Source organism: Pontibacillus marinus BH030004 = DSM 16465, assembly GCF_000425225.1.
Lineage (GTDB): Bacteria > Bacillota > Bacilli > Bacillales > BH030062 > Pontibacillus > Pontibacillus marinus.
In genome coordinates this window covers 1-57,671 of record NZ_AULJ01000038.1, presented here as the reverse complement: position 1 = coordinate 57,671, position 57,671 = coordinate 1, and the positions used below count along the sequence as shown (strand labels likewise).

At 38.9% G+C, this 57,671-nt stretch carries 56 protein-coding genes, 1 riboswitch and 1 other annotated feature; of the genes, 44 read left to right on the top strand and 12 right to left on the bottom strand.

The genetic code is table 11. The features are described 5' to 3' along the window. Positions 1 to 126: 126 nt before the first annotated feature. Both H514_RS0109035 and H514_RS0109030 read left to right on the top strand, forming a co-directional pair. Positions 127 to 1,074 (top strand): NADP-dependent oxidoreductase, encoded by a 948-nt coding sequence (locus H514_RS0109035; protein WP_027446679.1) that lies wholly within the window; start codon positions 127 to 129, stop codon positions 1,072 to 1,074. Positions 1,075 to 1,291: 217 nt separating this feature from the next. Beyond that, positions 1,292 to 3,148 carry a cation:proton antiporter gene (locus tag H514_RS0109030; RefSeq protein ID WP_027446678.1) on the top strand — a complete coding sequence of 619 codons (1,857 nt, stop codon included), beginning with the start codon at positions 1,292 to 1,294 and terminating at the stop codon, positions 3,146 to 3,148. Between the two features lie 444 nt (positions 3,149 to 3,592). Here H514_RS0109030 and brnQ read toward each other — a convergent pair whose 3' ends face one another. Beyond that, a complete protein-coding gene (gene brnQ, locus H514_RS0109020) occupies positions 3,593 to 4,918 on the bottom strand; it encodes a branched-chain amino acid transport system II carrier protein (RefSeq protein ID WP_027446676.1) in 1,326 nt (441 codons plus the stop codon). Positions 4,919 to 4,976: 58 nt separating this feature from the next. After that, positions 4,977 to 5,228 (bottom strand) — a binding site (T-box leader). A gap of 239 nt (positions 5,229 to 5,467) precedes the next feature. Here brnQ and H514_RS22800 point away from each other — a divergent pair. Then, positions 5,468 to 6,094, top strand: a complete 627-nt coding sequence (locus H514_RS22800; protein ID WP_051255089.1) for a putative metalloprotease CJM1_0395 family protein — start codon at positions 5,468 to 5,470, stop codon at positions 6,092 to 6,094. Positions 6,095 to 6,158: 64 nt separating this feature from the next. Here the strand turns inward: H514_RS22800 and H514_RS0109010 are convergent, their stop codons facing one another. Together H514_RS0109010 and H514_RS0109005 are read right to left on the bottom strand one after the other, a co-directional pair. Then, positions 6,159 to 7,235, bottom strand: coding sequence for an AI-2E family transporter (locus H514_RS0109010; RefSeq protein WP_027446675.1), 1,077 nt, complete (start codon positions 7,233 to 7,235; stop codon positions 6,159 to 6,161). Positions 7,236 to 7,456: 221 nt separating this feature from the next. Continuing rightward, a complete protein-coding gene (locus H514_RS0109005) occupies positions 7,457 to 8,290 on the bottom strand; it encodes a LysR family transcriptional regulator (protein WP_027446674.1) in 834 nt (277 codons plus the stop codon). Between the two features lie 70 nt (positions 8,291 to 8,360). Between H514_RS0109005 and H514_RS0109000 the strand changes: the two genes are divergently transcribed. The 7 genes from H514_RS0109000 (at position 8,361) to H514_RS0108970 (ending at position 16,522) form a co-directional block, all read left to right on the top strand. Beyond that, the gene (locus H514_RS0109000; protein WP_027446673.1) at positions 8,361 to 8,990 is read left to right on the top strand and encodes a YczE/YyaS/YitT family protein; all 630 of its coding nucleotides are present in this window, start codon (positions 8,361 to 8,363) and stop codon (positions 8,988 to 8,990) included. Positions 8,991 to 9,125: 135 nt separating this feature from the next. Beyond that, a complete protein-coding gene (locus tag H514_RS0108995; RefSeq protein ID WP_027446672.1) occupies positions 9,126 to 10,385 on the top strand; it encodes an EAL and HDOD domain-containing protein in 1,260 nt (419 codons plus the stop codon). A gap of 270 nt (positions 10,386 to 10,655) precedes the next feature. Further along, positions 10,656 to 12,380 (top strand): phospho-sugar mutase, encoded by a 1,725-nt coding sequence (locus tag H514_RS0108990; RefSeq protein WP_027446671.1) that lies wholly within the window; start codon positions 10,656 to 10,658, stop codon positions 12,378 to 12,380. Between the two features lie 153 nt (positions 12,381 to 12,533). Continuing rightward, a complete protein-coding gene (locus H514_RS0108985; protein ID WP_036842115.1) occupies positions 12,534 to 13,049 on the top strand; it encodes a hypothetical protein in 516 nt (171 codons plus the stop codon). Positions 13,050 to 13,545: 496 nt separating this feature from the next. Next, positions 13,546 to 15,579, top strand: a complete 2,034-nt coding sequence (locus tag H514_RS0108980) for a putative bifunctional diguanylate cyclase/phosphodiesterase (protein ID WP_027446669.1) — start codon at positions 13,546 to 13,548, stop codon at positions 15,577 to 15,579. Between the two features lie 119 nt (positions 15,580 to 15,698). Further along, positions 15,699 to 15,896, top strand: coding sequence for an SE1561 family protein (locus tag H514_RS0108975; RefSeq protein WP_027446668.1), 198 nt, complete (start codon positions 15,699 to 15,701; stop codon positions 15,894 to 15,896). Further along, a complete protein-coding gene (locus H514_RS0108970; RefSeq protein ID WP_027446667.1) occupies positions 15,893 to 16,522 on the top strand; it encodes a hypothetical protein in 630 nt (209 codons plus the stop codon). Before H514_RS0108975 ends, H514_RS0108970 begins: the two co-directional genes overlap by 4 nt. A gap of 41 nt (positions 16,523 to 16,563) precedes the next feature. Here H514_RS0108970 and H514_RS0108965 read toward each other — a convergent pair whose 3' ends face one another. Beyond that, a complete protein-coding gene (locus H514_RS0108965) occupies positions 16,564 to 17,589 on the bottom strand; it encodes a cytochrome d ubiquinol oxidase subunit II (RefSeq protein ID WP_027446666.1) in 1,026 nt (341 codons plus the stop codon). A 6-nt stretch (positions 17,590 to 17,595) separates the two neighbouring features. Next, positions 17,596 to 18,927 carry a cytochrome ubiquinol oxidase subunit I gene (locus tag H514_RS0108960; RefSeq protein ID WP_027446665.1) on the bottom strand — a complete coding sequence of 444 codons (1,332 nt, stop codon included), beginning with the start codon at positions 18,925 to 18,927 and terminating at the stop codon, positions 17,596 to 17,598. Between the two features lie 133 nt (positions 18,928 to 19,060). Between H514_RS0108960 and H514_RS0108955 the strand changes: the two genes are divergently transcribed. From H514_RS0108955 to dnaN, 5 genes are all read left to right on the top strand, one after another. Beyond that, positions 19,061 to 19,816: a serine hydrolase gene (locus H514_RS0108955; protein WP_027446664.1), complete on the top strand. Its 756-nt coding sequence runs from the start codon at positions 19,061 to 19,063 to the stop codon at positions 19,814 to 19,816. A gap of 3 nt (positions 19,817 to 19,819) precedes the next feature. Further along, complete coding sequence (locus tag H514_RS0108950; protein WP_027446663.1) at positions 19,820 to 20,215, top strand: GNAT family N-acetyltransferase; 396 nt, start codon at positions 19,820 to 19,822, stop codon at positions 20,213 to 20,215. A gap of 234 nt (positions 20,216 to 20,449) precedes the next feature. Next, positions 20,450 to 20,728 (top strand): hypothetical protein, encoded by a 279-nt coding sequence (locus H514_RS0108945; RefSeq protein WP_027446662.1) that lies wholly within the window; start codon positions 20,450 to 20,452, stop codon positions 20,726 to 20,728. 20 nt (positions 20,729 to 20,748) lie between these two features. Further along, on the top strand, positions 20,749 to 21,075 hold the full coding sequence (locus tag H514_RS0108940) for a DUF2834 domain-containing protein (RefSeq protein WP_027446661.1): 327 nt from the start codon (positions 20,749 to 20,751) through the stop codon (positions 21,073 to 21,075). 89 nt (positions 21,076 to 21,164) lie between these two features. Next, positions 21,165 to 22,271 (top strand): DNA polymerase III subunit beta, encoded by a 1,107-nt coding sequence (dnaN, locus tag H514_RS0108935; protein WP_027446660.1) that lies wholly within the window; start codon positions 21,165 to 21,167, stop codon positions 22,269 to 22,271. Between the two features lie 88 nt (positions 22,272 to 22,359). Here dnaN and H514_RS0108930 read toward each other — a convergent pair whose 3' ends face one another. The 3 genes from H514_RS0108930 to H514_RS0108920 all read right to left on the bottom strand — a co-directional run bounded on the left by H514_RS0108930 (position 22,360) and on the right by H514_RS0108920 (position 24,811). Further along, the gene (locus H514_RS0108930) at positions 22,360 to 23,154 is read right to left on the bottom strand and encodes an anti-sigma factor (RefSeq protein ID WP_036842116.1); all 795 of its coding nucleotides are present in this window, start codon (positions 23,152 to 23,154) and stop codon (positions 22,360 to 22,362) included. Further along, positions 23,147 to 23,716 (bottom strand): RNA polymerase sigma factor, encoded by a 570-nt coding sequence (locus tag H514_RS0108925; protein ID WP_027446658.1) that lies wholly within the window; start codon positions 23,714 to 23,716, stop codon positions 23,147 to 23,149. Before H514_RS0108925 ends, H514_RS0108930 begins: the two co-directional genes overlap by 8 nt. Before the next feature lie 162 nt (positions 23,717 to 23,878). After that, the gene (locus tag H514_RS0108920; protein WP_027446657.1) at positions 23,879 to 24,811 is read right to left on the bottom strand and encodes a hypothetical protein; all 933 of its coding nucleotides are present in this window, start codon (positions 24,809 to 24,811) and stop codon (positions 23,879 to 23,881) included. Positions 24,812 to 24,932: 121 nt separating this feature from the next. Between H514_RS0108920 and H514_RS22795 the strand changes: the two genes are divergently transcribed. The 7 genes from H514_RS22795 (at position 24,933) to H514_RS0108880 (ending at position 28,528) form a co-directional block, all read left to right on the top strand. After that, positions 24,933 to 25,211, top strand: coding sequence for a DUF488 domain-containing protein (locus H514_RS22795; RefSeq protein ID WP_324604038.1), 279 nt, complete (start codon positions 24,933 to 24,935; stop codon positions 25,209 to 25,211). Between the two features lie 81 nt (positions 25,212 to 25,292). Then, positions 25,293 to 25,667, top strand: a complete 375-nt coding sequence (locus H514_RS0108910; RefSeq protein WP_027446656.1) for a cupin domain-containing protein — start codon at positions 25,293 to 25,295, stop codon at positions 25,665 to 25,667. 137 nt (positions 25,668 to 25,804) lie between these two features. Continuing rightward, complete coding sequence (locus tag H514_RS0108905) at positions 25,805 to 26,275, top strand: GNAT family N-acetyltransferase (RefSeq protein WP_027446655.1); 471 nt, start codon at positions 25,805 to 25,807, stop codon at positions 26,273 to 26,275. A gap of 3 nt (positions 26,276 to 26,278) precedes the next feature. Further along, positions 26,279 to 26,812, top strand: coding sequence for a ribonuclease FAU-1 family protein (locus tag H514_RS0108900; protein ID WP_027446654.1), 534 nt, complete (start codon positions 26,279 to 26,281; stop codon positions 26,810 to 26,812). Then, positions 26,802 to 27,425 (top strand): Type 1 glutamine amidotransferase-like domain-containing protein, encoded by a 624-nt coding sequence (locus H514_RS0108895; RefSeq protein WP_036842117.1) that lies wholly within the window; start codon positions 26,802 to 26,804, stop codon positions 27,423 to 27,425. The genes H514_RS0108900 and H514_RS0108895 overlap by 11 nt, the downstream gene beginning before the upstream one ends. Positions 27,426 to 27,635: 210 nt before the next feature. Beyond that, the gene (locus H514_RS0108885; protein ID WP_027446652.1) at positions 27,636 to 28,064 is read left to right on the top strand and encodes a peroxiredoxin-like family protein; all 429 of its coding nucleotides are present in this window, start codon (positions 27,636 to 27,638) and stop codon (positions 28,062 to 28,064) included. 11 nt (positions 28,065 to 28,075) lie between these two features. Next, a complete protein-coding gene (locus tag H514_RS0108880) occupies positions 28,076 to 28,528 on the top strand; it encodes an OsmC family protein (protein ID WP_027446651.1) in 453 nt (150 codons plus the stop codon). A 342-nt stretch (positions 28,529 to 28,870) separates the two neighbouring features. Here the strand turns inward: H514_RS0108880 and H514_RS22790 are convergent, their stop codons facing one another. Next, positions 28,871 to 29,782, bottom strand: coding sequence for an HD domain-containing phosphohydrolase (locus H514_RS22790; RefSeq protein ID WP_231566589.1), 912 nt, complete (start codon positions 29,780 to 29,782; stop codon positions 28,871 to 28,873). A gap of 344 nt (positions 29,783 to 30,126) precedes the next feature. Next, positions 30,127 to 30,270: riboswitch (FMN riboswitch) on the top strand. Between the two features lie 191 nt (positions 30,271 to 30,461). Here H514_RS22790 and ribD point away from each other — a divergent pair. From ribD to H514_RS0108830, 9 genes are all read left to right on the top strand, one after another. After that, entirely contained in the window at positions 30,462 to 31,550 is a 1,089-nt protein-coding gene (gene ribD / locus H514_RS0108870; RefSeq protein ID WP_154657355.1) for a bifunctional diaminohydroxyphosphoribosylaminopyrimidine deaminase/5-amino-6-(5-phosphoribosylamino)uracil reductase RibD, read from the top strand. Between the two features lie 14 nt (positions 31,551 to 31,564). Continuing rightward, on the top strand, positions 31,565 to 32,218 hold the full coding sequence (gene ribE / locus H514_RS0108865; RefSeq protein ID WP_027446649.1) for a riboflavin synthase: 654 nt from the start codon (positions 31,565 to 31,567) through the stop codon (positions 32,216 to 32,218). Between the two features lie 24 nt (positions 32,219 to 32,242). Next, on the top strand, positions 32,243 to 33,436 hold the full coding sequence (locus H514_RS0108860; RefSeq protein WP_027446648.1) for a bifunctional 3,4-dihydroxy-2-butanone-4-phosphate synthase/GTP cyclohydrolase II: 1,194 nt from the start codon (positions 32,243 to 32,245) through the stop codon (positions 33,434 to 33,436). Positions 33,437 to 33,455: 19 nt separating this feature from the next. Then, positions 33,456 to 33,926 (top strand): 6,7-dimethyl-8-ribityllumazine synthase, encoded by a 471-nt coding sequence (gene ribH / locus H514_RS0108855; RefSeq protein ID WP_027446647.1) that lies wholly within the window; start codon positions 33,456 to 33,458, stop codon positions 33,924 to 33,926. A 221-nt stretch (positions 33,927 to 34,147) separates the two neighbouring features. Beyond that, positions 34,148 to 36,079, top strand: coding sequence for an N-acetylglucosamine-specific PTS transporter subunit IIBC (nagE, locus tag H514_RS0108850; RefSeq protein ID WP_027446646.1), 1,932 nt, complete (start codon positions 34,148 to 34,150; stop codon positions 36,077 to 36,079). A 53-nt stretch (positions 36,080 to 36,132) separates the two neighbouring features. Next, a complete protein-coding gene (gene nagA / locus H514_RS0108845; protein WP_027446645.1) occupies positions 36,133 to 37,320 on the top strand; it encodes an N-acetylglucosamine-6-phosphate deacetylase in 1,188 nt (395 codons plus the stop codon). Then, complete coding sequence (nagB, locus tag H514_RS0108840) at positions 37,317 to 38,051, top strand: glucosamine-6-phosphate deaminase (protein ID WP_027446644.1); 735 nt, start codon at positions 37,317 to 37,319, stop codon at positions 38,049 to 38,051. Before nagA ends, nagB begins: the two co-directional genes overlap by 4 nt. A gap of 14 nt (positions 38,052 to 38,065) precedes the next feature. Further along, the gene (locus tag H514_RS0108835; RefSeq protein ID WP_027446643.1) at positions 38,066 to 38,791 is read left to right on the top strand and encodes a GntR family transcriptional regulator; all 726 of its coding nucleotides are present in this window, start codon (positions 38,066 to 38,068) and stop codon (positions 38,789 to 38,791) included. Between the two features lie 10 nt (positions 38,792 to 38,801). Beyond that, complete coding sequence (locus H514_RS0108830; protein WP_027446642.1) at positions 38,802 to 39,524, top strand: sugar isomerase domain-containing protein; 723 nt, start codon at positions 38,802 to 38,804, stop codon at positions 39,522 to 39,524. A 56-nt stretch (positions 39,525 to 39,580) separates the two neighbouring features. On the opposite strand, the gene H514_RS24300 is transcribed toward H514_RS0108830, so the two are convergent. Both H514_RS24300 and H514_RS0108820 read right to left on the bottom strand, forming a co-directional pair. Beyond that, positions 39,581 to 39,679, bottom strand: coding sequence for a YjcZ family sporulation protein (locus tag H514_RS24300; RefSeq protein WP_081672973.1), 99 nt, complete (start codon positions 39,677 to 39,679; stop codon positions 39,581 to 39,583). Between the two features lie 85 nt (positions 39,680 to 39,764). Next, on the bottom strand, positions 39,765 to 40,760 hold the full coding sequence (locus H514_RS0108820; RefSeq protein WP_027446641.1) for a YeiH family protein: 996 nt from the start codon (positions 40,758 to 40,760) through the stop codon (positions 39,765 to 39,767). Between the two features lie 105 nt (positions 40,761 to 40,865). Between H514_RS0108820 and H514_RS0108815 the strand changes: the two genes are divergently transcribed. The 5 genes from H514_RS0108815 to H514_RS0108795 all read left to right on the top strand — a co-directional run bounded on the left by H514_RS0108815 (position 40,866) and on the right by H514_RS0108795 (position 47,169). Further along, positions 40,866 to 41,765, top strand: a complete 900-nt coding sequence (locus H514_RS0108815) for a LysR family transcriptional regulator (RefSeq protein WP_027446640.1) — start codon at positions 40,866 to 40,868, stop codon at positions 41,763 to 41,765. A gap of 108 nt (positions 41,766 to 41,873) precedes the next feature. Then, positions 41,874 to 43,271 (top strand): L-cystine transporter, encoded by a 1,398-nt coding sequence (locus tag H514_RS0108810; protein WP_027446639.1) that lies wholly within the window; start codon positions 41,874 to 41,876, stop codon positions 43,269 to 43,271. A 154-nt stretch (positions 43,272 to 43,425) separates the two neighbouring features. Further along, on the top strand, positions 43,426 to 44,667 hold the full coding sequence (locus H514_RS0108805) for an aminopeptidase (protein ID WP_027446638.1): 1,242 nt from the start codon (positions 43,426 to 43,428) through the stop codon (positions 44,665 to 44,667). Between the two features lie 182 nt (positions 44,668 to 44,849). Further along, positions 44,850 to 45,797, top strand: a complete 948-nt coding sequence (locus H514_RS0108800; RefSeq protein WP_027446637.1) for a hypothetical protein — start codon at positions 44,850 to 44,852, stop codon at positions 45,795 to 45,797. A gap of 121 nt (positions 45,798 to 45,918) precedes the next feature. After that, entirely contained in the window at positions 45,919 to 47,169 is a 1,251-nt protein-coding gene (locus tag H514_RS0108795; protein WP_231566590.1) for a Glu/Leu/Phe/Val family dehydrogenase, read from the top strand. Between the two features lie 213 nt (positions 47,170 to 47,382). Here the strand turns inward: H514_RS0108795 and H514_RS0108790 are convergent, their stop codons facing one another. Continuing rightward, positions 47,383 to 49,170, bottom strand: a complete 1,788-nt coding sequence (locus H514_RS0108790; protein ID WP_027446635.1) for a DNA ligase D — start codon at positions 49,168 to 49,170, stop codon at positions 47,383 to 47,385. Positions 49,171 to 49,279: 109 nt separating this feature from the next. Here H514_RS0108790 and ku point away from each other — a divergent pair, with 109 nt between their 5' ends. From ku to rbsB, 8 genes are all read left to right on the top strand, one after another. Continuing rightward, positions 49,280 to 50,146: a non-homologous end joining protein Ku gene (gene ku / locus H514_RS0108785; RefSeq protein WP_027446634.1), complete on the top strand. Its 867-nt coding sequence runs from the start codon at positions 49,280 to 49,282 to the stop codon at positions 50,144 to 50,146. A 112-nt stretch (positions 50,147 to 50,258) separates the two neighbouring features. After that, positions 50,259 to 51,272, top strand: a complete 1,014-nt coding sequence (locus tag H514_RS0108780; protein WP_027446633.1) for an acyltransferase family protein — start codon at positions 50,259 to 50,261, stop codon at positions 51,270 to 51,272. A gap of 242 nt (positions 51,273 to 51,514) precedes the next feature. Continuing rightward, entirely contained in the window at positions 51,515 to 52,504 is a 990-nt protein-coding gene (locus H514_RS0108775) for a LacI family DNA-binding transcriptional regulator (RefSeq protein ID WP_027446632.1), read from the top strand. Continuing rightward, positions 52,501 to 53,397, top strand: a complete 897-nt coding sequence (gene rbsK / locus H514_RS0108770) for a ribokinase (RefSeq protein ID WP_027446631.1) — start codon at positions 52,501 to 52,503, stop codon at positions 53,395 to 53,397. The genes H514_RS0108775 and rbsK overlap by 4 nt, the downstream gene beginning before the upstream one ends. Then, the gene (gene rbsD, locus H514_RS0108765) at positions 53,394 to 53,789 is read left to right on the top strand and encodes a D-ribose pyranase (RefSeq protein ID WP_027446630.1); all 396 of its coding nucleotides are present in this window, start codon (positions 53,394 to 53,396) and stop codon (positions 53,787 to 53,789) included. Before rbsK ends, rbsD begins: the two co-directional genes overlap by 4 nt. A gap of 17 nt (positions 53,790 to 53,806) precedes the next feature. Next, entirely contained in the window at positions 53,807 to 55,306 is a 1,500-nt protein-coding gene (locus H514_RS0108760) for a sugar ABC transporter ATP-binding protein (RefSeq protein ID WP_027446629.1), read from the top strand. A gap of 2 nt (positions 55,307 to 55,308) precedes the next feature. Beyond that, positions 55,309 to 56,244, top strand: coding sequence for an ABC transporter permease subunit (locus H514_RS0108755; RefSeq protein WP_027446628.1), 936 nt, complete (start codon positions 55,309 to 55,311; stop codon positions 56,242 to 56,244). A 60-nt stretch (positions 56,245 to 56,304) separates the two neighbouring features. After that, positions 56,305 to 57,249 carry a ribose ABC transporter substrate-binding protein RbsB gene (gene rbsB / locus H514_RS0108750; RefSeq protein ID WP_027446627.1) on the top strand — a complete coding sequence of 315 codons (945 nt, stop codon included), beginning with the start codon at positions 56,305 to 56,307 and terminating at the stop codon, positions 57,247 to 57,249. Positions 57,250 to 57,671: the final 422 nt, after the last annotated feature.

Here is a 57,671-nt window from a genome sequence, read left to right as displayed (position 1 = left end):
ACTCTAAGCCTTATTCCACAATCCTGCCATATTGCTGAATAACGTCTTATCTGCGTCCAAAGTGTAATAGAGTCCCAAGACGGGTACTTTATTACGGAGCTACATCATAGAAAGGAGTTTCTGATCATGAAGGCTGTTGTTATTGAACAATACGGAGGTAAAGATCAATTAAAGGAAAAAGATATTCCAACACCTCAAATTAATGAAGATCAAGTTCTAATTGAAAGTCACGCAACTTCCATCAATCCAATTGACTGGAAAGTACGCGAAGGATATTTAAAAGATATGCTCGATTGGGATTTCCCGATTATTTTAGGTTGGGATGTTTCAGGCGTTGTAGTCGATACAGGTTCTAACGTTACGAAATTTAAAAAAGGTGATCAAGTTTTTGCCCGCCCAGCTACTACACCGAACGGGACCTATGCAGAATTTGTAGCGGTGGAAGAACATCTAGTTACTTCTATACCAGAGCGAGTTAGTTTTGAAGACGCAGCTGCTACACCTCTTGCTGCCCTGACATCATGGCAATGTCTTTTTGAAGTTGCGAACCTGCAGAAAGGACAAAAAGTATTAATTCATGCTGGCTCAGGTGGTGTCGGAACGTATGCCATTCAGCTTGCAAAATGGGCAGGTGCCTATGTTGCCTCAACTGCTAGCAGTAAAAATAAAGAATTATTAGAATCTCTAGGAGTAGACCGTTTCATCAATTACGAAGAAGAAGCATTTGATGAAGTTCTTGAGGACTATGACGTCGTATTTGACACTCTAGGTGGAGAAATTCATGACCGAAGCTACAATATTTTAAAACAAGGCGGCCATTTAGTCTCTGTTACGAAACAACCTGATGAGGATTTCGCAAAACAGAAAGGCGTAAATGCTCAGTTTGTATTCCTTAATCCAGATGGTGATCAGCTTGCAAAAGTGGCTGAGCTTATGGAAAAAGGAGAAGTGAAATCTATTGTGGGTAAAACCTTTCCGTTCAGTGAGAAAGGAATTCGAGATGCACATGAATTGAGTGAGACCCACCATGCAAGAGGTAAGATCGTTGTACAAATAAAACCTACTGATTGCTAATGTTAACCTAAGGTTTCTCTCTCTCTCCAATAAGGAGGGAGAGTTTTTATGTATTGAAATCATTACGTGAATATGAAATTCTTATGAATTCAAAATAAAATGATTTACACGAGGTTCGAACATGTATAGAATGTTTTTATATCTGAGTTTTTTGATAGAAAGGTTTATTCCAGTAAACCATAATCCATAGGAAACACTTGTGAAAAGGAGGGGGCACATGTTCCACTCGATTTTGTTTGATTTCATGTTAATTGGTGCATTGGGTGTTGGTTCTCAATGGATTGGATGGAGATATCGTATTCCAGCCATTGTAGTAATGTCCATCGTCGGCTTGTTAGCTGGTCCAATCTTCGGATTCATTAATCCAGCAGATGACTTTGGAGAATTATTTGATCCCATCATCTCAATAGCAGTTGCCATTATACTATTTGAAGGAAGCTTAAACCTTGATTTTCGTGAAGTAAAAGGCTTAGGTAAACCTGTAATGAGAATTGTAACCGTAGGAGCGATCTTAGCTTGGCTTTTAGGATCTTTAACCGCTCATTATGTAGCAGGTTTATCCTTAGCTGTTGCCTTTGTTATCGGGGGACTTTTTATCGTAACAGGGCCTACCGTCATTTTACCTTTGTTACGACAGGCGAAATTAAAGCCTCGTCCTGCAGCCATATTAAAATGGGAAGGTATCATTGTTGATCCGTTTGGTGCTTTACTATCCGTTTTTGCTTTTGAAATTATCGTCTTTTTTATGGAAGATGATGTAACAGCAGATGCTTTGCTCTTCTTCTTTATGGCATCGATATTTGCTATTATTATCGGTTACTTATTAGCAAAAGGACTCGGGTTTATGTTCGAGCGAGGTCATGTGCCGGAGTTTCTAAAATCACCGGTTATGTTTGCATCCGTGATCCTCTGTTTTACACTAGCTGATGAAATTGCTCATGAAACAGGTCTATTAGCTGTAACGGCTATGGGAATGACATTAGCAAACATGCATATTTCTTCCATTGGGGATATGCGTAACTTTAAAGAGAACATTTCTGTTTTACTTGTATCCACAATCTTCGTGATGTTAACAGCATCATTATCCGTTGATACATTATTACAAATTTTAGATCTAAATATTATTGCTTACGTTCTTCTTATGTTATTTATCGTACGTCCTCTATCCATTTGGTTATCCACGATTGGAACTGATTTATCGGTAGGGGAACGTATCCTTGTTGGCTGGATTGCGCCTCGAGGAATTGTTGCTTTAACTGTAGCAGGTTACTTTGCAAACGTGCTTTCTGATGCAGGTTTTGAAGATGCTTCCATTCTAACATCTTTAACGTTTGCACTCGTTTTTGCCACGGTTTGTGCACACGGATTCTCCATTGGTTGGCTTGCGAAAAAATTCAACCTAGCCAATGATGAACAGCCAGGCGTCCTGATTGTAGGGGGAAGTAGCTTTAGTACGGGATTAGCTAAAGCTCTTCGAGAATTAGATGTTCCTACGATGATAACGGATTCTTCTTGGCAGAGGCTTGAGTCTGCGCGCAAAGAAGGTGTTCCGTTTATGCGTGAAGAGATCTTATCAGAGCAAACAGAGTATCATCTTGATATGACACCATATGAATATATGGTTGCTGCTTCTGAGCTAGATTCTTATAATGCGCTAGTATGTAATACATTTATCCCTGAAATAGGACGTAACAACTTGTATCAGCTCACACTTCATAATCGTCGTGGAGATGACCTGGAGGATATGGGACATACAATCGGAGGAAGACTGCTCTTTAACGAACAAGCAACATGGGAGCGTCTAAATGAAAAGGTTGAGGCTGGTTATGTCTTTAGAAAAACAAATATTACTGAACAATATCCATTTGATCAGTACTCAAAAGAGTTGCACCCTGAAACGTTACTCATGTTTGTTTTAAAACGTTCGGGTAAAATTGCGTTTTTCACTCATAAAAATAAACCTAAAGTTGAAACTGGAGATGTAGTGGTAAGTCTAATGCCACCAAGTAAAGAATTTAAGAAAATCCAACAAAAGATAACCGAAAAACGTGAAGAAGAAAAGGAAAATCAGTAAATAGGAAATCCACATGCGGCTTAATTTAAAACGCCGCATGTGGATTTTTTAATGAGATATTAGTTAACTTATACGTGATAAACAAACGCTTGCGGTTTTCTTATACTTATTGAAAAAGTTTAAGAATGAAACAAGAGGGTTCTTACATACTTTAGTAAAGGAGAATGAAGTCGTATGTAGAGAGGATGATGGGGATGATACATGATCCTGATTTCCACAGTGAGCAGGCAAAAATTTATGAACACTTAGCGAGGCAATATCAACAGACTCACGGGAAATTATTCGAACACTTTTATGCGTTGCATCGATACCACAGATTGCAACTCCAATCGTGCCAAGATAAAGATTCAGATCGTATAGCTCCCTCCATAGATCAGGAATAGAAAAGCCCAGCCTTCGATGCATGAACGAAGGCTGGGCTTTTTATTACAATAGCAAGCATTCTTAAGAGACCTTTTTCGTAGCAGCTACGTACTTGGAATTTCTTCTAGAGCGATCTAATAAATATCCTAACAATGCACCAACAAGGGCTGGTACAATCCATCCTAGACCTTCCTCAAATAGCGGGAAGATGGATAATGTACTTTGAAGAGGTGCCCAAGTGATCTTGGCAGCGCTTAGTCCACTATATAGGCTAAAGAAGCTTGTGAATATAAGTGCACCGCGGTATACATAGCTTGACCCCTTGAAAAAGCCATGGAAGAAGGATAAGACCATTAGTACGATGGCTAACGGATAAATAAAGTATAGAACTGGAACAGAGTAAGAGATGATTTGAGATAGTCCAAGGTTCGCTACAAGAAAACTAACAATAGTTACTCCTGCTGCAACGTGTGAATATTTTAATCCAGTGAAAGTGTTTGAGAAAAACTGACTGCATGCAACAGTAAGTCCTACACAAGTTGTAAAACAAGCTAAAGCAACAATAACACCTAATAGAATAGCACCGAATGAACCAAATAAATGATCCGCACCTGCAGAAAGAATGTCAGCTCCACCTTCGAATGAACCGAATGTTGCTAATTTTGCACCCATCCAACCAATGGAAGTGTAGACGACTGCAAGACCAATGGCTGTGACAGCACCAATCTTTAATGTGTGTTTGAAAATGGATCTTTTCTCTGTTACACCTCGATCTTTCAACGCTGTAACAACAATGATTCCAAAAGCTAAACCAGCGATTGCATCCATTGTTAGGTAGCCGTTCACAAATCCTTTGAAAAATGGAGCAGCTGTATAAGTTGTTTCTGGTGATTGTAACGGTGCATCAAGCTGAAAGAAGCTTGCAATACTTAAAGCTACGATGGCTAATAACAATGCAGGTGTTAACCATTGCCCGATACGGTCGACGATTTTAGATGGGTTTAAACTAACAAATAATACGATAGCAAAGAAAACAATAGTAAATAAGAAGAGTGCCATCGTACCACCTGATCCGAGAATCGGCATAACGCCCATCTCATACGCAACGTTTGCAGCACGTGGAATTCCAAAGAATGGGCCGATAGCTAAATAAATGATTGCAGTAAACACAAGACCAAACATAGGGTGCACGCGACTTCCTAAAGCTTTGGCATCATCACTTACAAGAGCAATGGCTGCAACGCCTACAATAGGTAACCCTACTCCTGTTAAAATAAATCCCAAAATTGCTGGCCAAAATGATGTCCCGGCTTGGATTCCGAGCTCAGGAGGGTAAATTAAGTTTCCGGCTCCAAAAAATAATGCAAATAACATAAAACCGATTGTAAATGTATCTTTTCTAGTCATAACCCTACCCCTTTCTCAATTGTTTTCATTATTCATTAAAAAAACCCGTCCCTTACGTTATAAGGACGAGCGTTTCGCGTTACCACCTTAATTCTATGACAAAATTTTTAGAATATTTAGCCATAGCTCTTTGGTTGTGTACAATCATACACATTCCTTGGTAACGGAGGAAAACCCGGCATGGCTTACTGTAGGTTCAGCCAAGCATCTCAGAGGTGATATTCGAACAGGTGCAGTATGTCAACTTTCAGCAAGTGTTGACTCTCTGTGATACTCCAATCTATCTTACTCTTCTCATCATAGATGTTTGCTTCGTTGTTTAAGATGATGTAATCGTACCAACATCAAAATTTTTTGTCAATTCAATTATCAAAAATTTTAGAATAGAAAAAACTTCTATGGAACTGTAGTGGTAATTTGAAACGTAATGTATTTAGTTTTAGGTTTTTTTACGAATGATAGAGGAATATGGCAAATGCATGGAGAAAGAATACTTAAATACCAGTTCGTCCTTATTTAAATCAATAGATGGAGGTGGTTCAACTGAATTTGGTTCAAGGAAACCCCCAACATTCCGCCTACAATTCTATCGTACGTAGCAGTAACCATTCTGTCCAAAATCAAATTGATTCAAACCATAGTCAAAAGAATGTCTCTTCGTCTAATCGAGAAAAGGTAGCTTTAGATACGGAAAAGAAGGATCTTCACTATGGGGAACAGCTTTCGCCAGAGCAAAAAAGACAAATTTCTGAGCTGAAAGCTGTAGAACAAAAAGTTAAAGCTCATGAACAAGCTCATCAATCTGTTGGTGGGAATTTCGCAGGGGGCATTAGCTATGATTATCAGAAAGGGCCAGATGGTCAAGAGTATATTGTAGGTGGAGAAGTGCCTATTCAAATGCCGAAAAGTGAAGACCCTGAAGAAACCATTCAGGCAATGGAACAAGTCCGTCGTGCTGCATTAGCACCTGCAAATCCTTCTTCACAAGACATGCAAGTAGCGTCAAAGGCTTCACAAGCTATTTTAGAAGCTCAATCTGAAATGAAGAGCGAGGAAAATAAAAATGCAGATGAACAGCACCATGAAGATCTTCGAAACCAGGCCATTCAAAAATATCAACAACAGCAAGGAGCATTTATGAGAAAACCTCAGACAATATTTGATCAGTCAGCGTAGCCTCTTTGCCTATATGAATAAACCAAAAAAGAGCCCTTACATAGGTAAGGGCTCTTTTTCAGTCTTAAATTTCTTTTGAATGAAACGCTTCTTCATAAAAATGAGCTACAATTGTTTTAACAATCGCGTAAAATGGTATTGCGAATAGAAGACCTATAAATCCAGCAATACTCCCGGCCGCTAAGATGAGTGTAATGATCGTAAGCGGGTGTATTTGAAGAGCTTTCCCCATGATATTTGGTGAAATAAGGTTCCCTTCAATTTGTTGGGCGATAATCATAATAATGATCACGTATAACACCATCATTGGATCTTGGAAGAATGCTACTAAGATAGCCGGTACAACGGCTAAGTATGGCCCTGCAAATGGGATGACATTCGTTAGCATCCCAAATAAAGCAAGAGATAAAGAGTAAGGAAGACCTATAATGACATAACCAATATATAAAAGAACACCCACACATAAACTAACGGTTAGTTGTCCTTGGATAAAAGAAGATAATGTGTGGTCCATTCTTTTTAATAGCCGATCTAGACTTTTCGCTCTTTTCTCCTTAAAGAATTGAGTTAAGAATGGTTGGAGCTTGTCCCCATCTTTCAACATATAGAATAAAAAGAATGGTACAAGTACTAATAGGAACACAAACTGAACGATTTGGGCAATGAGTGTGAAAATAAAGTTTGGTAAACCTACTGCAAAATCCTTTGCAAAATTTATTAGAGAATCAGTTGCATTATCAATTGGTTCAGATAACTGATCTGGGATAATGACTTGATTGTTCTGCCATGATTCAATAATAGATTGAACTTCTAAAGACCATTCATCTGTACTATCTATGAAGCGCGTAAACTGCTCTTGAGCGATTGGAGCAATATAAGTGATAACTAGGTATATTAATACAATAAACAGCACAAATATGATTAATATAGCTGCGATCCTTGGTACTTTATATGCTTCTAAAATATGCATGAGGGGGCGTGAAATATAGTAGAGCAGCCCGCCTATGATAAACGGTAACGCAATGGCTCCGATATATGTATAGATTGGATGAAACATATATTGTGTTTCACGAAATAGTAAAAAGATTAATAGTACAAGCATTAAGACAATTAATGTTTGAAACCAACGCTTTTGATACATAAAACCAACACCTTCTTCAATATAAGAAATAAAGATTAATATATACGCTATATTAAATCCTCGGGAAGTTAACCCATTTCGCCATCTTCATAATAAAATCCTTCCTTACCCAGTATGACTTAATAGATTTTTTTCAAACCTTCAATATGCCATAACTTAAAGTTATGGCATTATCACATTTTGGTATTTCCTTATTTAACTTAGCTCACATTATAATTTGGTTATAGAGAGAATTTTTCACTTAGCATTTCTCCTAAATGTTTAGAAATCGAATATAAATACATGTCCCTTTTTAAAGGTTGTCCTTTAATAGGTAGAAAAGTAATGCCTTTATATTGGATGTGATTCGCCATAATTCCCGGGAGGTAAGCAATACCCATGCCTAGAGATACAAACCCAGCCATTGCATGGTAATGCGTTTCAAAGATCTCCTCAGGATAAGGGTAATCTTCCATAATACTATGAAGTTGGTTGTATAACCTTGAACCTTTGGGTGTTATGATCTGTGGTTTTGAAAGGCATTCCTCCATAGTGATTTCTTCTTGGGCTGCTAATGAGTAACTTGATGGTACAGCTGCAACGAAAACGTCTTGAAATAAATGTTTAGAATAAAGTCCTTCTGTATGAGGGATATCTTGGATGATAGCTGCATCAATTTCATGTCTTTTAAGGAGAGGGAGTAAGTCCTGACTATCATCCTCTATAGCAGTAACATAGATGTTTGTATATTGTAGCTTCTCGTAATGTTCATGTAGGAAATAAGAGCTTAGGAGTGGGGTGGATCCAAACCGAATAATACCATTATTTTTGTGGCGTTCAACGGTTTTGTCAATGTTTTTAAAAAGGGGATCTAGTTCGTGATATAGTGCGTTCCCTTTAGAAGTCAGTTCAACCCCTTTAGAAGATCGATTAAATAGGGTGAAGCCTAACTCTTCCTCTAACAATTTCATCTGTTTACTAAGTGCTGGTTGGGATATGAAAAGTTGGTTAGCAGCTCTGGTGTAACTTTTATAATGAGCAACTTCTATAAAATATTTGAGCTTATGGAATAGCATTATCATCACCCGCCATTTTATAAGTAAACGTAATCTATTTATATTCTGTCAAAGAAAGGTGTGAAATACAATGTTCTTCATTCGAACCTTCCAATATCTGATCGGTATGACCATTATATATCTTGCTACAACATTAGTTGTTAAATCGACTATTGGTGCCGGTTTCTGGTCAGCTTTATTTGTGGGTTTAAGTGATTCGCTCCCTTTTTCAGTTGGAGTTTGGTTTGCTGCTTCCCAAATTCTTATTGTCTTTATAAATGCATTATTACTAAAAGGGAAGCCTGAGTTATTAGCTTTTATTCCAATATTGCTAGAGAGTATCATATTTGATTTCTGGTTAGAAGTTGTTTTTAAAAACATTCATTTCACAGACTTTCTTTTAATAACACGTATAGGAATATTTATGTTAGCCCTAGTCATTGCTGGATTTGGTGTTGCGCTGTATATTATGACGGGTTTTCCGCGTTCGCCAGTAGATCAATTGTTTATTGCAATCTCCTATCGATTTAAATTTAAGATTGGTGCTTCTCAAACATTAGTTGCGTTTACAGTATCAGTTGTTGCCTTTTTGTTAGGTGGACCTGTGGGAGTCGGAACAATCCTGTCCGTATTTTTGCTCGGACCATGTATTCAATTTTGGTTGCATAAAATTGACAAAGTAAAATTATTAAAGCATGAGCCAAATCACGCTCACGCTTAACAACCACGTAAGCCCCTTTGAAAACTGTAATAAAAATGGAATTAATCGAGAAAAAAATCCTAGTTCCTATTTCCTTGAAAGCGTTTATAGTTTATATTAAAATTACACGTTTTTTATGAGAAGGGGGCTTAAGTGTTGGAAGTTTATGTTGCTAGGCAACCGATTTTAAACAACAAGTGTGAAGTGTTTGCCTATGAGCTCTTATACCGTGGTAGTAAAGAGAACAACTTTTTTCCTCAAATAGATGGAGATAAGGCAACAGCTGATGTAGTATTTAATAGTTATTTTAATATCGGTTTAGAGCAAATTTCAGAAGGCAAAAGTGTTTTTGTTAATTTCACAGAGAACTTACTTAAAAGTGAACTTCCCTTATGTTTTCCTCCAGACACACTTGTAATAGAAGTATTAGAAAATATAGAACCTACTAAAGAAGTTATTCAAATATGTAGGATGTTAAAAAAGAGAGGATTTCGGATCGCTCTAGATGACTATATTCTTAACGAAGACTGCCCTTATACTTATGAATTATTGCAGTATGCAGATATTATTAAAGTAGATATTCAAGCAACCTCTGATGAATTACAAAGAAAGATGTTTGAAAAACTAGAATCATATGAATTGGAATGGTTAGCAGAAAAAGTGGAGACTTACGAAGAATATCAATCATGTGTCCAAAAAGGGTTTACATACTTTCAAGGGTATTTCTTCAGTAAACCAGTCATCTTAACCTCATATGATGTATCGATTTACCCATTTCACCATTTAGAACTCATAAAAGAACTCTCACAAGAAGAACCAAACATAAAAAAGGTTGCTCAAAAAGTGGAGATGGATGTGGCGTTATCTTTCAAACTATTACAGTTGATTAATTCTGCATCATATCGACGCATAGAGCCTATTAAATCCATAGAGCAAGCAATTGTGTTACTAGGATTAAAAGAAGTAAAGAAATGGGCTTATGTTTTAACACTAAGAGAATTAAAATTTCAGAATAACAAAGTTCCAAGCGAAGTCATAAAACTTAGTTTCATGAGGGCCAAAATGGGAGAACTCATTGCCAGCCAACTAGGAAGAAAGCAAGAAAGTTCAAGCTACTTTTTAACTGGGATGTTATCTTGTATTGATACCTTCATGCAGAGACCTTTAGATGACATATTAAAAGATCTTCCTTTGCATGAGGAAATTAAAGATGCGATTAAGGGGGAGTCCAATTCCTATAGAGCTGTGCTTGAATTATGCCAGCTCGTTGAAAAAGGGAAATGGGACGAGATAGAGATGAAATCCCATGAATTAGGGGTTTCTATAGAAGATGTTTTTCAATATTATAAAGATTCATTAGAATGGACACAAACTATAATGGAAACCTTTTATAAAAAAGGCCAAAGCGTTAAATAGGATGTAGTAAAGACTCTTGTGATAAGAGTCTTTTATTTTTTACGTTAAGAAAATATAAAATTTTAGCAATGGAGTAAATCGACGTAGTGAAAATTTTGGTAGCATGAAGTATAAGCCAAGGCTAAACCTCTGTCTCCGCCTTAAAAGGCTTGCCAATCGGCAAGTTTTCTTTATGCGGGACTCAATTAACTGGTTACATATGGTATAATTCACCTATATTCTATAAGCGCATATAAGTCTATTCAACTGATGTTATAGAGGAGGAGCAGGATGAACTGGCAAGATACATATCAAAAATGGGATCAGTATCAAAACTTAGATCCAGATTTACGAGAGCAATTAACGAAAATCTCTTCTGATGAGAAAGAATTGGAAGATGCGTTCTATACAAACTTAACTTTCGGAACGGGTGGCATGCGAGGAGTATTAGGACCTGGAACAAATCGCATGAATCGCTATACTGTAAGGAAAGCGGCTGAAGGATTAGCTCAACACCTAGAGGAAAATGTAGAAAATGCTCAGCAAAAAGGTGTGGCCTTAGCTTATGATTCACGTTATATGTCTCCTCAGTTTGCCCTGGAGACAGCTAAAGTTATGGGAGCTCATAACATTCGTACATACATATTCGAAACATTACGTCCGACACCGTATCTATCTTTTGCTGTACGTCACCTTGGGACGGCGGCAGGAGCGATGATCACTGCAAGCCATAACCCACCCGAATATAATGGGTTTAAAGTATATAATGAGGACGGAGGTCAAACACCTCCGGAAGAGGCTGATCGCATTATTTCGTATGTGAACGGTGTAGAAAATGAATTAGAAATCAATGTTTTAGAACAAGATGAGCTTGAGAGTAAAGGACTTCTCACATGGATCGGTCATGACGTGGATCAAGCATACCTTGAACAATTAAAAGGAATTGTAAAAAATCAAGAGGTTATTCATGAACAAGCCGATCAGTTAAAGATTGTATTTACTCCCCTTCATGGGACGGCATACAAACCAATTTTAGATGGATTAGAGAAACTAGGATTTCGTAATGTATCTATTGTAGAGGAACAAGCTGAACCAGATCCGGAATTTTCAACAGTAGAGTCGCCTAACCCAGAAGAACATCAAGCCTTCCAAAAGGCAATTGAATTAGGGAAAGAAGAGGATGCTGACATATTAATTGGTACGGATCCTGATGCAGATCGACTAGGAGTAGCTGTAAAGGATGAACAAGGTGAGTATGTTGTATTATCAGGAAATCAACTTGGAACGTTAATGCTTGATTACGTGTTATCTCAAACGAAAGATATCCCTAAAGATGCACAAATGATCAAAACCATTGTAACCACAGAAATGGGACGAGCTGTAGCAGACTATTATAATGTTAATACATTAGAAACCTTAACTGGCTTTAAGTTCATTGGTGAAAAGATGCGTCAATTTGATGAGCAAGGGGAAGGCTCATTCATGTTTGGGTACGAGGAAAGCTATGGCTATTTGATCGGTGATTTTGTTCGAGATAAAGATGCTGTACAGGCTGCAATGACAGCATGTGAAATGGCGGCATACTGGAAATCAAATGGGAAGACAATCATTGAAGCGCTCCATACTCTTTTTGAGCGCCATGGATATTACCTTGAAGGACTTGAATCTATGACCCTTAAAGGTAAAGATGGTTCGGAAAAAATTCAAAAAATGATGAAGTATTTCCGTGACTATGATGAAACCAAAATGGGACCTTTTACGATCGAGACCATAGAGGATTACGATACAAGCGTTCGTACATTTATAACAGATAATAGCTCAGAAAAAATAGCGTTACCGCATGCCAATGTAATTAAATTTAATTTAGAGCAGGATAGCTGGTGTTGTTTACGCCCTTCTGGTACAGAACCAAAGATCAAATGCTATTTCGGAGTGAAAACAGATTCTTATGAGAAGAGTCAGGATCGTTTGGCTCAATTGAAAGAAGATGTAGTAACAAAAATGAAAAACATATAAGTAATCTAAATGACCGTATTCCTTTAACTGAGAGGGGTACGGTATTTTTATTATTTCTAAAGATTGGGTGACAAGTAACCTTGATAAAAAGTCCATGAAACTTTTAATGGCTGCATACGTATAAAAGGTAAACCAATAATACGGAGGGGTATCATGTCTACTATTTATTTTACAGACAATTTCTTTTCTGCAGGTAAAACGGAGATTTATAATGATCAAAAAGAACAAATAGGGACCTTGGATTTAAAGGGTGCATTCAGCTCTGATGTTATGATTTTAAATAATAATGAAGAAGTACTTTTGTCAGGTGGGTTCCGATTTTTCTCAAGAAAGTGGTTTATACAAGATCAACAAGAACAGGAAATTGGAGAACTAGCACAAAGGTTTGCTTTTTTCTCCAAGAAATATGAATATGAAGCATATGATCGTGGGCTATACCGAATCGAATCTGAATCGTTCTCTAGAGATTATGAGATATATGATGAACAAGAAAGTTTAGTAGGTGAGTTTCATAGGACAGATGGTTTCTTTGAATCACCTGCTTTTTGCTTAACCAACCATACTGAGGTTCTAACAGATGATGAACTGATTGCTGTCGTTATGGGTGTGAATATGATTGAAAAACGAAACTCCTCCAACGCAGCTAACGGAGCAGGAGGAGCTACTTAAAATTGGGAAACCCCCATTAATATAGTAAACGAAAGCTCAGAGTATTCTCTGGGCTATTTTATCTTCCTTAAAAGCCCCCTATTGTTGAAGACTTGGTATCGAGATAAAGTTGTGAGGAGTCCGTTGCGGAAAAAGAGTAAGGGGTTCAGTGAAACGGCAAGCCTCCTGTGGAAGACCAGCCGAGCTTCCTCGTTCGCAAGCTCTCTGCGGGATCTCGTCAGCCCTTTGCTACCACTGGAGTTTGCCGTTTCCCTCACCCCTTTGCCGCTCTGCATAAAAGCAACGGAACCACCCCGCACCAGCTTATTCCAGATAACTTCCATATTGCTGAATAATATGCCTATACGAAACTCACATAGGATAAAGAGTCGAATTTTGTCGAAATCTTCTCGCCAAAATTATACCTATAAAAAACCGAATCTATTCCACTATTACCAAATTTGTTATAGAATTTAATCTAATAGACCTACTCGAATTTTGTTGAGGAGTGGTGGATTTGAATGAAATACAAGGAAGTTGGGACGAAGGTATTGTCGTCCTATCAATACTTATAGCAGTACTTGGATCTTATATTTCTTTAGATATCTCTCAGCACATCCCCAAAGCGCACAGAGAGATGAAACGAATTTGGTTAAGTATGGGGTCCATTACAATGGGATTAAGTATATGGGCTATGCACTTTATTGGAATGACAGCCTTACGTTTAAACGTAGAGGTTTATTATGATTGGTTAGATACATTCTTATCCATACTACCTGCCTTTGGAGCAGCATTTATAGCTTTTTACTTAATAAATCGTACCAACGTAAACACTCTTCAAATCCTGGGGTCCGGTGTTTTTATGGCCTTAGCCATTGTCACGATGCATTATTCAGGGATGCAAGCGATGGTCATCCCTGGGGTGGAGATGGTATATGATGAGGCCTATGTTACCTTATCTATTGGAATTGCACTATTCGTATCTATAGTAGCCTTGTTTTTGTTTAAAAGAATTCAGTCCAGCCACTCTACTCTTATTAAGATCGGCAGTGCATTGCTAATGGGAATGGCTATTTCTAGCATGCACTATGTGGCAATGAAAGCAACTCACTATCAAGAAACAGCAGATTACATCTTTTTCCCCAGTCAAGTAGGTAATAAGGAATTCTTGATCTTAAGTGTCTCGGTAATCATGACTGTAGTACTTATGGCGGTTATCTTGATGAATCGAATGGAAAATCGACATGCTTTACAGATCGCACACTATGATTTACTAACAAAGTTACCAAATAGGAGTTACTTTGTTCAGCAGTACGAGTACTTATTAAAACGCGCAAGAAAAAATGAAACGATGCTCTCATGTATTTTATTTGATGTTGATCACTTTAAACGGATCAATGATACGTTTGGATATGAGGCTGGAGACAGAGTTTTGCAACAAATTGCCCAACAAATGAAAGGGTTCCAGAATAAAAATATCATTATTGCTAGGTTAGATGGGAATCGTTTTGGGTTATTAATCCAGAAGGAAAAATCACTGGAAGATTTAAATGGAGTTTTAGAAAGAATTCAGTTGAAGTTCGATCAATTAAATTTTTCTCACGGTCAATTTGAATTCCATCCTACTCTTTCTATTGGGGCTTCTGTTAAAGAGTTTGCACCTGATATTTATGATGATTTATTTATTCAGGCTGAACAGGCACTCCACTATGCTAAAAATCAAGGAAGAAACAATTTTCAATTATACAATCCAGAAGTTCACTCTCAAAAAAGAGAGAACCTTATTATCAATGAACTAAAACAAGCTGTTTCTAAGGAAGAGCTCTCTCTCTATTTCCAACCCAAGATAACCGTTAAGAGCATGCAAGCAGAAGAAGCGGAAGTCCTCTTACGTTGGAATAGCGAAAAATTAGGGATGATATCACCAGGTGAATTTATACCAATTGCAGAAAAGAATGGTCTTATCGTGGAGATCTCTGAATATGTTTTGCGATCAGCCTTTAAGCAATTAAAGGAATGGGAGGATACTGAGTTTCCAATTTGTTGTCTGGCTATAAATATTTCACCTGTACATTTCCAATATGGAAACATCTATCAAATGCTTGTAGGCTTAATTGAAGATTATCAAGTCGATCCATCCAAGGTTGAACTGGAGATAACTGAGACATCAGTTATGAAAAACATCGATCAAGCTGTGCAAACCTTGGAAAGCTTGCGTGAATTAGGCTTCAGAATAGCTTTGGATGACTTTGGGACGGGGCTATCCTCATTAAATTACTTACAACAGCTACCGATTGATACATTAAAAATTGATCGGACATTTGTGAATGATTTAGATCAGGACACCACTAAGCAAGCCATTGTAAAAACAGTCATTCAATTAGCAAACCATCTAGGAGCGAAAGTTACAGTAGAAGGTGTTGAGACGAAACAGCAAGCTCATATGTTGCAGCTATTACATTGTGATCATCTTCAAGGATACTACTTTTACAAACCAATGCCTTGTCGACAGCTTGAAAAGGTTTGTGATGGAGAGAAGGTTCATATGTAATCATTCTTATTAAACAAGAAGACTTACCGATAGGTAGGTCTTCTTTAATTGCTCTATTTTTATTGATATCATAAGGACACAAACTATTAAACAACGTAGAGGTTAGGGGAGGAATAAATATGGGGAAGGCAACAAATGATCGTTCATCGCAAATGATCTATCTTCAAAACCGAATCCAAATGCTTCAGCAAGTCATTGAATCCATGGATGGAGAGACAGCTGATCCATCTGATCTCGATCGTTTGTTAAGCATGATAGAGGATCTTAGGTTAAAAGTAGAGCGGTATAAGAAGGATTGGGAGGAAGGCCGTTCATGAAAGAACTTAAATCAATCCTTTTAGCGTTTTGGCTGTTATTTATTTGTTACGCTTTATTTCTTACACCCGTAGAAGGGAATTTGAATTATGTCGCAACATTGTTCTCTTTAGATGAACCTGAACCACTTATCATGGCTGTTTTCTTGTTACTAGGTGTGTGGCCTGTAGTTTTTGGGCTACTCTTGTTAGAAAATGATCAATCAACTATTTCAGCCTGGCCCTATGTTATGTTCTCCTTTTTATTTGGTGCATTTGCGCTTTTACCCTACTTCATTTTTCATCGGGATCAACGTAAAAGAGAAAATCGAACGTCCAATCGCACACGTGAATTGATTAAAAATCCTTTCTTCCCTTTCTCAATCCTGATATTTACTATGATTTTTATCATTTATGGGCTTGTCTATGGAAATGTTGGAGTCTATCAAGAGGCGTTTGTTAACTCCCGTTTTGTCCATGTTATGACGCTTGATTTTTGTGTACTTACTCTACTTTCTGTAATGGGGATTAATCACCATGCTTATCATAGAAATGGTCATGGAACTCGTTTTTCTTTACTTGGGTTTATTCCGATTATCGGGGCGCTCGTTTATTTATTTATTACTCATTGGCAAGATAGTGAACGTTAGTACAGGCTTACCGTTTTATAAGAAAGCCTGTACTTTTTCACCTACTCTTGCTTTACATACCGTTTATCTTTAAGGAAGAGTCTCCAGAATAAAATAAAGGCCGGAACAAGTATAGAAAGGCCGATAATATATGCAATTAATAGCTGATAAAACATTGCTGGATTTGTAAAACCATCACTGATTGTGAGGTGTGGATAAACCATATAGGGTAAGTGAGCGGATCCATAAGCATAAATGGCAAAACCGTATTGAAGAATAACAGCAATAACTGCCCACCTCGTATAGCCGACCTCTCCGTTTGGTTTTTTAACAAATAGAAGGATGTAACCAATTAAGAAAAACGCGATGGACATGCCGAATCCGTATAAATTTTCACCTACATTATCCACAAGCCAAGAGGCCTCGCTCGGCATAGTAAAAATGGTTAAAACCGCAATGACCATGGTTAATGGTCCTAGCCAAATTGTATGCATACGATATGTCCTGAACGCACTCTGATCTCCTGCTTCACGGGCATAATCTGTTAAAAACAAGGCCGATAAAAATAGTTCTGTACTTAAGCCAAATAGGATATGCATGTAAGTGGTAGAGCTCGACAATAGTTTTCCATACATAAGTTGTGGATACCCATTCTCCATTTCTATAAATCCACCTAAAGTGATGGGTAAAATACTCACAAGTAATGCAGGTATCAACAATCCAGTCAGTCCTGAAGTTACCCTGAGCATGTCACCAAACTTCTGAACATGATGGGCAAAAACCATGAAGGTCGTACGAATCGTTAATAAAATTAAACCTAATCCAATTGGCACAAGTAAAAGTGTTCCGAGCATAGACGTTGCAAATGGAAAGAAACTCACAAGAGCAACAACGAGTAAAACAAGGAACACGTTGGTCACTTCCCAGGTTGGGGATAAGAATCGATTAGCGATTGCAGAGGCGTTTGTGTTTTTATTTTTCCCATACACCATCCCCCAGAACCCTGAACCGAAGTCAAGTGATCCCAGCATGGAATAGACGAACAAAAAGCTCCAGAGAATCGTAACTGCTATTAAAGATTCTTCCACAACCTATCACACTCCTCGTTGCTCTAATTCTTTTTGTACAGGGTTGCGCTTAAAATAAAATGACATAACAAAGACTGTTACGAATAACAGCACTACGTATAGAGATATAAACAGGACGAACAAGACTCCTACATTGTTCGCTTTGGTTGCAGCATCTGCCGTTTTTAATACGTTTACGATTGTGTAAGGTTGTCTACCGATACAGCTGAAACACCAACCTGCCTCAATCCCAATTAATGCAAGTGGGCCTCCAGCAACAAAAAGAGCAAGCACCCAACCCGGCCAATCCTTTTTCAAGACATGACGCCAGAAGATTGCAAATAGAGATAATGCAATAAGTACACTGCCGATTCCTACCATCACATTAAATAGTGTATGGACATATAAAGGTGGCCAAAGCTCCTCAGGATACTCATTTAAGCCTTTTACTTCTGTATCAAAGCGGTCTCCAGCTAAGAAGCTTAGTGCATATGGAATTTCTATAGCATAAAGGACCTCTTCTTTTTCCCTTGAAGTCCAACCTCCAATGGATAAAGGGGCATAGTCTGTTGTCTCAAATAACCCCTCTGCAGCGGCTAGTTTTCTAGGATTATACTCATGAAGCATTTGAGCCGTTTCATGTCCATTTATGGCTGTGGCAAGGGACATGAAAGCACCTAGATAAACGGCGATCATAAAACTTTTTTGATGGTACTTTCGTTCTTCGGAAGAAATACTAGAACGTAATAACCGTAATCCAGCTATAGACCCAATTAAAAACGCAACTGTCATATATGCAGATACAGCTACATGGGTGGCTGTTACGAAGAAGCTAGGATTGAAAAAAGCTGCCCAAGGATCTACGTTTATCACTTCACCATTAGCTGTCATTTCGAAGCCTGCTGGTGTATTCATCCAAGCGTGGGCATCCGTTATTAATATAGCTGATCCAACTGCTCCGATTGCGACAGAAATTATGCTCACAAGTCTCATCCATGCAGGTAAACGGTCAGCTGCATACAAGTAGATGGACATAAATACAGCTTCAATTAAGAAGGCAAAAATCTCGATTTGAAAAGGTAATGCAATGACTTGGCCGACAATCTCCATAAAGCCTGGGAAGAGTAAGGACATTAAGACACCAACAATTGTTCCTGAAGCGATGGCCACGGCTAAGAGAATGGCAAATCCTTTCGTCCAGCGTTTTGCCATTAAAGCATAGTCCTTATCTTTTTTGATTATGTACATAACCTCAGCAATGATGATCATAAGAGGAACTCCTACACCAATTGTTGCGTAGATAATATGAAAACCGAGCGATGAACCAAACAAAGCACGGGCCAAATCTACTGTATCCACAAGCTTCACCTCAGTTTTGCTTTCTATGTATTCTATCTGTCCTATTTATCCCGAATTAGGTAAAAGTTATGCACAAAACAAGGAATATCCACAACGCTCGAGAATACATAATCAAGAAGGGAGTCATACAACTGTGGATAAACTTATAGACTGTTTCAAAAAACAATCTGGAACATGGGGGATATCGGTTCACTCTGCTCAAGATCTAGATAGATCTATACAAATTAACGAGTTGGAGACGTATCCACTCGCATCAGCTGGAAAGGTAGCAATGGGATATGGGATCGCTAAGTTAGTAGAGGAAGGGGAGATGAACTGGGACGACGTAGTGTCTGAAGTAAAGGTGGATCCACGAGAAGATAGTGAACAACTTTATCCACACTGGCAAAGGCGTGATACTTTGCAGCTTAGGCAAGTTGTAGAGGGGATGATTGCGTGTCATGATGTGGAATTAGCAAAGGCTTGTGCAAATCAATTGGGAGGCTTTTCTCGTATCCAATCTCAGATCGACAAGAATTTTTTGAGTATAAATGTTACAGAGGATCCCCGTGATGAGGAAAATCGTGGACAGCTTGTGGAGATTGCAAAATTAGTTCAAACGATTTACAACAGTTATCAACAAGATCCTGATACATGGGAACCTGTTATTCAGGGGATGGTACGGATGCAAGACAAGCATGTAAGAATTCCATATTATCATCAAGTCAATATGACAGGTGGGTTACCTGGGTCATTAATTGAAATCAGTGTATTAGGAGCTTTTCAAGAAAATCCCTATATTGTGGTGATTGCTGCTAAAGGTTTAGAGAATAGAGAAGAAGCGGATCGTTTGGTGGATGATATCATGTACCCTCTTTATAACATGTGGAAAAACAAGAAGGATGAGTGATTAGTGGAGATCAATAGTTATGGGGAAAGAGTTATCCCCGCCAAAAGTGTGATTAGGTTATATCAAAATGTTGGATGGTGGGAAGATATGAAAGAAAGCGAAATAGAAGACATATTAGAGAGAACAATCTCAGTAGGGGCTTGGATTGATGATGAATTAGTTGGATTTGCTAGAGCTGTATCTGATGGGAAGTTCCGAGCCTATGTAGAGGATGTTGTCGTCCATCATCAATATCGCCGCAAAGAAATAGGAACTCATATTATTGAACGTTTGCTACATGAGTTGGAGCATATCGATATTATTAGCTTATTTTGCGACGAAACGTTGATCCCATTTTATGAAATTGAGGGATTTCGAAGTAGTTCATCTCAATATGTATTACATCGTACAAAGAAATAAGATAGCCGGAAGGTTGGGCAAAGAGAGAGGGTATCTGTTGAGCGGAAAAAGATTATATCAAAAAGAGATCGATACGTTTCTAGCTTTAGTATAGTTAGAAAGCGTATCGATTTTTGATTTGATTGATCTATAACACAAGGATATATTGAATGATAAAAGCCCATGACACATAAAAATAGTGTTGTGGGTTTTTATGGTAAATATGGAATCTAATAGGTGTTGGGGGTGAGAAGCTTGAAAAATAAAAAATTATGGCTGGGTGTACTTCTTTTTATCTTTTTTCTCTACTCGTATATTGATATAGGTCTTTTCTTGGAGGAATTTGTATTTGATCCACATCCTGAAAATGATGGGAAACTAGTTTTATATATTATCTTACATATATTCGAAAGTCTTCAAGAAGGTATTAAACAAGTAATCGATTTCCTCTTATCTTGGAAAGGTATTGCTTTATTGGTCATTTACTTTACACAAAAGAATGTGAGTAGAGTTATAAATCTGAAGAGCGACTAATTACTAAAGAGGGGGATTAGATGAGAAAGGTCTATTTCATTCTAGCTGTTATAGGTGCTATTCTACCCTATTATTTCTTTACCAGCTTTTTAATTGAACACGGGCTGGATCTAAATTTAATTATCAAGCAGCTATTCGCTAACCAAATATCCACATTTTTTGCTGTAGACTTTCTTATTTCTTGTGTAGTGTTTTGGGTGTTTATGTTTGTTGAAACAAAAAAATACCAAATAAAAGAATGGTGGATATGTCTGATCTTGACGTTAACAGTGGGGCTTTCTATGGCATTACCCTTATTCCTTTTCTTCCGCCACCCGTATATTCATGAACATCAACATAATCAATAATGAATCAAAATCGTTTTTATTATCATAAAGGAATTGGCGATAGAATTATCGAATATATGTTTGGGTTAAATTTATCTAAGGAGAATATTATGGAATTTTATATGAAGCAATCCCATGGCCGAGAAGCTTTAAAAGATGTAGGGAGGGCTATTTCAACAAAGACCACAATCCCGATCTTAACAGGTATTTTCATTAAAACTTCTAAGGAAGGCGTAACGTTTATCGCAAGTAACTCGAACATTATTATAGAAAGACATATCCCAAAAGAGGATGTCGATGTGGTTGAATTTGGGAGTATTGTGGTACCCTCTCATCATTTTATAGAGGTGGTAAAGAAGCTTCCGGACCTTATACACATCTTAACTAAAGATCTTAAAATGTACATATCTTCGGATGACATTCAGACAAGTTTAAATGGAATGGACCCAGAAGATTATCCGAAACTCCCTAATATTCAAGAAGAAGCATCTTTCCAATTTTTAGGTAGAGATCTTCATCACTTAATTCATTCAACCGTATTTGCTGTATCGAAACAGGAATCTAGTCCAGCTTTAACTGGAGTAAATCTATCAATAAAAGATGGGGTGCTGCAAGCTGCAGCAACAAATTCGCACCGTTTAGCTTTGTCCAAACTCCAAATCCAGGACTCTTTAATGGGGGATTTGATTGTTCCTGGAAATACTTTAAATGAATTAGACAAATTACTTTCTGACAGCGAAGAGGTACATGTTGTTTTTTCAGATGCGAATATAAGCTTTCAAGCACAACGATTTACCCTCTATTCAAGATTGATAGAGGGTAAGTTTCCGAATGTATCGGAATTGATTAATGTATCTTCATCTACTTCCCTGCTTTTAGATCGTACTGATCTAATGAAGAGCATAGACCGGGCTTGTTTATTTGCGAGTGATTGGCAGCATTATAATGTAACAATGAAGGTGATTTCAAAAGGTCGACTCAATATTTATTCAAATTCAAGTGAAGTTGGGAATATACAGGAAGCCATTAGGATAGAGAAAATGGATGGAGATGATTTCCAAATAACATTTAATGGATCTTTTATGATGGAGGCTTTAAAGACGTTAAGGAATGATAGGGTGAAATTAGGTGTAGGTGGTGCAATGCGACCGATTACGATACAAGGAGAGGGTGAACAGAATCAGCTCCATCTGATCTCACCAGTGAGGGCTTATTAATGTTATGTAAGAGGATCAAGAGCGTATTGAATTTATCAATATAAATGAAAAGACCCGAACCATGTATTTCATGGTTCGGGTCTATTTATTAAAACTTGGAGCTTAAGACGACATTTCCTCGTGGTTTTTTGCTTGTTGCATCAGGTTCTTTTGATATGGCGATCATATCCCATGTTTTATCATTAGGAAGCTGTTCCATTGAAAATGAAACGGCACCTTCACCATTTTGGTTTGCAACGAAGCTTCCTGCACGATAAGGAGTTTCTCCTTCAAGCAGCCATACCTGATATACCTCTTCTCCCTCTAATTGTTGAAGGTTTTGGGCATCCACAGATAAAACTTGGTTTTCATTTTGTTTAATGATAGAGGCAGTTGCCTTACCAGAAGCTTGGCCTTGTAACGTAACACGACGAACAACTTGATCGATTGATTCTTCTTCTGGATCTGGTTGTGTAGTTTCGGGTTCTTGTAAAAAGGCATACATATTTCCGATAAGCGATAACATTAACGCAGCAGCTAGTGTAGTAACCATCCATGGTTTTATTCCTCGTGGCTGTTTTCGAGTGTAGCGTGATGCTAATTCATTTTCAGATTCCTCTTCATAATCGGATGATACTGCTGAGTGATTGGTTGATGAGCTTTCCTGAACTTCATCTTTTGTAATTTCTTCACCAAAAACACCACTTAAAACGCGGTCTTTCATTCCTACAGCTGGTTCTACAGGTTCCGAAGCAAACGGTAGGTCTTCTGTCATTTCTTGAAGTTCAGCTAGTTCTTCCTTACAATCTGAACAGGTTTCTAAGTGTTGTTCAAAAGCTTCTTCCTCTTCTTTTGAAAGTTGACCATTAAAATAATCTATTAACAGATCACAGTTATTACGCATCACGCACACCCCCTTTCTCTTTGATGTTCGATAACTCTTTTCTTAAATGTTTTAAAGCTAAGCGTATTCGTCCCTTCACTGTTCCGAGGGATAAATCGCATTTATTTGCGATCTCTTGCTGAGTTAACCCTTTGAAATAAAATAATCTTATAATTTTGCTTTGATCTTTAGATAATTTCTTTATGGCTTTTCGAATAAGTTCTCCCTGTTCTCGCCATTCAGCTAAATCTTCAGCTGAAGGTTCTTCTTGGTGCAGTGTATCCCGTTCTTCTTCAAGAGAATAGTTATGGTTCTCCTTTTTCCGAACGGTATCAATACTGGTATAGCGTGTAATCGTCATGATCCAAGAGGAGAATTTCCCTTTAGACTCATCGTAAGTAGCCCTTTGAGTCCATAGTTTGATAAAGACCTCTTGTAAAATTTCTTCTGCCATTTCTTTTTGACCACATGTTTTATAGGCAAAAGAAAATAATAGTTTTTCATACTTATCATAGATCTCCTCTAACGCTTGTTTATCTCCATCAAGGACCCTGTGATAAAGTTGTAAATCCCGATCACTCATAAGATTCTCCTTTATTTTCTCGGCATAAGGCTAGGATAGCATAGGGGATATCACATTTTATACTTTTCTGTAAGTGATCTTCGCTAAGCAATCGATTGAGCTGTATAGTTAGATCACTCTTCGGTGAAAAATGGTTTAAAAATTAAATGATAAGGGTATAAGTTATAGTTTGTTTTCCGTTTCCAATCGATTGAATCGTTTAAGGCCCCCTAGTGTGCCAAGTGTAAGAACGCCTGTCCACTCACGTTTTGCTTCTTCCCATACATCCATATAATCATTCCATGCCCATGTTGGCTCTACTACACCATGCTCTTCAATTTTCTCTACAAAATAATCTAAGTTATCTTCGACTTTAAATTGAGGGATGCCGTATGTTTTCGATTCAGGACTTGCTACAAATTTAAGAGGGAATGGAACGTACTTCTCCCAATTTTCACGGTCTAGTTTTACAACAGCTTGTACCGCACGTTCCAGTTGTTTCTCCACTTTCTCTGTACGCTGTGATGGAACCATAGCGAGTAGGCGTAAGTAACAATAAATCTCATGTTCTGATGGAAACTCTTCCAATTCTAAAAAGTGTTGAACCGCCTGATCCACAAGTTTGGGTACATTTAAGGCTGCTACATAGTGTTCAAAAATATGGAGGTAGCCAATTAACTCTGCACTAGGGTTCCCCCAGTTGTCATCAATCCATGACATCCCGTTATCATGTACCGACCACCAAAAGGCGTGTGGATAATCATTTATTTCTTTAGGAACAGCCAACCAGCCTTGACGTTCTTCAAGAAAAGAATATTCCAGGTAGCGGATTGCTTCTTGAATCATGGTTTCAGCTTTAGGTTGGTCAGCGAATTGAATTAAATGTTGAAGACCTACTGATGTAGCCATGGGGGAGGATTGAGGCATGCGAAAGTCGGCTTCTAAACCATGGCCAAACCCACCATCTTTATTTTGGAATTTTGAAAGTTCATCTAGGACATCATCTGCTGAACCATTTTCATACTCGTATGAGAAAAGAGCCTGCTCCAAAGGGCGTGCTTCTGTCATGATCCAGTTTCGTGCTTGTTGAAATGTATTTTGGGATAAAGTTTTCATGTATTATGCCTCCTAAAAATCTTTCTTCTTTCTAGGATACAAGAAACGATTATGAAAATCCTTTTTGAAAGAAGGAAAAAGGGAAAAAGAATGGAAGAAATAAAGGTTAGGAGGAAATTCGATGTCAGTACAACTCAAAAGGATCTATGAAAATGTTTCCAAAAAGGACGGGAAACGAGTGTTAGTGGATGGCATCTGGCCAAGAGGTGTTTCAAAAGAAGACGCACAGTTGGATGAATGGTTAAAAGGCATTGCCCCAAGCTCTGACTTGCGTAAGTGGTTTTCTCATGACCCTAATAAATTTCCAAAATTTAAAAAGAAATATAAGCAAGAGTTAGAAGAAGATGATGATAAGAAAGATGCTTATCAAAAGCTAAAGAGTTGGGTTAATCAAGGATAAGTAACCATTTTGTTTGCTACAAAAGAAGAAAATTATAATCATGCTAAAGTACTTGAAGAACTTTTACAGGGGGGAGAATGAATGAAGTTTTTTCGCTTTGATGAAAAGGTAGCAAAGCCGATTACACAATACGAATCTACGTTTTCTATGTCACCGTTACTGTTAACAGAGGAAGGGGCGCATGTAGGATGTATGCACATCCCTCAAGGTGGTATGGTTGGGGAGCATCAGGCAGCTTGCGACCAGCTCTTCGCTGTTATGGAAGGTGAAGGTTGGGTTTATGGAGAAGATGGTGTTACGTATCCGATTCAAAAAGGGACTGCAGCTTTTTGGGTGACAGGAGAAAGCCATGCTTCTGGCTCTGAAAAGGGTATGACAGTGATGGTGATTGAATCAGGGACATTAAAGCCAGAGGACAGAATGCAAGAAGTAACCTTACAACCTCAAGACATATAAATGGAGAAGAGATGCATATAAAGAGTTGGTTTCAACTTTTATATGCATCTCTTTTTATTGGTTTACCTAAAATTTCCTTATTTAACTTTAAAATAATTTGAAAATTTGAAATAATAATTGATGTAAGGAGGAGAACAATGATGTACACATTTCAACCGATGACTCAAAAGGAAGCAGAACATATAGCAGGTCAGTGGCATTATGAAGGGAAGTATTCCTTTTATGATATATCAGCAGATGAAGAAGACCACGAGGAATTTTTAGACCCTAAACAGCGAGAGGGTAAATCCTTTAGTGTTTATAAAAATGGTAGCTTAATTGGCTTTTTTAGTTTTACTAAACCTGAACCAAATGTTGTAGACATTGGCTTGGGATTACGCCCGGATTTAACAGGTAATGGAGAGGGGCAATACTTTTTAGAGCAGGGGATTGATTATGTAAAAGATTCTTTTTCCCCTCAAAAGCTGACGTTATCTGTAGCTACCTTTAACGAACGTGCGATAAAAGTCTATGAACGAGTTGGATTTAAAAAGGTTCAAGCCTTTATGCAAGATACAAACGGAAGTACCTTTGAATTTGTAAAGATGGAATATGAGGTGGGTGAGTGAGGGGTGAAGGTTAAATACGCAGACCGCTCTCATTGGAACCGAGTGAAGGAACGCTCCTTTTCAGTTCATCATGAGAATAGTGAGTCGTTCCAAGGTGCAGTGGCAGTCTTACATATACATAAAGTACAAACTAGACTAGTGATTCCATATGAAGACAGTAATATTTGTATCGCGGATGACGGGTACGTATGGGTGCAGCATTTTCCGAAAGGTGAGCATTTTACGGTTACGGCTATGATTAACCAAAATGGAAATGTTGTGCAATGGTATATTGATATGATTCATGCGTATGGTGAAACGGAAGATGGTATCCCATGGTATGAAGATTTATATTTAGATGTAGTAGCATTACCAAATGGGGGTTACTATACACTGGATCATGATGAATTAGATGCGGCATGGAGATTAGGAGATATCACGAGAGAACAATATGACTTAGCACTGAGAACGCACAGAAAAGTAACAAGTTTATTGGAATTAGGGCAATTTGATATCTTAAGAGAAGCGGAAAAATGGGTGGGTAGTGATGAAATCTGATATTTTATTAACCTCCAATGGCTTTTTCACTGATGAAATTAAAGAGTGCTTTATGAAAGTTATTGCGCATAAACAGGATACTGCTACAGTTATCATAACGACCGCATCGAAGGAAAAAGAACAGAACAAATATGCACGAAAAGCTGAGTCGGATTTGTTGGAAATGGGAGTAAGTGTAGTGGACTTTTTAGATGTGGAACATGATGCTCCTTCGTTTATTCAAAACTACTCGATCATTTACATCAATGGAGGCAACCCTTATAAACTTCTGTATCACCTAAAAGAAAGTGGTGCAGACAAAGATTTATTCGATTTTGCTGCCCAAAAAGAAGGGGTGATTGTTGGAGTGAGTGCAGGTGCCATGGTTCTAGGTCCCCATATTAATTTGGTTAACGTCTTCACTCCATTTATGAATGAAGTTGGATTAAGAAATTTTTCAGGGCTTTACTTACATGATGATATTATTTTTCCTCATTATGATAGAGAGGACCTCTTTCAATCGGACCAAACTATTGAAGAAAGGCTAAGAGAATTTGAGTCAAGTTATGATTGTAATGTTATCAGGATGAAGGACAGGGATTTTTTGTTGAAACAGCATTACATAAAAAAGTGATGATTTAGCAAACATCACATCGTACCATTTGGATTATGTGATTAGATTTCGGTATGATAGGGGGTATAGGTGGTGAAGCCAATGTCCAAACCAATCTTAGAAGGGCAGACGGATGAGAGAACCTTAGGTCAGGTTATTGAAGGTCAAAAGACAATGGTTGTTTTCGTGCGTCACCTTGGTTGACCGGTTTGTCGTGCTTATCTCACGCAGTTGCGTGAGCGAATAGATGAAGTTGAATCCAAAGAATTTCAGGTTGTCGCCATTGCTCCATCAAGTGCATCGTTTATCGCGCAATTTATGGAGCACTTTGGGCCATTTCCATTCGGTATATATGGAGATCCTTCCCGACAACTATATAAAGAACAAGGTACTGTGACAATGCCAAAGTGGAAGCTACTATCAAAAGCGCTTTGGGGTGCAATGACAGGCAAGGTGAAGAACTTCCTGCCTAACAATGAAAACCAAAAAGAATTTGTAAAAGAATCAATGAAAACGCAGGATGTCTATATTCAAGGTGGAACCTGGTTATATGATCAAAAAGGTCAAATGATCTGGCATCATATTGATTCATCACCAGAGGACCATGCACAGCTAGACAAAGTCTTGCAATACATGGAGAAACATAACAGCGAAGAGTAGGAGGAACCAACATGGCAAAACATCATTTTCACTTAAAAGCTGACTGGCCAGGTGGGCGAAACAGTGTAGGTACAATTGAAGCAGACAAGTTGAAGACAGAAATCTCTGTTCCAACAGAAATGGACGGGCCTGGTATTGGGACAAACCCAGATGAAATGTTACTAGGAGCAGCAGCTACGTGTTATATCATTACACTCGGAGCAATGATTGAACGCGCTGGTCTTCCGCTAGATGAGATGGACATGAGTTCAGAGGGTGTAGTAGATGTAACAAAAGGTGTGATCACATACGAAGAAATCATCCACCGTCCAGTAGTAAGGCTAAAGCCAGAAGCAACAATGGATGATTTAACCAAGCTACAGCGAATCGCAGAAAAAGCAGAAGAAAGTTGCATGATTTCCCGGGCTATTAAAGGGAATGTGGATGTAAGACTAGAAGCTGACTTAACTGTTAATGAAGGATAAAAGGCTCCATATTATGGAGTCTTTTTAGTTTAAAAAATCAAATGCTTTATATTGAATTTAGAGAATCGACTATTTCTATAATGCTTTTTGGTTTTCACCAACAGAATGAGACTGAAAGCACTCTATAATTAAGCTTCTTTCGCTTTCGTCTGGAGTTTTGAACGTGGTTAAGTCTACATCAATTATTTACTCATGATCATCAAGGACAATTATTCCTTCAAAAGTTCGTGTTCCTTTTTTGTTTGGTAGTTCCAACTCAATCCACCATAGTAAACCTTTTCAAGTGATTTGGTGTTTATTAATTTCTTTATTACTGAAACCTTACTAGTCTAATATTCTTTATCAAATTTCTTGAATCATGTAATCTGGAATAACTATATCTTCCCTCATATCAGTGAATACTTTAACTAAGTTTCCATCAAACTGTCTCCACGAACACTTATGCAATTCTTCGAAAGCGTCGTCATAACTTAAGGTATTTTTTTTATAATTGCGCTGATCAATTGTCATAGTGTCAAAGGCGTCGCAAATCGAAATAATTCGACCCTGTATTGTGATTTCATCGCCTACTAATCGACGCGGGTACCCCTTGCCATCCCATCTTTCATGATGATCTCGAATAAACTTGGCTGCCCTAGTCAATCCAAGGTGTTTCCTAACAATCACGTTTCCTATATGACAGTGGCTTTGAATTATAGAGAACTCTAGATCACTTAGTTTTTCTGGTTTCAATAAAATATTACTAGACAACCCCATTTTTCCTATATCATGCAATAATGCAGCTACTCGTAAGTCCTCATCATAACAGTTTACCCTTTTTGCTAACATACCGGAAAGAAACATGACACGTAGAGAATGATATTTAAACATTTTAATAATTTCATTATCTTGAGCAATATCATAAAAAAGGCTTTCTGGATCCCGTCCTAAACCACTGAATGTAGCGTAATCATCAATGTTATTATCTTGACTTTTATTAATTTCTTTACTCCCCATAACATCAATTTCTTCGTTCTGTCGTAGTTCAAACACTTCATCAACGTTAGTAAATATTTCGTTAAATGATAACCTTTCATCCCTTTTGTTCATTATAAATTTAATGATTCTTAAATCTAGATCATCAAAATATTTTTCTCCATTCTCAATAAGGGCTTGATGGTTTAATCGGAATTCAAGCTCATTCATCCAGTTTTCAATAACGTTTGGGCTCTTCTCTACAACAGAAGAAATCTCTTGTAGGCTGTATTTTTTCATTTCCTCTACTACAACTCCTTTTAATATAGGATTTTGAATTTACACTTATTTCGTTTAAAGTGATAAAATGTAAAAGCAAAATTTTCTTATATTTTATCATGGTTAATATTTTCCTTCTGTTTTTTTGCTTAAGTTTATATAAAATTAATTCTTTAGTCCTCGCGTAACCCATTTATTCCCAATCAGCTAATGCCATTGATGATGCAACGTTTAGTTGGAATTGGTGGTTTATTAGTTAAACAAATTAGATCCCATAATTATACAACAGACTCTATCTCTTGAAATCTAAATATATATAAGGGTATTATGAAGATACAACTTAATACAACCATCCGTTTCTTAACGGATGCCTTCGGGGTCGGGTGCAAATCCCAACCGGCGGTGATCAAGCTTGTCTTGCTAGCCCGCGACCCGCATAGCACTGCTTTGCGGCTGATTTGGTGAGAAACCAAAGCCGACGGTAACAGTCCGGATGGGAGAAGGAAGTCGAACGAGTCAGGAGAGTACTGATTTTTTTGAACTGCTTGTAAAATTCTGCAAGTATGTCCGTTTTATAAATGATGACTCAAGCACAGGTGAACTGTGTCTTTTTACACAAATTCTTTCGTGACTAAACTTAGACCCTGGGGAACGTATATCTTCCTCAGGGTTTTTTAATATTTTTTAGGGGGTGAGAACCGTGAATCAGGATGAACAATATATGAAATTAGCTATCCAAATGGCAGCTTCCACTAAAGGGCAGACGGCACCCAATCCATCGGTTGGCTCTGTTGTTGTCAAAAATGGTGAAGTCATTGGTATGGGAGCGCACCTAAAAGCTGGTGAGGCTCATGCTGAAGTACATGCATTGAATATGGCTGGTGAGCGTGCGCAAGGTGCAACCATCTATGTAACACTTGAACCATGCAGCCATTATGGGAAGACGCCCCCATGTGCTGAAAAGATTATTCAATCAGGGATATCCCGTGCTGTTGTAGCGACACTTGATCCGAATCCAAAAGTTGCTGGAAGAGGCATTAAAATGCTTGAAGATGCAGGGGTTGAAGTGAAGACACATGTCTTAAAAAAGGAAGCAGATGACCTGAATGAAGTGTTTTACCACTGGATTCAATCCAAGCGGCCTTTTGTCACGTTAAAAACTGCGATGTCACTAGACGGAAAAATCGCTACGACAACTGGTGAAAGCCAATGGATTACGGGCGAGGAAGCACGTAGAGATGTTCATCAATACCGTCATATACATGATGCAATTCTTGTTGGTGTAAATACTGTTATTCAAGATAAACCGAACCTCACCACAAGACTCCCTCATGGTGGGAAGCATCCGATTCGCGTTGTGCTCGATACGCATCTTCGAACACCGATCGACACGCCTCTCATTCAAAACCCCGAGGCCCCGACTTGGATTGTAACAGGTAGTGAAGTGGAGAAAGAAAAAATTGATCGTTTTACACATTACGAACATGTAGAAATCATTCAGCTTTCAGAACCGACGATATCAATAGAAGAAATATTGCAACAGCTAGGAGAGAAGGACGTAACCTCCGTATTTGTAGAAGGTGGCGCAAAAATTAACGACGCTTTTCTTAGAGCAGGAGCAGTCCAGCAAGTCATTAACTATGTCGCACCAAAGCTGATTGGTGGTCAACAATCTCCAACTCCTATTGGAGGAGAAGGGATTGCGAAGCTTTCGGAATCCATGCAGCTTACCATCACTGAAGTAACCCAGTTAGGGGAAGACGTAAAAATCATTTCAAAACCAATTTAGGCAGGGGGGATCCCATGTTTACTGGAATTATAGAAGAGCTTGGCACAGTGAAACGTATCCAATCGGGTCAAGAATCGATGGAAATCATTGTGCAAGCCAGTAAAATCCTTGAGGACGTTCATTTAGGTGATAGTATATCCGTTAATGGTGTGTGCTTAACTGTGACACACTATACGAAAGATGAAGCAAGCTTCGATGTAATGCCTGAAACGTTTAAAGCAACGAATCTAAATGAACTATCAAAGGGTAGTAAAGTCAATCTAGAACGAGCCATGAAAGCAGATGGTAGATTTGGAGGACATATGGTATCAGGTCATGTTGATGGCCTTGGGACCATTACAAGCAAAAAAGCGGAATCCAATGCTGTTTATTATGACATTGAGCTTCCAACTGAATTACTTGATTATTTTGTTTATAAAGGATCTGTCACCGTTGATGGCACGAGCCTAACGGTTTTTGGCGTAAATGATAAAGGGATTACGATCTCTCTAATTCCACACACAATGGAACACACCATTATAGGGGATAAAGGCGCTGGTGATCATGTGAACATTGAGATCGATATGTTAGGCAAGTATGTCGTGAATTTTTTAACAAAACAATTTGGTTCAGATAAAAAGTCATCGTCCATTACAGAGTCCTTTCTACAAGAGAACGGGTTCATGTAGGTTGAATAAATGGGAGTGAAGAACATGTTTGATAAAATAGAAGATGCCATAAGAGATCTTCAGAATGGCAAAATGGTTATCGTGTGTGATGATGAAGATCGAGAAAACGAAGGTGACCTGATTGCATTAGCCGATAAAGCAACACCACAAGTGATCAACTTTATGATTACGCATGGAAAAGGTCTTGTGTGTGCTCCGGTTTCTCAGGATATAGCTGAAAGTCTTGAACTTTTTCCGATGGTAGAGCGAAACACAGATCCACATGGTACAGCTTTTACCGTTTCCATTGACCATAAAACAACGAGCACAGGAATTTCAGCGGCAGAGCGGTCTGTAACGATCAAAGAAATGCTGAACCCTGAAGCAAAGTCGCAGGATTTTAAACGTCCTGGACACATCTTCCCGCTCCTTGCTAAAGAGGGAGGCGTACTTCGCCGTGCAGGGCATACAGAAGCGGCTGTAGACTTGGCGAAGCTTTCCGGGTCAAAGCCTGCAGGTGTAATCTGTGAAATCATAAAAGATGACGGAACGATGGCACGAGTGCCTGATCTTCGTGAAATGGCTAATGAGCATGATTTAAAAATGATTACGATCCAGGATTTAATCCATTACCGTAATTCAAAGGATAAGCTTGTACAAAGAGAAATTGAAATTAATTTACCAACTGAATATGGAGATTTCAAAGCGATTGGTTATTCCAATGTTGTTGATGATAAGGAACATATCGCTCTTGTTAAAGGAGACATTAACCCAGATGAGCCGACACTTGTACGTGTTCATTCTGAATGTTTAACAGGTGATGTATTTGGTTCGTACCGTTGCGATTGTGGACCTCAGCTTCATGCTGCCCTTCAACAAATTGAAGAAGCTGGAGAAGGCGTTCTTCTTTATATGCGCCAAGAAGGCCGTGGCATTGGATTAATCAATAAAATGTATGCCTATAAACTCCAGGAAGAAGGCCTTGATACAGTAGAAGCAAACGAAAAACTAGGATTCCCACCTGACCTACGTGATTATGGAATTGGAGCGCAAATTTTACGGGATCTAGGCATCTCTAAAATGAAGTTGCTTACAAACAATCCTAAAAAGATCACCGGTTTAAAAGGATATGGACTCGAAGCAGTAGATCGTGTACCAATTCAAATGGAAAAGCGTAAGGAAAATGAAAAATACTTGAGTGCCAAGCAAAGTAAGCTAGGTCATTTATTTCACTATTAAATTTTAGGAGGCCAATTCAATGGGACAACAATTTGAAGGACACTTAGTCGGGACAGGATTAAAAGTAGGAATCGTCGTTGGGCGTTTTAATGATTTTATTACAAGTAAGCTTCACGGTGGTGCGATGGACGCTTTCAAACGCCACGGTGTTAGTGAAGATGATATTGATGTAGCTTGGGTACCAGGCGCATTCGAAATTCCTATGATTGCAAAACGCATGGCGGATACAGGGAAATACGATGCTGTGGTTACATTAGGTACAGTTATTCGCGGTTCAACTCCACACTTTGATTATGTTTGCAGTGAAGCGGCTAAAGGGGTTTCCCAAGCTTCTATGCAGACGGGTGTACCTGTTATTTTCGGTGTCATTACGACTGAAACGATTGAGCAGGCAATTGAACGTGCTGGTACAAAAGCTGGTAACAAAGGCTGGGAAGCAGCTACAGCAGCGCTTGAAATGGCGAACTTGAATAAAAGCTTTGATATGTAAAGATAAAACGCTTGGAGCAAAACAGCTCTAAGCGTTTTTCTTTTTAAGGAATAGATAATCTTAACCTCTCCACAGAGGACATAAAATGATCACCTTTGATTCATAGTAAGAGTGAAAAGAATAGTGGCATATATAATTGGTATAGACAACTATATGTTAAGATGATAATATGACGTTGAAGCGTTTTCATCATTTTATTTTCAGCAGGAGGAAGATTAAACATGCTTAATTTCTTACAACGAATCGGGAAATCATTAATGTTCCCAATTGCAACTTTACCTGCAGCAGCCATTCTTGTGCGACTTGGTATGGAAGATATGTTGAATATTCCATTCATGACGGCAGCAGGGAATGGAATATTGGGGAATCTATCATTGATCTTTGCAATTGGTATTGCAATGGGATTTGCGAAAGATGGTAGTGGAGCTGCTGCATTGGCCGGTGCGATCGGTTACTTAGTGTTAGACAGTGGTATAGAAGCTATTAATGAAGACGTCAAAATGGGCGTTTTTGCAGGTGTCATTGCAGGTATAACAGGTGGAATGCTCTATAATCGCTTCCATGATGTGAAGTTTCCAGATTACCTCTCCTTCTTTGGAGGCAAGCGGTTTGTGCCTATTATCACTTCCGCTGTTATGGTTGTTCTTGCATTTATATTTGGTCATTTGTGGGTATATCCACAGCAAATTTTAGACTTTACAACGAATTGGATCTTAAACTCTGGTGCTGCAGGTGTAGGGGTGTATGGTGTACTCAACCGTCTCCTTATTCCAGTAGGATTGCACCACGTTATTAACGCATTAATTTGGTTCGACTTCGGTTCCTTTACGACAAGTGGAGGCGATGTGGTCCATGGGGAAATCAATCGCTTCTTAAATGGTGATCCTGAAGCGGGTTACTTCTTAGCAGGATTCTTCCCTGTTATGATGTTTGGTCTTCCCGCGGCTTGTCTTGCGATGTATGCTGCAGCGAAGAAACATCGTAAAGCAGCTGTAGGAGGCATGTTCTTAAGTATTGCATTAACATCATTTTTAACCGGTGTTACAGAACCGATTGAGTTTTCATTCATGTTCTTATCACCTTTACTATATGCGGTACACTCTGTTCTGACAGGTTTATCAATGGTTATCGCATATCTATTTGAAATTCGTCATGGCTTTGGATTCTCAGCAGGTTTAATTGACTACGTATTGAACTTTGGTATTGCTGAAAATCCATTAATGCTACTTCTAATAGGAATATTGATGGCGGCAATATACTTCTTTGTATTCTATTTCCTTATCGTGAAACTTGATCTGAAAACACCAGGTCGTGAAGATGAGGATGAAGACTTTGTAGAAGAAACGCAAGAAGTTGGGCAACCAAATGATGAAACGGATGATTTTGATACAAAAGCATATTATTACCTAGATGCATTAGGCGGACCAGATAATATTGAATCTCTAGATTATTGTACAACTCGCTTAAGAATGCAGTTGAAAGACAGAGATCAAGCGAATGAAAATAAACTTAAAAGATACGGATCTAGAGGTGTAATGAAAGTTGGAAAGCGCAACTTACAGGTTATAGTAGGAACAAGTGTAGAATTTCTTGCTGAAGCCATGAAGAAACGAATGGAACAAGGGAATATGAATCCGCCACAAGAGCAGGGTCAAACTACAAATTCTGAGAATGACAAACCTCATGATCGTAGTCTTAGTGGGAAAGACTTTGTGATGCCGATGGATGGTAAGGTTCTTCCTTTAGCTGAAGTTCCAGATGAAGTTTTTGCACAAGGGATGATGGGTCAAGGTTTTGCTGTCGATCCTCAAGGGGACACATTCCATTCTCCGGTAGATGGAAAAGTGGTTCAGGTATTCCCAACCAAACATGCTATTGGATTAGAATTAGAGAATGGATTAGAAATCCTAATTCATATCGGACTGGATACAGTGAAGCTGAATGGTGAAGGTTTTGAAACACTAGTAGAAGCTGAGCAAACGGTAAAACAAGGAGATCCTTTAATTCGAGTTCAAATGGATGAGGTAAGAGAGAAAGCACCTTCTGTTATTACTCCGATCATCTTTACAAATCTTGAAAATGAAATGGTTACCCTTCATAAGTCCGGTTCTGTTCAAAAAGGAGAATCAGGAATTATTACAGTGGGTTCATAGGTTGATGGGAGAAGCATAATGCTTCTCCCATTCAAACGATGAGGAGGAATAAGATGCAAGGAATCATTGAAATCACGAATGTTAACATTATTTCAGAAACCCAAGAAATCGATATGGGATCATTACAGATAAAAGACGGCAAGATCAATCAAATCTCCTCTCAATTTATTGGGGGAGCAGATCATGTCATTGATGGAAAAGGTAAAAACTGGACGCTTCTACCGGGGTTTGTTGATGTTCATATTCATGGAGCTAACGGTCATGATGTAATGGATGCAACAGAAGAAGCTTTGTCAGGAATGGCTTCACAGCTGCCTAAGGAAGGAACAACAAGCTTTTTAGCAACAACGATGACACAATCTGATGAAGCTATTTCAAATGCCCTTTCAAATGCAGGGGAATATGTTGATGACCAGCCTGAAAGTGGTCAGGCTGAATTATTAGGTGTTCATTTGGAAGGTCCATTTATTTCAGAGAAAAAAGTAGGAGCACAACCTATTGATCATGTTGTTCCTCCTTCCATTGATTTATTTCAAGCCTGGCAAAAAGAGAGTCGAAACCATATTCGATTGGTGACACTAGCCCCTGAGGTAGAGGGGGGATTAGACTTCATTGAACATCTAACCTCTCAAGGTGTTGTGGCTTCCATTGGTCATAGTGATGCGACGCTAGCCACTGTAAATCAGGCAGTTCAAAAAGGAGCTCGTCATATTACACACCTTTATAATCAAATGAGTGGGCTTCATCATCGTGAGCCAGGTGTAGTCGGAGCAGCATTTTTGAATGATGATGTGAAAGTCGAAATGATTGTCGACCATATTCATGTTCAAAAGGATGCTATTCATATTGCCTATCAATTTACAAAGGCTGATCGAACAATCCTGATTACGGATGCTATGAGAGCAAAATGTCTTCCGGAGGGAACTTATGACCTTGGTGGGCAAGATGTTATTGTCAGTAATGGAGAAGCACGTCTTGCAAATGGGGCATTGGCTGGAAGTATATTAACGTTAGAAGAAGCCGCAAGAAATATGAAAGCAGGAAATAACCTCTCCTACGCAGACCTTGCAGCTATTACTTCTGCTAATGCAGCTAAACAGTTAGATGTATTTGATCGCAAGGGGAGTATATCAGTAGGGAAAGATGCTGACTTGATTTTATTAGATAATCAAGATCAGGTTATTATGACGATTTGTAGAGGCACTATCTCCTATGATCAAAGAGGTGAAGAAGCATCATGAATGTTAAGGTTTTAGAAAACTATGAGGAGCTCAGTCAATTAGCAGCTTCACTCATAGAACAACAAGTTCAAGAGTATCCTCAGTCCGTATTAGGTTTAGCGACAGGGGGAACACCTCTTGGAGCATACAAACATGTGATCAGAAGATATAAGCAAGGGAATATTGATTATTCTAATGTTTCTTCTATCAATTTGGATGAATATGTAGGTTTAGACAAAACCCATTCCCAAAGTTATCATTTATTTATGAAAGAACAGCTTTTTGACCATATCAATATCCGAGAAGATCAGACGTATATACCTGATGGAAAAACAAGCAGTCTTTATCAAGAGTGCAAGAGGTATGAAGGAATTATAGATGAGATTGGACCACCAGACCTTCAATTACTTGGGATTGGGGAAAATGGTCATATAGGATTTAATGAACCAGGTACTTCTTTTACTAGTTTGACGCATATTGTGAATCTGGAGTTATCAACCCGACAAGCTAATGCCAGGTTTTTTAATTCATTTGATGAAGTACCGAAGCAAGCGATTACGATGGGGATCGGTTCCATCCTTAAAAGTAAACAAATTGTTTTATTAGCCTCAGGCGAGCGGAAAGCTGAAGCGATCAAACGTCTCCTCGAAGGACCAGTAGATGAGCAATTCCCAGCTTCTGCTTTACACGATCATAAGAATGTCACCCTTCTTGTGGATCAAGCTTCCTATCAACTTGTTGAAGGAAAATAAGGGAGAGAGTATGTATGATTAATAAGCAGTCTCCTCTACCAATTTATTATCAAATTATAGAGGATCTGAAGAACAGGATTGAACAACAGGAGTTTAATCCAGGGGATATGATTCCATCAGAGAGAGAACTATCGGAAGGCTATAATGTTAGCCGTATGACGGTTCGGCAAGCCATAACAAACATGGTGAATGACGGTCATTTATATAGAGAAAGAGGGAAAGGTACCTTTGTTTCTGAACGTAAAATTGAACAGCCACTTCAAGGGATGACAGGCTTCACAGAGGATATGAAACAAAGGGGGATGACTGCTAGTAGTAAGTTACTCGTATTTAAGACGATCCCAATACCACAAGATATAGCGACAAAGCTCCAACTAGATATGGAACAACAAGTATATGAAATTAAACGAATACGTTATGCCGATCATAAACCGATGGCTGTTGAAACAACGTATATTCATACAGCGTTGATTCCTGACTTATCAGAAGATCTTGTTCAAGGTTCTTTATACGATTACATTGAGAACACATTAAAGCTAGAAATCGAAAAAGCTTCACAGATGATTGAAGCCACGATTGCAGATCAGCACTTATCAAACTTATTAGAAATTCCACCTGCATCAGCTATTTTACACATGGAGCGTCACAGTTTTTTAAAAGATGGTAGGGCATTTGAAGTTGTTAAATCAGCATATAGAGCCGACCGTTATAAATTCATCAGCGATATTTATCGGACTTGAGGTGACTCTAATGAGCTATTTATCAACCGCTTCAAAAATGCTTCAAGAGCTAGAGGCTTCTACCAAAAAAGATGTAGACGAAGTAAGTGATCAAATGGCTAAGGTCATTAGCAATGGAGGGATCATTCATTTATTTGGATGCGGGCATTCCAATTTAATTGCTCAGGATTCCTTTTATCGAGCAGGGGGGTTGGCTCCCGTTCGTGCTATTAACCTTGAGCCTTTTATGTTACACAACGGTGCTGAGCAAGCCAGTGAAAATGAACGAAAACAGAACATGTTAGAGGATTCCTTTCAACATGAGGATATAAGAAAGAACGATGCACTCATTGTTATTTCAACCTCTGGGCGTAACCCCGTGCCTATAGATGCTGCTTTATACGGGAAAGAAAAAGGGGCATTCATTGTTGGGCTGCTTTCTAAGGAATACAAAAATAATCTAAAATCCAAACACCCTTCCGGCTACCGGTTAGAGGAGGTTGTGGATCATACTCTTGAGACGAATGTTCCAGTAGGAGATGCCGTGATGAGCTATACCGATATAGATGAACCGTTCTCTCCAGTATCTTCTGTTATCGCAACAGCCCTTTTACAAGAGGTGTTTTCTAAAACCATCATAAAATTAAAGGAAAATGGGATAGATCCACCTATTTTAAAAAGTGGCAATGTAGATGGTTCGGATTCATCCAATCAAGCACTGCTTAACAAGTATAGAGATCGGATTTCATATTGATGATTAAGTAAGAAAGGGGAAGAGCTCATCAGCTCTTCCCCTTTTTTAATATCAATTTAGTAATAGCCTCTTCCGCCAAATCCTGCTCCAATAATGATAAGCAAGATGAAAAGCACAACAAGTAACGCGAAACCGCCACCGTAACCTCCAGACATGTAACACACCTCCAACTCATTAAGGAAATGCTTTCTTAAATACTCTATGAAAGAATTCCAAAAATGGGAGGGTTTTTTGCAAATTTTAGAGCATGAAATACGTTACGATGGATAACAGCACAGACGTAATAAACATCGCAAGTAATGGTCGGAGTGTTTTGGTACCAATGCTCTTTAGGTCGACATTTAATCCGAGTCCACTCATCGCCATAGCTAATAGGAATGTTGTGATATGGGAAACGATGGTTAAAGAATTGTCAGGTAGGGGGATTGAGTGCCCAAAAACATAACTACCTAAAAAGCTCATGATGATAAAGCCTAGTAAAAACCAAGGGAAAGACACATTTGTTTCGGCATTTTGGTCTTTGTTTTTACGTTGCATCCAATATACCAGTATGAAGCAAAGTGGAATTAATAATAAAACTCGGCCTAACTTCGCTAACAAGGCCATGGCTAATGCATCTTCTCCAGCTGGAGCAGCGGCTAAAGCAACGTGTGCAATTTCATGAAGGCTTAGTCCAGACCAAATTCCATAGGACTCAGCTGATATAGGTAACAAGGGTCCAATTAATGTGTAAGCAATGCCGAAGATCGTTCCTACAAGTGCAATGATGCCAACACTTAATGCAGTATCCTCTTCTTCAGATTTTATAATGGGAGAAACAGCCGCAATGGCCGCAGCCCCGCACACCCCCGTTCCAACAGCAAGTAACATGGAAATGGTTTTGTCCCCTTTGAACCATTTAGCTAAAAGCATGGTAACAATTAGAGCGAATATGATCGTCCCTGCTCCTCTTACAAGAAGCCCAAGTCCTTCATTAAAAACAACATCTAAATTTAATTTCAGTCCAAATAAGATAATCGCAACACGCAAAAGTTTCTTTGTAGAAAACTGGATACCGGTACGTAGTTGATTAGGGTATCCAAACAATTGTCTGTATAGGATTGCGAGTAATATCGAGGAAGCTAATGCCCCGATATGTTGAAATACAGGAAGTTGAATGAGTAGGAGCCCTAAAGCTGCAAAAACCGCTGTAAATAAAACACCAGATATCCAATTCCTTTTTTGATTTAGATTCATCCGTAACACCTCTTCTACTATCTATGGTATGAGAGTGTTTGTTATAAGGGAAATAAATGATTATAATGATAATCATAAGTGATTGCTTATGATGGAGGTGAAAGGGTGAATACAACATTACGTGTCTTTGTAGAAGTTGTGGAGCGTGGGAACTTTTCGAGGGCTGCGGAAGCTCTCTATATGACACAACCAGCCGTAAGCCAATATATCAAAAATTTAGAGAGAGACATGGGGGTTCAGGTTTTAGACAGGAGTAACAAAGTCATAAGGTTAACGAAAGAAGGACGTATCGTGTATGAGCATGCAAAAGAGATGATAGGTCATTTTGAAACGATGCATCATTTACTACATGACTTAGAGCATGAACCTAAGGGAGATTTATCAATTGGTGCAAGCTACACTTTCGGAGAATACGTTTTACCAAGGGTGATTGCTCAACTATTGAAGGGCTATCCAGAAATTCAACCAAGCATCACTATTGGAAATACGCAAGAGATTGCCGAGCAAGTGGCTGATATGAAACTCGATATTGGAATTGTTGAGGGAGATGTAGATGACGCTCAACTTCAAGTGGAATCACTAGCGGCTGACAGAATGTGTGTCATTGCCTCACATGACCATCACCTTACTCATCAGGGGGATGTGAAAGCCAGTCAACTTGAAGAGGAAACGTGGATTATAAGAGAGAAAGGATCTGGTACACGGGAAGCAACTGAAAAGCTTTTTGAACAAATGGGGATAGATCCGCCTCACCGTATGGAGTTTGGAAGCACCCAAATAATTAAGGAATCTGTAGAAGCTGGCCTAGGGATAACGCTCCTCTCATTATGGGCCATTCGGAAAGAGCTATCAATAAATACACTAGCTACAATGGAAGTGGAAGAGGGTACAGTAGATAGGAATTTTTCCATCCTATTAAAAGATAAACCTATGCATACAAGGTCTACTCTTGTTCTAAAAGAGGTGTTGAAAAAGTTTGTTGATCATCGCCATTCGTCCGTGTAAATAAATCAGATCCTTTTTCTTCTGTAAGAATATATATTCATGACCTTAGCATAAATTGAAGTAACCCTATAGAAATCAGTGAGGGAATTGACTTCAAGGAGGGACGAGATGGAGGCGTTCTGGATTCTTTTAAACATCGTCGTCATGCTTGCGTTGATAGGTGTTTTAGTGCATTTTCATCGTCAAAAGGTCTCGTTTAGTAAGCGTGTATTTCTTGGGCTAGGTCTAGGCATTTTGCTAGGTGCTATCTTGCAATGGATTTATGGATCAGAGTCAGAAGTCTTAGCTACCACAACAGATTGGTACAGTATTGTAGGTAGTGGCTATATTCGCTTATTGTACATGATTGTCATTCCACTCATTATGGTTTCGATCATCCAGTCCATCATTAATTTAAAAGCTTCATCTGAGCTTGGAAAAATGTCGGCCTGGATTATTGGGATATTAGTAGGAACATCTATGATTGCTGCTCTAGTTGGGGTAGGTACCTCAGTTGTATTTGACTTAAATGCGGATCAAATTGAGGTTGGGCAAGCCGAGGAAGCGAGAGGTCAATCCCTTGAACAGCGGTTAGAAGGTCTGGAAGGTATGTCGACGCCAGATAAAATTTTGCAATTCATACCAAGGAATCCGTTTCAGGACATGACAGGAGATCGTGCCACGTCTACGATTGCGGTTGTTATTTTCTCTGTATTCATTGGTGTTGCTGTGTTGGGAGTGCGAAGGAAGACGCCAGAGCAAGCTGAGGTTTTCACAAAAGGTATTAATGCCGCTTACGCTGTAGTTATGAGAATCGTGACACTTGTTTTACGTTTAACTCCTTTTGGAATTTTGGCCCTCATGGCAAATACCGTAGCTCATACAGATTTTGCAGGCATACTGGAGCTTGGGAAATTTGTTCTCGCTTCGTATGTTGCATTAGCTGTTATGTTTGTCATTCATCTTATGATGATATCGTTATTTGGCTTGAGTCCATTTACATTTGTGAAAAAGGTGCTTCCTGTTCTAGGTTTTGCCTTCACATCCCGTTCAAGTGCTGGAACCATCCCGTTGAATGTGCAAGCACAAAAGAGTAGTCTTGGTGTTCAGGAGGGAATTGCGAATATGTCTGCCTCGTTTGGAGCCACGATCGGACAAAATGGGTGTGCAGGAATATACCCAGCCATGTTGGCGGTGATGATTGCTCCTACGGTGGGTGTGGATCCTCTTAGCTTAGACTTCATCATATCTCTTGTTTTAATTATTGGTATTAGTTCATTCGGCGTAGCAGGTGTAGGTGGTGGAGCTACTTTTGCCGCTTTGATTGTGTTATCAGCTATGAATCTTCCGGTTTATTTAGCTGGTCTTTTAATTACGGTAGAACCTCTCATAGATATGGGACGTACAGCATTGAATGTTAATGGTGCTATGACTTCGGGGACCATTACCTCTAAGATTACAGGTACCCTGAATCAAGAAACCTTTAATAATCCATCAGCTATTGAATCGGAAACAACTGATATATAACGCTTATAACCTCACTGGATGCCATGTCTAGTGAGGTTTTTTATCGTAATGTTTTAGGATAATGAATAGAGCTATTACAACACATGAAATGACTTGTTCTGTCATTTGTGTGATAATTAAGTATGTGAGACTAATATTTATTGGAGGGATAGCGATGAAACCATCACAGCAAACATTAGAGAAATATGCTGAATTAGCGGTTCAAACTGGGGTCAATTTGCAGGAAGGACAGGCGTTAGTCATTAACGCAGAAGTTCAAAACGCAGATTTTGTACGTATCGTTGCGAGAAAAGCATACGAAGCAGGTGCAAAAAATGTACACGTGAATTGGAAAGATGAAGATCTTACATACTTAAAAATGAAAAACGCATCGATGGATGTTTTAGAAAATGTACCACAATGGCTTGTAGATCAACGCATGGACTTCGTAAATGATGGCGCTTCCATTATGACGATTTATGGTCCAAACCCGGATCTTTTAAAAGATATTGATTCAGAGCGTATTGCTGCTGCAAACAAAGCGATGGGGCAAGCACTTCGAGAATATCAGCAAGCTGTCATGAACGACAAAGTAACTTGGACAATTGTTTCTGTTCCTACAGCAAACTGGGCGAAGAAAATTTTCCCTGATGTTTCAGAGGAAGAAGCAATTGAAAAGCTTTGGGATCAAATTTTCCATATTACACGGATTGATCAAGAAGATCCAATCCAAGCTTGGGAAGAGCACAATGCAACACTACGTAAAGCTCGTGCTTACCTGAATGAAAAGCAATACAAAAAGCTTGTTTATAAAGCACCTGGTACAGACCTTTCTATCCAGTTAGTGGATAACCACATCTGGCATGGAGGAGATACAAAGTCCCAGGAGGGCGTTAAGTTCAACCCGAACATGCCAACAGAAGAGGTATTCACGATGCCTCATAAAGACGGTGTTAATGGTACGGTAACAAGTACGAAGCCATTAAACTATGCAGGTAACTTAATCGATAACTTTACCTTAACATTTGAAAATGGAAAGGTAGTTGACTTTAAAGCAGAAAGTGGAGAGGATACACTAAAGCATCTGCTTGATACAGATGAAGGAGCGCGTCACCTTGGTGAGGTTGCACTTGTACCACACGAATCTCCAATTTCTCAGTCTGAGCTTATCTTCTATAATACGCTATACGATGAGAACGCTTCTTGTCACTTAGCGCTTGGAGCGGCATACCCAACAAACGTTAAGGGCGGCTCTAGCATGGATAAGGATGAAAAAGCAAAGCATGGCGTAAATGACAGTATGGTTCATGAAGACTTCATGATGGGATCTGCTGACATGGATATCGACGGCGTACTGGAAGACGGTACAACAGAACCAATCTTCCGTAACGGAAATTGGGCAATTGACTTTGACTAAAATGAATAGCTAGTTTTAAAAAGAGACCCCGTATCACGTTTTAGAGTGATACGGGGTTTTTGGTTTGATAAAGAGTAAAGAGAAGGTAGACTCTCTACAATTCCAATTAAAGGAATTTTTAAAGTTTATATAGAAAGTTTTTAAAAAGAAAAACTCTATATAAACCGGAGGAAGCTATAAATATGAATCAAGTAAAAGGCTATCAAGTAACAGAGGAGATCTTGAAACATTGGGAGGAAAAGTTTGTTCCTACACATGACATTTTCTTCTTTAAAGAAAATCCTTCATTTTTTAAGGCTGATCATTTTACTAGAGCACGAGCTAACGAAATTTCTTTAGATGAGAAAACAGCTTTTTTAACATGGAGAGTCGCAGGAAATGCAAACTATGTCGTAAAGATTTCTAATCAAGATTTTCATAAATTAGATGAAGGTCTTCGTCAATTTATCCTGAAGGAACAATTAGATTTGGGAAGGGGAATGATATTTCGAGAGAGTGAATTATCCCCGCTTTTAAATGTGTTAAATAAAAAGGATCAAACAGAGTTTCAGACAAAGTTACAGGAAACCTCTTTTTATGATGAAGCGTCTCAAGAGAATATCTATTTATTACAAGGACAAGCTTTTCGATCACTATCTTCACGAATTAAAGCAACACTCTTAATGGCTTATGCAAATGAGTGGGTGTCAGACTATGCTTTTTGTAACGAGCTCAGTAAAGGTGAGGTTTCTGAGCTTAGCAAGAGAAATCCTATAATAGCTCCTTATTTTGATAGATTCCCTGTGGCTAACGGATCCAATTGCCTTGCAGCAGCTATCACAGGTGCTACAGGGAATTTCGAATACATTCATGAATGGATGAAAGAAGATCGTTTTTTAGACTTACTTCAAACGGAAGACTATGAAATGATTAAAGATAAAAACATACAAGAAGCTGACGTAATCGTTTGGAAGAACCAAGATGGCTTACCCATGCACGCTTCCTACATGTTAACTGAGAAATTATCATTTAATAAACACGGTCAAACCATGTTCAACCCATGGCAAGTCTTATGGATAGAAGATGTTATGCAAGAGTGGAATCAGGATGAATTTTATGTTTATAGAAAATTGTCAAAAAAGCCTAGCTGAATTTTTCTATAAACACAAAACCTTGATTTCAGACTAACCCATCCATCTCTATATTCTGGTTTCGACCTAATGTTCAATAGGGAAGAGGTCTTATAGACTAAGACGAAGGAGTGAGCATTTGGTGGATAACCAGAATCCGACTGATTGGCTAAAACGACAAATCAACGAAGTGGTGGAAGAGCTCGAGTTATCACCATCTGTCTATCAGATTTTAAAGAATCCAAAGCACTGTATTACCGTCTCGATTACTCTTGAAAGAGATGATGGAAGTGTGGAGACCTACACAGGCTATCGTTCAGTTCACAGTAATCTTCTTGGACCAGGAAAGGGCGGTATTCGTTTTCATAAAGATGTAAATGAGCAAGAGGTTATTGCATTATCAATGTGGATGACGTTGAAAACATCTATTTTAAAACTTCCATTTGGAGGAGCAAAAGGAGGGATCACGGTTGACCCTCGAGAACTCTCCAGAAAAGAGCTTCAACAATTAAGCCGTCAATATATACAGGACATCGAACCTGTTATAGGACCTCAAAAAGATATTCCAGCACCAGATGTCAACACAGATGGCCGTGTAATGGGTTGGATGATGGATGAATTCTACAAGCTACGTGGCCGTAATATCCCTGGTTTTATTACAGGAAAACCTCCAGTAGTTGGTGGATCAGAAGGTCGTGTTGAGGCAACAGGGCGAGGTGTTGTGATCAATATTTTAGAAGCGATGAAGAAGCTTGATATGGATCCACAACAATCATCAGTCGCTATTCAAGGCTTCGGGAATGTAGGTTCAGTAACAGCTGCTACATTGTATGAAAAAGGAGTAAAGGTAGTAGCTGCATCAGATATTGATGCTCTTGTAACGGACCCTAATGGTTTAAACGTCCCAGAAATGGTTAAATACGTTGAAGCGAACGGTTCTCTAAAAGGGTACGCTGATGATAAGAATCCAGATGATCTCTTTGATGTTGAGTGCGATGTGTTTATTCCATCTGCTCTTGAAAATCAAATTACAGAAGAGACAGCCCCTAAAATTAAGGCGAAAATTGTGGCTGAAGCTGCAAATGGGCCAACGACTGAAAAGGGAGACGAAATTTTAAATGAAAATGGAGTCTTCGTCATACCAGATATTCTGTGTAATGCTGGTGGGGTTATGGTATCTGCCTTTGAATGGATGCAAAATGATTCCCACGATCATTGGGCTGAAAAAGTAGTAAATGAACGTCTAGAAAAAGATATGTCTTCTGCTTTCTTAGAGGTGTATGATATGAGAAACCATATTGATAAAAGCATGCGCCACGCAGCCTATTATCTAGCGGTAAAGCGTTTAGGCGACGCAATGATCGTCCGTGGCTGGATTGATGAAGAAAGATAAACTTAAAAAGTGCCTGTACTTTTGGACGGGCACTTTTTAATGGCTTGGCACAAACCCGATGGAAAGCAGTGCCGACCCGGTGTAATCCAGCACCTACCTGATGGAATCCCACGCCCATCCGAAAGGAACAGGCAGCATGGAAACGTAACCACCCCGCACCAGCTTATTCCACATTACTGCCATACAACGGCACACCTGTCACGTCTTTCCCTCTTATTCAATCAACTGATAAATATGTTCCAAGTTTTGTTGCTCACCCACATCAAAGTAATTCGCAAAAGGGCATCCATGCTCCTCAACTCTCTCCAAAACATTCTCAATAGTGAAATCTGTTGGTGAAAGTGATTCCCCAACTTCACTCCAATATAAAGGTGTTGCAACCGTTGCATGCTCTCGGCCTCTTGGGGAATACGGTGCGATAATGGTTTTTCCTTCTGCATGTTGAACGTAATCAATATATAAACGATTTCCACGATTCTTCTTTAAGCGTTCAATCGTAAACATAGATGGCTCTTGTTTCACAAGCAATGTAGCTAGTTTTTCAGTGAAGGCTCTTGTTTCATCATATGTTAAACGGTCCTTAGGAATTGGAATATGAATCTGCATTCCTTTTCCGCCAGAGGTTTTGACAAATGAAACGAGCTCAAGCTTATCCAAGAGATGTTTAAACAACTGTGCTGCATGCACCGCCATGCCGAAATCATCGTCAGAGGGAGGGTCTAAGTCAAACACAATTTCATGGGGGTTCTGCTCATGTATACGCTCAAAAGGCACATGGTATTCTAACGCTCCTTGGTTACTGAACCAAATAAGAGTCGAGAGATTTTGACATAGCGTATAAATCTCTCCATCACGTTCAAGAGATTCAACATAATCAGGAGCATAGTCGGGTAAGTGTTTCTGAAAGAAAGATTCCTCATGAATTCCATCAGGAAAACGAATAACCGTAAGCTTTTTGTCCTTCAGAAAAGACATGATATAAGGTGCTATCCGTCTCATATATAAGAGAAGGTTTCGTTTTTTATAACCAGGCTTAGGCCATAAAACCTTATCAGGATGCGTAATATTTACGTCTGGGAATTGAGCTAAATCCCATCGCTTTTTTTGTTCGGTACAATCCTCTGGGGATAAATCAAAGCGAAATGAGTCAAACATCGGTTCTCGTAAATCATTTTTTTGTTGATGCAGACATTTTACATCTACGCATACACTCGGTTTTAGCTTATATTGCTCCCCTTTTTTCGTTCCTTTCGATGTGAAAAAGGTTCGGAGTGTTTCTCCATCCTCTGAAGATAGACCGTGCTTGCATGAGCCAAGTTCTTTCAACACGTCATCCTCAAAAACCCTTAAAGAAAAGTACCCATTTTCCTGATTATAAGAGCTGAGAATGCCGGATAATACACGCCAATTTTTTAACTTCAACCATTTATTTGTACGCTCTCCTTCTTTGTACTTGCTATTTAAACGCTTAGCCACCACTCCTTCTCCTAAATGGAGGATGACTTTTTCCCATATGTCGTCATAGAATTCATACTGTGAAACGAGCTGAAGTCGTTCCCCAGTTTTAAAAGGTAGAGCTTCAAGGTGTTTTCGTCGTTTTTTGAGAGGGAGTTCTACAGTATCTTTTCCTTTATGTTTCAGAATGTCAAAAGCTAAAAATGTCACTGGACGCTGTTCAGCCGACTCTTGGATTCGTTTCTTGTTTCCCATTCTGTTACGTTGTTGAAGCATAGGGAAATTGGCTTGGATTTTCGTATTCAAAATGACAAGTTCTCCATCCAAAACTAAAGGGAGGAACTTGGCGTATGTATCATGGTGTTCTTCACAGAAATTCTTGATTTCAGGGAATTTAGAGGTTAAATCATTTCCATTTCGGCTCACCAGTTTCACCTGATCTTGAGACCATTCTAACGTAACTCGAAACCCATCATACTTAATTTCATACACCCATTCATCACCTTTAGGAGCTTCTTCGGATAATGTAGGTAACATTGGTTTCATTTCATCACCTCAATTTCATGTATAGTGTGGCAATCGTAGGCTCTTTTCATCCATGAACATAATTTTGTAACAGAACGTAAACCATAAAGGAAAAAGGAGTGGGTGAACTGTGCATACGATGTGGAAAGGCACGATCAGCTTTGGACTCGTCAACATTCCCGTGAAGCTGCATTCAGCTACAGAAAATAAAGACATCAAGCTACGTCAGCTTCATAAGGAATGTAAAACGCCAATTAAATATGAGCGTACATGCCCAAATTGCGATGAAGAGGTTAAAAGTGAAGAAATCGTAAAAGCATATGAATATGCTGAAAATAAATTTGTTGTACTCGATGAAGAAGACCTTGAAAATTTGAAAAAAGAACAAGAGGATAAAGCCGTTGAGATTGTAGATTTCGTTAAGCTTGAGGAGATTGATCCGATTTATTTTGAAAAAAGTTATTTCATCTCACCGAATGAAGGTGGATCAAAAGCATATTCCTTACTTCGTAAAGCGTTAAAAGATACAGGGAAGATCGGTATTGCAAAAATCATCATTCGATCTAAAGAACAACTTGCGATCGTACGTATTTATGAAAATACACTTATTATGGAGACCATACATTATCCAGACGAAGTTCGAGACTATCAGGAGGTTCCTAATGTTCCTGAAGAAGAGGATCTCGGTAAAAAAGAATTGGATACAGCGAAAAACTTGATCGAACAGCTTACGACAGAGTTTGAACCAGAGAACTATAAAGATGAATACCGAACAGCACTTATGGAGCTCATTGAGGCGAAGAAAAATGATGAGGAAGTAACAACAGCCAAGCCTCAACCAACACCAGATAACGTTACGGATTTAATGGAAGCTCTAGAAAAATCACTTGAGAAGACAAAAGGGAAGAAGGGAGCAAGCAAGAAGAAGACACAGAAGAAGAAGGCTACCCAAAAGAAAACGGAGGATAAGGAAGATACCAAGAAGAAAACATCCTAAATGTTACAGCGTTACAATTTTTTTATAGAGGGATTACATTCACGTAACAACACTCTCACCCCCTTCTTACAGTTCGAACCTTTATAAGGACGAACCTAAGGAGGGTTTTGTTATGCAAAGAGAAGCGTTTTTTGATAATGCGAAATGGATCTTGATCTTTTTTGTTGTGTTTGGACATACGATTCAGCCGTTTGTAGAGAAACATGACTCAATTTATGTACTTTATCAATGGATTTATACGTTTCATATGCCCGCTTTTATTTTTTTAGCTGGATATTTTGCGAAGCCTTCAGGATCAAAAGGATATGTATGGAAGCTTACCAAGAAGCTTCTGATTCCATATTTGATTTTCCAAAGCATTTATACCATTTATTATTTTTTAATCGGAAAGCAGGACTGGCTTCATACGCCGTTTGAACCACACTGGTCTTTATGGTTCTTAATCAGTTTATTATGCTGGCACATCATGTTGTATTGGTTTTATCGACTTCCGAAACACTTAGCCCTATTGATAACAGTCCAATTAGGGTTACTCGTTGGATATATTGACATCATTGGACATAGCTTCAGTCTGTCACGCACGTTTGTCTTTTTCCCATTCTTTTTACTGGGATATTGGTTTGGACCAGAACAATTGAAATGGTTACGAAAGAAGAAAGTTCGTGCCTTTTCTCTAGTAGTACTAGGCATATCAGCAGCAGCGATTACGATTGCTCCTAGATTTTCTACATCTTGGTTTCTTGGCTCTAAATCCTACCTTGAAATGGGAATGCCCGAGTGGGGAGGCTTTATACGTTTAGGAATTTACGTGATTAGTATCCTGATGATGTTCAGTGTACTTGCATGGATGCCTCGTAAAGAAGGGGTGTGGACGAAATACGGGACGAACACGTTATATGTGTATCTCCTCCATGGATTCTTTATTCACTTTTTCAGAGAGTTCGAAGTGTTTCAGCTACAATCCACACTAGATATGGTAGTGTTGATTACCGTTGCTGCTATGATTACGTGGGGACTATCCTCACAACCTATTAAAAACCTGGCATCACCTCTGATTGAGTGGAAGGATAAAAACCATCACAAATGGAGAAAAAAGGTTCGTACAGTAAAAGAATATCGAATTTAATCATGGCGATATATCCTTTGCCGAGGGTATATCGCTAAATTTTTGTGATAGGGATCAGATATAGGGAGCATAGGATTTTATAACGATAGGATCTTATATTTAAGAATTGAATGATTGACACATTCATGTAAGCGCTTTATTATAATGTGTAACGGGTTTCATATAAACATAATTAATGAACCTGTTTTTTAATTCTTTTATATGTAACGGGTTACACACTATGAAAAAGAAAGTGGTTTTTTATGGCAACGATTAAAGATGTAGCAAAACTAGCAGAGGTATCAACTGCAACTGTCTCTCGAGTCTTAAATGAAAATGGTTATGTACATGAAGAAACGAAAAACCGGGTGGCTAAAGCGATAAAACAGTTAAATTATAAGCCTAATGATGTAGCACGCAGTCTGTTTAAAGGGAGATCAAAAATGATTGCATTATTTATCCCAGACATCATGAACCCATTCTTCCCAGAACTAGCGAGAGCTGTTGAAGATATGACAAAAAATCACGATTTCACATTTATTTTGTGTAACACGGATGATGATATTGAAAAAGAAACAGCTTATATTGATGCACTTCAACAGAAATCGGTGGACGGTTTGATTATCGTATCAAGTACCCTTACACCAGAACAGCTGCATCACATTCAAATACCAGTTGTGGCGCTTGACCGCAAATTAAACAATGGGATTGCATCTGTAACAGTAAACAACCGTGAAGGTTCTAGACAGGCGGTTCAATATTTAAAATCCCTGGGATGTAAAAAAATCGCTCATGTTGCAGGTCCGGAACATGTAGACAATGCGAATGAGCGCCGGAGAGGTTATTTAGATGAAGTCCAAAATGAAGATTGGTTTCGACTTAGCTTAGTTGAGCACGGAGAGTATCACTATGATGCTGCAAAACAAGCTACAATCAATCTTTTAAAGAGACACCCAGACATAGATGGACTATTTGTAGGAAATGATTTGATGGCTGTAGGTGCTTTAAAGGCAGCAGAATCCCTGGGTATAAACGTTCCATCTGACCTTTCTATGATTGCTTTTGATGGGATTACCTTAGGAGAAACGACATCGCCTTCTTTAACAACGATGGCTCAGCCTATATATCAGATCGGAGCAAAAGCGGCAGAAATGCTCATAAAGCAAATTGAAGAAGAAGATACACTTACTCAATCAGAAGAGTTTTCCGTACAGTTAATCAAACGGGAGTCAACGAGGAGGGATGAAGCATGAGTGAACGTCCGGCAGTTACAGTAGTGGGGAGCATTAACATGGACCTCACTGTCTCAACTGGTCAAATGCCCAACCAGGGTGAAACCGTTATCGGAGAAGAATTTGCAACATTTCCAGGCGGAAAAGGTGCTAACCAAGCAGTAGCAGCAGCCAGGTTAGGGGCAAATGTGAATATGGTTGGGGCTATCGGAGATGATGTTTTTGGAGAGAGCTTACAGAATAAATTAGAACAAGAGAATATTCATACAACAGCTATTCACAAATTAAAAGACATAGCAACAGGTACGGCAACGATCATTCTTTCTGAAGGAGATAACCGTATTATTGTAGCTCCTGGTGCAAACGCAAGATTAACTCCTGAAATCATCCGTCAGCATGAAAGGATGATTCAACAAAGTGACATCATCCTTTTACAGCTAGAGGTTCCTTTAGACACGGTACAAGCCGTTATTACGATTGCTCAACAATATGAGGTTCCTGTGATCTTAAATCCAGCTCCATATCAATCACTACCTGATGCTTTGCTATCTGGTGTAGATTACCTTACACCAAATGAAATGGAAGCCAAAGCTATGCTTGAAGATCCGAACTCTCATGTGACCAAGGAACAATTAATTGTCACGAATGGTGAAAAAGGAGTATTGGCTTATAAGGATGGAGTGGAGCAGGTTATTCCTGGCTTTCCTGTAGATGTGTTAGATACTACGGGCGCTGGGGATACGTTTAACGGTGCCCTTGCTACACAGCTAGCTAGTGGCATGCCTCTAGAAGAAGCCGTTTATTATGCAAATGCAGCTGCAGCCTTATCTATTATGAAGTTAGGAGCTCAAAGTGGAATGCCATCAGCAGAAGAAGTAAACACGTTCATCGAAGAAAGGTCTGATCGTACATGAAAAAGCACGGAGTTTTAAACAGAGACATCGCAGCTGTTTTGGCAAGGTTAGGTCATACAGATAAGGTTGTTATTGCTGACTGTGGACTTCCTATTCCTGAGGAAACACCTTGTATTGACTTATCTATAAAACAAGGGTATCCCCGGTTTGATGCAATCCTCGAAGCAATCTTGGACGATATGGAAGTCGAATCTATGACACTAGCAAATGAAATTAAAGAATATAACGAGTCACTGGATCAGCATATTCGAAACACTTATGAAGATATTCCAGTATCCTATCAAACTCATGAAGAGCTAAAGAATGAACTAAAGCAAGCTAAAGCCATTATTAGGACAGGAGAGAATACTCCTTTTGCCAATGTTATTTTACAAGCAGGCGTTATTTTTTAAGAAAAGAGGTGAGCGAGATGGCTGAAACACCTTTTGTGGAAATGAAAGCGATTCAAAAGTCCTTCTCAGGAAACCAAGTTTTAAAGGATGTGAATTTTTCAATTTCACCTGGGGAAGTCCATGCGTTAATGGGAGAAAACGGCGCAGGTAAATCAACCCTTATAAAAGTATTAACAGGGATTCATAAGCGTGATGCTGGAACGATCAAACTACAAGGGGAGGAAGTTTCATTTAATAACCCTAAGCAGGCTGAACGTGAAGGGATCGTCGTGATTCACCAAGAGCTAAATATCATCCCTCACTTAACCGTTACGCAGAACATGTTTTTAGGAAGAGAATTAACGTTTGGTAAATCTGGAATTCTCAAAATGAAAGAAATGAAGAAGCAAACCCTCCAAAACTTAGAGAGGTTAGGTGCTTCAAACATTGATCCGGATGAAGAAGCTGGGAATCTATCGGTAGGTAAACAACAAATGATTGAGATTGCTAGGGCGATGTCTACTGATGCGAAGATGATCATAATGGATGAGCCTACTGCTGCTTTAACGGAAAGAGAGATCGAAAATCTGTTTCAGGTTGTACATTCCCTTCGTGAACAGGGTGTAAGTATTGTATATGTCTCTCACCGTATGGAGGAGATTTTTCAGATCTGTGATCGTATTACAGTGTTAAGAGATGGTGAATATGTCGGTACAGAAGATATTAAGGAAACCTCCTTTGAAGCCATCGTTAAAATGATGGTTGGACGCGAGTTGGGTGAACGATTCCCTGAGCGGACGAGTCATATTGGCGAGGTGGTTCTTCAAGTAGAAGACTTAGCCAGAGAAGGGCTCTTTGAGAATGTAAGTTTTGACGTTCATAAAGGAGAGATCCTTGGTGTAGCAGGATTAATGGGTGCAGGAAGAACGGAAATTATGGAAGCTGTGTTCGGTTCACGTAAGAAAAGCGGAGGCAATATATATTTAAATGGAAGTCCGCTTAAGATTAAACACCCTCAAGATGCGATACAAGAAGGGATCGGATTCATTACAGAAGACCGTAAAGATGAAGGTCTAGTACTTGATTTATCCATTCGTGAAAATATTGCTTTAACAAACATGAAGGCGATTTCCGATAAGGGGTGGATTTCTTCTACAAAAGAAAAGCAATTAATTGATGATTTAATTAATAAGCTTCATGTTCGAACAACTGGACGAGAACAAGAAGTACGTTCCTTGAGTGGAGGAAACCAACAAAAAGTGGTCGTAGCGAAATGGCTAGGGATTAAGCCAAAAGTGCTAATCTTGGATGAACCTACACGTGGAGTGGATATAGGGGCGAAGAAAGAGATTTATCACATTATGAATGAACTTACTGAACAAGGTGTTGCCATTATTATGGTCTCTTCTGAACTCCCTGAAGTACTCGGCATTAGTGATCGTATCATGGTTATCCATGAAGGAAAGGTCGCAAAAATCTTAAATCGTAAAGACGCAGATCAAGAAAAAATTATGCAGGCTGCCACAGGAGGGGAGTAACAATGCAAGCAAGGATTATGAGGAATATTTCACAACTAGGGCCACTCATTGGCTTAGTACTAATTATGATTATACTAGGATTCTTAAGTGATAACTTTTTCACACTAGACAATATCCTAAACCTTCTAAGGCAGATATCGATTAATGCTCTAATCGCATTTGGTATGACCTTCGTTATTCTGACAGGGGGCATTGACCTATCTGTAGGATCGATTCTCGCCTTTGGTAGTGCTATTACAGCAGGAATGTTAGCAAGTGGTATGGACCCTTTATTAGCGGTCTTAATCGGTTTACTTGCAGGTGCTGTAATGGGAGCATTCAACGGTTTTGTGATCACTAAAGGTAAAGTAGCACCATTTATTGCAACACTTGCAACCATGACCATTTTCCGTGGAGCGACCCTCGTTTATACAGATGGTCGTCCAATTACAGGATTATCTGACAGCTTCGTATTCGAGATGATTGGAAAAGGATATGTATTTGGCGTACCATTTCCAGCCATCTTAATGATTATCGTGTTCTTCATTTTATTCTTTATTTTACGCAAAACCGTATTTGGTCGTCAGGTTTACTCAGTAGGTGGAAATGAAGAAGCTTCTATCCTTTCTGGGATTAAAGCAGACCGCGTCAAAATATGGGTGTATTCACTAACAGGGATGCTTTCCGTTTTAGCGGGTATCATCTTAACAAGTCGACTCAACTCAGCTCAACCGACAGCGGGTACGATGTATGAACTGGATGCCATCGCAGCTGTTGTTTTAGGTGGTACAAGTCTTGCTGGTGGACGTGGAAGGATTGTCGGTACTCTAATTGGTGCCTTAATTATTGGTGTATTAGATAACGGATTAAACTTATTAAACGTTTCTTCCTTCTATCAGCAGATTGTTAAAGGTGGAGTTATTCTACTAGCTGTCCTGCTTGATCGCAGGTCTAAATAATACCCATGGTGTTCACTAGAACATGATGATAGATTTACTAAATTTAAGGAGGTTACTCACATGAGTAAATTTTTAAAAACATTTGGCCTTTTCGCTCTGTTATTGATTTTTGCTACAGCTTGCTCTACAGAACAACCGGGATCCTCTAGTGATTCAAATGATGGTGGCGAGTCCGCTGATGATGGTAAAACGAAGATTGGTCTATCCGTATCTACTTTAAATAACCCTTTCTTCGTATCGCTACGTGATGGTGCTGAAGCAGCAGCTGAAAAAGCAGGTTATGAAATTGTTACAGCTGATGCACAAAATGATCCAGCAAAACAGGTTAACGACATTGAAGACTTACTGCAACAAAACATTGATGTATTACTCGTAAACCCTGCTGACTCTGCGGCAGTAGTTTCAGCTATTGAATCAGCAAATGGTAAAGATGTGCCGGTCATCACAGTTGACCGTAGTGCAGAAGGTGGCGAAGTAGTTTCTCACATTGCTTCTGATAACGTGGCAGGTGGAGAAATGGCAGGCAAATTCATCGCAGAACAATTAAGTGATGAAGGGAAAGTCGTTGAACTAGAAGGAATTCCAGGAGCTTCAGCTACTCGTGAGCGTGGTAAAGGATTCCACAACATCGTTGATCAGAAAGATGGTATTGAAGTTGTAGCGAAACAATCCGCAAACTTCGACCGTTCTGAAGGATTAACGGTTATGGAAAATATTTTGCAGAGTACAGACAATATTGATGCCGTATTCGCTCATAATGATGAAATGGCATTAGGTGCAGTACAAGCTCTAGAAGCGAACAATATGCTTGAAGATGTTATTGTAGTTGGATTTGACGCTACAGATGACGCAAGAGCAGCAGTTTCTGAGGGTCGCATGGATGCAACAATCGCCCAACAGCCAAAACTAATCGGTGAAAAAGCGATTAATGCTGCTGGTAAAGTAGTAAAAGGCGAAGACATCAAAGAATCCATTCCAGTTGAACTACAGCTAGTAAAAGAATAAAATAGGAAACATCAGCCTATGAGGGTATAGATCCCTCATAGGCTTTTTAAGTTTATTCAGTTAAATGGCAGTTATGTTGAAGACTTGAAACTGAGAGAAGTCCGTTGCTTTTGTGTAATTTGTTCCGGTCAGTGAAACGGCGAGCCTGTTGTTGCCCCACACGACGTGGGGTAGTTCTACGTTGCCACATGATGTGGCGGTTTTAGTAGAACCTCCATTGTATAGCCGAGCCTCCTCGTGCCTGCGGGGTCTCGTCTTCCCTTTGTTACCACGACAGTTTGCCGTTTCCTTCCCTCCACGCGATTATGGAGATTAACGGACCATAATTTGGACTTTCCCATCTCAAATTGATTGGAATTTATATTCACAGAAGTTGCTCAAAACCTTGTAATGATAGGATTATACTACCTGGAATTAGAACA

Excerpts from the sequence above, each read along its gene's own strand:
- H514_RS0108805 (WP_027446638.1), top strand. The coding sequence starts at position 43,426 with ATGAAACCATCACAGCAAACATTAGAGAAATATGCTGAATTAGCGGTT.
- H514_RS0108930 (WP_036842116.1), bottom strand. The coding sequence starts at position 23,154 with ATGCGTAATAACTGTGATCTGTTAATAGATTATTTTAATGGTCAACTT.
- nagB (WP_027446644.1), top strand. The coding sequence starts at position 37,317 with ATGAATGTTAAGGTTTTAGAAAACTATGAGGAGCTCAGTCAATTAGCA.
- H514_RS0108760 (WP_027446629.1), top strand. The coding sequence starts at position 53,807 with ATGGCTGAAACACCTTTTGTGGAAATGAAAGCGATTCAAAAGTCCTTC.
- H514_RS0109030 (WP_027446678.1), top strand. The coding sequence starts at position 1,292 with ATGTTCCACTCGATTTTGTTTGATTTCATGTTAATTGGTGCATTGGGT.
- ribH (WP_027446647.1), top strand. The coding sequence starts at position 33,456 with ATGGGACAACAATTTGAAGGACACTTAGTCGGGACAGGATTAAAAGTA.
- rbsB (WP_027446627.1), top strand. The coding sequence starts at position 56,305 with ATGAGTAAATTTTTAAAAACATTTGGCCTTTTCGCTCTGTTATTGATT.
- H514_RS0108790 (WP_027446635.1), bottom strand. The coding sequence starts at position 49,170 with ATGAAACCAATGTTACCTACATTATCCGAAGAAGCTCCTAAAGGTGAT.
- rbsD (WP_027446630.1), top strand. The coding sequence starts at position 53,394 with ATGAAAAAGCACGGAGTTTTAAACAGAGACATCGCAGCTGTTTTGGCA.
- H514_RS0108820 (WP_027446641.1), bottom strand. The coding sequence starts at position 40,760 with ATGAATCTAAATCAAAAAAGGAATTGGATATCTGGTGTTTTATTTACA.
- H514_RS0108860 (WP_027446648.1), top strand. The coding sequence starts at position 32,243 with ATGTTTGATAAAATAGAAGATGCCATAAGAGATCTTCAGAATGGCAAA.
- H514_RS0109005 (WP_027446674.1), bottom strand. The coding sequence starts at position 8,290 with ATGCTATTCCATAAGCTCAAATATTTTATAGAAGTTGCTCATTATAAA.
- H514_RS0108775 (WP_027446632.1), top strand. The coding sequence starts at position 51,515 with ATGGCAACGATTAAAGATGTAGCAAAACTAGCAGAGGTATCAACTGCA.
- H514_RS0108880 (WP_027446651.1), top strand. The coding sequence starts at position 28,076 with ATGGCAAAACATCATTTTCACTTAAAAGCTGACTGGCCAGGTGGGCGA.
- H514_RS22790 (WP_231566589.1), bottom strand. The coding sequence starts at position 29,782 with ATGAAAAAATACAGCCTACAAGAGATTTCTTCTGTTGTAGAGAAGAGC.
- brnQ (WP_027446676.1), bottom strand. The coding sequence starts at position 4,918 with ATGACTAGAAAAGATACATTTACAATCGGTTTTATGTTATTTGCATTA.
- H514_RS0108990 (WP_027446671.1), top strand. The coding sequence starts at position 10,656 with ATGAACTGGCAAGATACATATCAAAAATGGGATCAGTATCAAAACTTA.
- rbsK (WP_027446631.1), top strand. The coding sequence starts at position 52,501 with ATGAGTGAACGTCCGGCAGTTACAGTAGTGGGGAGCATTAACATGGAC.
- H514_RS0108780 (WP_027446633.1), top strand. The coding sequence starts at position 50,259 with ATGCAAAGAGAAGCGTTTTTTGATAATGCGAAATGGATCTTGATCTTT.
- H514_RS22795 (WP_324604038.1), top strand. The coding sequence starts at position 24,933 with ATGTCAGTACAACTCAAAAGGATCTATGAAAATGTTTCCAAAAAGGAC.
- H514_RS0108910 (WP_027446656.1), top strand. The coding sequence starts at position 25,293 with ATGAAGTTTTTTCGCTTTGATGAAAAGGTAGCAAAGCCGATTACACAA.
- dnaN (WP_027446660.1), top strand. The coding sequence starts at position 21,165 with ATGGAATTTTATATGAAGCAATCCCATGGCCGAGAAGCTTTAAAAGAT.
- H514_RS0108905 (WP_027446655.1), top strand. The coding sequence starts at position 25,805 with ATGATGTACACATTTCAACCGATGACTCAAAAGGAAGCAGAACATATA.
- H514_RS0109010 (WP_027446675.1), bottom strand. The coding sequence starts at position 7,235 with ATGTATCAAAAGCGTTGGTTTCAAACATTAATTGTCTTAATGCTTGTA.
- H514_RS0108940 (WP_027446661.1), top strand. The coding sequence starts at position 20,749 with ATGAGAAAGGTCTATTTCATTCTAGCTGTTATAGGTGCTATTCTACCC.
- H514_RS0108985 (WP_036842115.1), top strand. The coding sequence starts at position 12,534 with ATGTCTACTATTTATTTTACAGACAATTTCTTTTCTGCAGGTAAAACG.
- H514_RS0108975 (WP_027446668.1), top strand. The coding sequence starts at position 15,699 with ATGGGGAAGGCAACAAATGATCGTTCATCGCAAATGATCTATCTTCAA.
- H514_RS0108895 (WP_036842117.1), top strand. The coding sequence starts at position 26,802 with ATGAAATCTGATATTTTATTAACCTCCAATGGCTTTTTCACTGATGAA.
- H514_RS0108830 (WP_027446642.1), top strand. The coding sequence starts at position 38,802 with ATGAGCTATTTATCAACCGCTTCAAAAATGCTTCAAGAGCTAGAGGCT.
- H514_RS24300 (WP_081672973.1), bottom strand. The coding sequence starts at position 39,679 with ATGTCTGGAGGTTACGGTGGCGGTTTCGCGTTACTTGTTGTGCTTTTC.
- H514_RS0108970 (WP_027446667.1), top strand. The coding sequence starts at position 15,893 with ATGAAAGAACTTAAATCAATCCTTTTAGCGTTTTGGCTGTTATTTATT.
- H514_RS0108810 (WP_027446639.1), top strand. The coding sequence starts at position 41,874 with ATGGAGGCGTTCTGGATTCTTTTAAACATCGTCGTCATGCTTGCGTTG.
- H514_RS0109000 (WP_027446673.1), top strand. The coding sequence starts at position 8,361 with ATGTTCTTCATTCGAACCTTCCAATATCTGATCGGTATGACCATTATA.
- H514_RS0109035 (WP_027446679.1), top strand. The coding sequence starts at position 127 with ATGAAGGCTGTTGTTATTGAACAATACGGAGGTAAAGATCAATTAAAG.
- H514_RS0108835 (WP_027446643.1), top strand. The coding sequence starts at position 38,066 with ATGATTAATAAGCAGTCTCCTCTACCAATTTATTATCAAATTATAGAG.
- H514_RS0108800 (WP_027446637.1), top strand. The coding sequence starts at position 44,850 with ATGAATCAAGTAAAAGGCTATCAAGTAACAGAGGAGATCTTGAAACAT.
- H514_RS0108920 (WP_027446657.1), bottom strand. The coding sequence starts at position 24,811 with ATGAAAACTTTATCCCAAAATACATTTCAACAAGCACGAAACTGGATC.
- H514_RS0108755 (WP_027446628.1), top strand. The coding sequence starts at position 55,309 with ATGCAAGCAAGGATTATGAGGAATATTTCACAACTAGGGCCACTCATT.
- nagE (WP_027446646.1), top strand. The coding sequence starts at position 34,148 with ATGCTTAATTTCTTACAACGAATCGGGAAATCATTAATGTTCCCAATT.
- H514_RS0108925 (WP_027446658.1), bottom strand. The coding sequence starts at position 23,716 with ATGAGTGATCGGGATTTACAACTTTATCACAGGGTCCTTGATGGAGAT.
- ribE (WP_027446649.1), top strand. The coding sequence starts at position 31,565 with ATGTTTACTGGAATTATAGAAGAGCTTGGCACAGTGAAACGTATCCAA.
- nagA (WP_027446645.1), top strand. The coding sequence starts at position 36,133 with ATGCAAGGAATCATTGAAATCACGAATGTTAACATTATTTCAGAAACC.